The sequence below is a fragment of the Pseudomonas sp. DVZ6 genome (assembly GCF_024259445.1).
Classification (GTDB): Bacteria; Pseudomonadota; Gammaproteobacteria; order Pseudomonadales; family Pseudomonadaceae; genus Aquipseudomonas; species Aquipseudomonas peradeniyensis.
This window is the reverse complement of record NZ_JANCLM010000003.1, coordinates 171331-228405: the sequence shown is the minus strand read 5'-3', so window position 1 is coordinate 228405 and position 57075 is coordinate 171331. Positions and strand designations below refer to the sequence as shown.

At 62.9% G+C, this 57075-nt stretch carries 49 protein-coding genes (1 of these 49 only partly in view); 42 read left to right on the top strand and 7 right to left on the bottom strand.

Features of this window, described 5'->3' with window-relative positions:
- From NMG10_RS03390 to NMG10_RS03345, 10 genes are all read left to right on the top strand, one after another.
- The coding region (locus NMG10_RS03390; protein ID WP_274235404.1) for a calcium-binding protein at nt 1-1714 on the top strand (1714 nt) is incomplete at its 5' end.
- 217 nt (nt 1715-1931) lie between these two features.
- On the top strand, nt 1932-2672 hold the full coding sequence (locus NMG10_RS03385; protein WP_203651601.1) for a flagellar basal body rod protein FlgF: 741 nt from the start codon (nt 1932-1934) through the stop codon (nt 2670-2672).
- A gap of 48 nt (nt 2673-2720) precedes the next feature.
- Nucleotides 2721-3506 carry a flagellar basal-body rod protein FlgG gene (gene flgG, locus NMG10_RS03380; protein ID WP_050706704.1) on the top strand — a complete coding sequence of 262 codons (786 nt, stop codon included), beginning with the start codon at nt 2721-2723 and terminating at the stop codon, nt 3504-3506.
- 79 nt (nt 3507-3585) lie between these two features.
- On the top strand, nt 3586-4281 hold the full coding sequence (gene flgH, locus NMG10_RS03375) for a flagellar basal body L-ring protein FlgH (protein ID WP_050706703.1): 696 nt from the start codon (nt 3586-3588) through the stop codon (nt 4279-4281).
- Nucleotides 4282-4287: 6 nt separating this feature from the next.
- A complete protein-coding gene (locus tag NMG10_RS03370) occupies nt 4288-5403 on the top strand; it encodes a flagellar basal body P-ring protein FlgI (protein ID WP_186714860.1) in 1116 nt (371 codons plus the stop codon).
- A gap of 11 nt (nt 5404-5414) precedes the next feature.
- The gene (flgJ, locus tag NMG10_RS03365) at nt 5415-6608 is read left to right on the top strand and encodes a flagellar assembly peptidoglycan hydrolase FlgJ (RefSeq protein WP_254463835.1); all 1194 of its coding nucleotides are present in this window, start codon (nt 5415-5417) and stop codon (nt 6606-6608) included.
- Between the two features lie 12 nt (nt 6609-6620).
- The gene (flgK, locus tag NMG10_RS03360) at nt 6621-8669 is read left to right on the top strand and encodes a flagellar hook-associated protein FlgK (RefSeq protein WP_254463834.1); all 2049 of its coding nucleotides are present in this window, start codon (nt 6621-6623) and stop codon (nt 8667-8669) included.
- A 13-nt stretch (nt 8670-8682) separates the two neighbouring features.
- Nucleotides 8683-10251, top strand: a complete 1569-nt coding sequence (locus NMG10_RS03355) for a flagellar hook-associated protein 3 (RefSeq protein ID WP_232856517.1) — start codon at nt 8683-8685, stop codon at nt 10249-10251.
- Nucleotides 10252-10377: 126 nt separating this feature from the next.
- Nucleotides 10378-13953, top strand: a complete 3576-nt coding sequence (locus tag NMG10_RS03350) for a glycosyltransferase (RefSeq protein WP_254463833.1) — start codon at nt 10378-10380, stop codon at nt 13951-13953.
- 50 nt (nt 13954-14003) lie between these two features.
- Nucleotides 14004-16742, top strand: coding sequence for a glycosyl transferase (locus NMG10_RS03345; protein WP_232856519.1), 2739 nt, complete (start codon nt 14004-14006; stop codon nt 16740-16742).
- A gap of 281 nt (nt 16743-17023) precedes the next feature.
- Here the strand turns inward: NMG10_RS03345 and NMG10_RS03340 are convergent, their stop codons facing one another.
- The 7 genes from NMG10_RS03340 to NMG10_RS03310 are packed head-to-tail and all read right to left on the bottom strand — an operon-like array spanning nt 17024 to nt 25437.
- A complete protein-coding gene (locus NMG10_RS03340; protein ID WP_232856520.1) occupies nt 17024-20533 on the bottom strand; it encodes a glycosyltransferase family 2 protein in 3510 nt (1169 codons plus the stop codon).
- The gene (locus NMG10_RS03335; protein ID WP_232856521.1) at nt 20530-21282 is read right to left on the bottom strand and encodes a bifunctional 2-polyprenyl-6-hydroxyphenol methylase/3-demethylubiquinol 3-O-methyltransferase UbiG; all 753 of its coding nucleotides are present in this window, start codon (nt 21280-21282) and stop codon (nt 20530-20532) included. Before NMG10_RS03335 ends, NMG10_RS03340 begins: the two co-directional genes overlap by 4 nt.
- A 5-nt stretch (nt 21283-21287) precedes the next feature.
- The gene (locus NMG10_RS03330) at nt 21288-22067 is read right to left on the bottom strand and encodes a phytanoyl-CoA dioxygenase family protein (RefSeq protein WP_232856522.1); all 780 of its coding nucleotides are present in this window, start codon (nt 22065-22067) and stop codon (nt 21288-21290) included.
- The gene (locus NMG10_RS03325; RefSeq protein ID WP_232856523.1) at nt 22064-22621 is read right to left on the bottom strand and encodes a GNAT family N-acetyltransferase; all 558 of its coding nucleotides are present in this window, start codon (nt 22619-22621) and stop codon (nt 22064-22066) included. Before NMG10_RS03325 ends, NMG10_RS03330 begins: the two co-directional genes overlap by 4 nt.
- Nucleotides 22618-23598 (bottom strand): hypothetical protein, encoded by a 981-nt coding sequence (locus NMG10_RS03320; protein WP_232856524.1) that lies wholly within the window; start codon nt 23596-23598, stop codon nt 22618-22620. The genes NMG10_RS03325 and NMG10_RS03320 overlap by 4 nt, the downstream gene beginning before the upstream one ends.
- Nucleotides 23591-24322, bottom strand: a complete 732-nt coding sequence (locus NMG10_RS03315) for a WbqC family protein (protein WP_232856525.1) — start codon at nt 24320-24322, stop codon at nt 23591-23593. The genes NMG10_RS03320 and NMG10_RS03315 overlap by 8 nt, the downstream gene beginning before the upstream one ends.
- Complete coding sequence (locus NMG10_RS03310) at nt 24319-25437, bottom strand: DegT/DnrJ/EryC1/StrS aminotransferase family protein (protein ID WP_254463832.1); 1119 nt, start codon at nt 25435-25437, stop codon at nt 24319-24321. Before NMG10_RS03310 ends, NMG10_RS03315 begins: the two co-directional genes overlap by 4 nt.
- Nucleotides 25438-25749: 312 nt before the next feature.
- On the opposite strand from NMG10_RS03310, the gene NMG10_RS03305 reads away from it, so the two are divergent.
- The 32 genes from NMG10_RS03305 to NMG10_RS03150 form a co-directional block, all read left to right on the top strand.
- A complete protein-coding gene (locus NMG10_RS03305) occupies nt 25750-26685 on the top strand; it encodes a ketoacyl-ACP synthase III (RefSeq protein WP_232856570.1) in 936 nt (311 codons plus the stop codon).
- Between the two features lie 249 nt (nt 26686-26934).
- Nucleotides 26935-27795 carry a flagellin domain-containing protein gene (locus NMG10_RS03300; protein ID WP_254463831.1) on the top strand — a complete coding sequence of 287 codons (861 nt, stop codon included), beginning with the start codon at nt 26935-26937 and terminating at the stop codon, nt 27793-27795.
- A gap of 73 nt (nt 27796-27868) precedes the next feature.
- On the top strand, nt 27869-28246 hold the full coding sequence (locus tag NMG10_RS03295; protein ID WP_198742987.1) for a flagellar protein FlaG: 378 nt from the start codon (nt 27869-27871) through the stop codon (nt 28244-28246).
- Nucleotides 28247-28324: 78 nt separating this feature from the next.
- Nucleotides 28325-29728 carry a flagellar filament capping protein FliD gene (fliD, locus tag NMG10_RS03290; RefSeq protein WP_232856527.1) on the top strand — a complete coding sequence of 468 codons (1404 nt, stop codon included), beginning with the start codon at nt 28325-28327 and terminating at the stop codon, nt 29726-29728.
- A 131-nt stretch (nt 29729-29859) separates the two neighbouring features.
- On the top strand, nt 29860-30255 hold the full coding sequence (gene fliS / locus NMG10_RS03285) for a flagellar export chaperone FliS (protein ID WP_232856528.1): 396 nt from the start codon (nt 29860-29862) through the stop codon (nt 30253-30255).
- Nucleotides 30256-30269: 14 nt separating this feature from the next.
- On the top strand, nt 30270-30566 hold the full coding sequence (locus NMG10_RS03280; protein ID WP_186714840.1) for a flagellar protein FliT: 297 nt from the start codon (nt 30270-30272) through the stop codon (nt 30564-30566).
- Nucleotides 30567-30732: 166 nt separating this feature from the next.
- A complete protein-coding gene (gene fleQ / locus NMG10_RS03275; RefSeq protein ID WP_186714839.1) occupies nt 30733-32208 on the top strand; it encodes a transcriptional regulator FleQ in 1476 nt (491 codons plus the stop codon).
- A gap of 160 nt (nt 32209-32368) precedes the next feature.
- Nucleotides 32369-33586 carry a PAS domain-containing sensor histidine kinase gene (locus tag NMG10_RS03270; RefSeq protein WP_254463837.1) on the top strand — a complete coding sequence of 406 codons (1218 nt, stop codon included), beginning with the start codon at nt 32369-32371 and terminating at the stop codon, nt 33584-33586.
- Nucleotides 33583-34959: a sigma-54 dependent transcriptional regulator gene (locus tag NMG10_RS03265; RefSeq protein WP_186714838.1), complete on the top strand. Its 1377-nt coding sequence runs from the start codon at nt 33583-33585 to the stop codon at nt 34957-34959. The genes NMG10_RS03270 and NMG10_RS03265 overlap by 4 nt, the downstream gene beginning before the upstream one ends.
- 107 nt (nt 34960-35066) lie before the next feature.
- On the top strand, nt 35067-35399 hold the full coding sequence (fliE, locus tag NMG10_RS03260; protein ID WP_234560335.1) for a flagellar hook-basal body complex protein FliE: 333 nt from the start codon (nt 35067-35069) through the stop codon (nt 35397-35399).
- A gap of 15 nt (nt 35400-35414) precedes the next feature.
- Entirely contained in the window at nt 35415-37193 is a 1779-nt protein-coding gene (fliF, locus tag NMG10_RS03255) for a flagellar basal-body MS-ring/collar protein FliF (protein ID WP_050706673.1), read from the top strand.
- Entirely contained in the window at nt 37186-38205 is a 1020-nt protein-coding gene (fliG, locus tag NMG10_RS03250; RefSeq protein WP_023631000.1) for a flagellar motor switch protein FliG, read from the top strand. Before fliF ends, fliG begins: the two co-directional genes overlap by 8 nt.
- Before the next feature lie 179 nt (nt 38206-38384).
- The gene (fliH, locus tag NMG10_RS03245) at nt 38385-39158 is read left to right on the top strand and encodes a flagellar assembly protein FliH (protein ID WP_254463830.1); all 774 of its coding nucleotides are present in this window, start codon (nt 38385-38387) and stop codon (nt 39156-39158) included.
- Nucleotides 39148-40503 carry a flagellar protein export ATPase FliI gene (gene fliI / locus NMG10_RS03240; protein ID WP_203651647.1) on the top strand — a complete coding sequence of 452 codons (1356 nt, stop codon included), beginning with the start codon at nt 39148-39150 and terminating at the stop codon, nt 40501-40503. Before fliH ends, fliI begins: the two co-directional genes overlap by 11 nt.
- Nucleotides 40504-40509: 6 nt before the next feature.
- Complete coding sequence (fliJ, locus tag NMG10_RS03235; RefSeq protein WP_232856531.1) at nt 40510-40965, top strand: flagellar export protein FliJ; 456 nt, start codon at nt 40510-40512, stop codon at nt 40963-40965.
- Nucleotides 40966-41220: 255 nt separating this feature from the next.
- Nucleotides 41221-41526: an STAS domain-containing protein gene (locus tag NMG10_RS03230; RefSeq protein ID WP_232856532.1), complete on the top strand. Its 306-nt coding sequence runs from the start codon at nt 41221-41223 to the stop codon at nt 41524-41526.
- Nucleotides 41527-41534: 8 nt separating this feature from the next.
- Entirely contained in the window at nt 41535-43226 is a 1692-nt protein-coding gene (locus NMG10_RS03225; RefSeq protein WP_203651653.1) for a fused response regulator/phosphatase, read from the top strand.
- A 50-nt stretch (nt 43227-43276) separates the two neighbouring features.
- A complete protein-coding gene (locus NMG10_RS03220; RefSeq protein WP_254463829.1) occupies nt 43277-43624 on the top strand; it encodes an Hpt domain-containing protein in 348 nt (115 codons plus the stop codon).
- A 67-nt stretch (nt 43625-43691) separates the two neighbouring features.
- A complete protein-coding gene (locus NMG10_RS03215) occupies nt 43692-45038 on the top strand; it encodes a flagellar hook-length control protein FliK (protein WP_254463828.1) in 1347 nt (448 codons plus the stop codon).
- A gap of 147 nt (nt 45039-45185) precedes the next feature.
- On the top strand, nt 45186-45683 hold the full coding sequence (gene fliL / locus NMG10_RS03210) for a flagellar basal body-associated protein FliL (protein ID WP_050706666.1): 498 nt from the start codon (nt 45186-45188) through the stop codon (nt 45681-45683).
- Nucleotides 45684-45693: 10 nt separating this feature from the next.
- Entirely contained in the window at nt 45694-46662 is a 969-nt protein-coding gene (fliM, locus tag NMG10_RS03205; RefSeq protein ID WP_050706665.1) for a flagellar motor switch protein FliM, read from the top strand.
- Between the two features lie 46 nt (nt 46663-46708).
- Entirely contained in the window at nt 46709-47173 is a 465-nt protein-coding gene (gene fliN / locus NMG10_RS03200; protein ID WP_050706705.1) for a flagellar motor switch protein FliN, read from the top strand.
- Nucleotides 47174-47620, top strand: a complete 447-nt coding sequence (gene fliO / locus NMG10_RS03195) for a flagellar biosynthetic protein FliO (protein WP_203651658.1) — start codon at nt 47174-47176, stop codon at nt 47618-47620. It abuts the gene before it with no gap.
- On the top strand, nt 47620-48375 hold the full coding sequence (fliP, locus tag NMG10_RS03190; RefSeq protein ID WP_186714830.1) for a flagellar type III secretion system pore protein FliP: 756 nt from the start codon (nt 47620-47622) through the stop codon (nt 48373-48375). The genes fliO and fliP overlap by 1 nt, the downstream gene beginning before the upstream one ends.
- 21 nt (nt 48376-48396) lie before the next feature.
- Nucleotides 48397-48666, top strand: a complete 270-nt coding sequence (gene fliQ, locus NMG10_RS03185) for a flagellar biosynthesis protein FliQ (RefSeq protein WP_050706662.1) — start codon at nt 48397-48399, stop codon at nt 48664-48666.
- 7 nt (nt 48667-48673) lie between these two features.
- Nucleotides 48674-49450, top strand: coding sequence for a flagellar biosynthetic protein FliR (gene fliR, locus NMG10_RS03180; protein ID WP_198742974.1), 777 nt, complete (start codon nt 48674-48676; stop codon nt 49448-49450).
- Nucleotides 49451-49452: 2 nt separating this feature from the next.
- Nucleotides 49453-50595: a flagellar biosynthesis protein FlhB gene (flhB, locus tag NMG10_RS03175; protein ID WP_254463827.1), complete on the top strand. Its 1143-nt coding sequence runs from the start codon at nt 49453-49455 to the stop codon at nt 50593-50595.
- A gap of 976 nt (nt 50596-51571) precedes the next feature.
- Nucleotides 51572-53701 carry a flagellar biosynthesis protein FlhA gene (gene flhA, locus NMG10_RS03170; protein ID WP_232856538.1) on the top strand — a complete coding sequence of 710 codons (2130 nt, stop codon included), beginning with the start codon at nt 51572-51574 and terminating at the stop codon, nt 53699-53701.
- Nucleotides 53702-53712: 11 nt separating this feature from the next.
- Nucleotides 53713-55026: a flagellar biosynthesis protein FlhF gene (flhF, locus tag NMG10_RS03165; protein WP_050706657.1), complete on the top strand. Its 1314-nt coding sequence runs from the start codon at nt 53713-53715 to the stop codon at nt 55024-55026.
- A gap of 114 nt (nt 55027-55140) precedes the next feature.
- Nucleotides 55141-55974 carry a flagellar synthesis regulator FleN gene (fleN, locus tag NMG10_RS03160; protein WP_016393812.1) on the top strand — a complete coding sequence of 278 codons (834 nt, stop codon included), beginning with the start codon at nt 55141-55143 and terminating at the stop codon, nt 55972-55974.
- The gene (gene fliA, locus NMG10_RS03155; protein WP_050706656.1) at nt 55971-56711 is read left to right on the top strand and encodes an RNA polymerase sigma factor FliA; all 741 of its coding nucleotides are present in this window, start codon (nt 55971-55973) and stop codon (nt 56709-56711) included. Before fleN ends, fliA begins: the two co-directional genes overlap by 4 nt.
- A 104-nt stretch (nt 56712-56815) precedes the next feature.
- Nucleotides 56816-57075, top strand: partial view of a chemotaxis response regulator CheY gene (locus NMG10_RS03150; protein ID WP_023630863.1) — the 5' portion only. Its footprint extends 115 nt past the window's final position; only the first 260 of its 375 coding nucleotides appear in the window; the start codon lies at nt 56816-56818; its stop codon lies off the right edge, out of view.

Here is a 57075-nt window from a genome sequence, read left to right as displayed (position 1 = left end):
TGGCATCGCCGCTGGCGACACCTTCGACAGCATCGAGGTGTACCAGGGCTCGAACTACGCCGACACCTTCATCAGCGACGCGCGCGCGCAGACCTTCGATGGCGGCCTGAACGACACGATGGACTATTCGCTGTCCGACCAGGCGGTGACGATCACCATCGACAACACCGGCGGCAAGGGCCAGGGCGGCGACGCCGAAGGCGACAAGTTTACCGGCATGTACAGTGTCATCGGCAGCAGCCAGAACGACACCTTCATCATGCAGGCGACGGGGTCGAGCAAGAGCTTCGCCGGTGGTGCCGGCAACGACGTGTACTACCTGCATGGCGCTGCCGGCGTGTTCGAGCAGGCCGGTGGCGGAATCGACGAGGTGCGCACCTCCCTGGCCAACTACACCCTGACCAACGAAGTGGAAAACCTCACCTACATCGGCTCTGGCAATTTCACCGGTTATGGCAATGCCGGCAACAACGTGATTGTCGGTGGCGCTGGCAATGACACCTTGTTTGGCGGTGCCGGTGCCGACCGTTTCGTCGGCGGCGCGGGTATCGACACTGTTTCGTATGGCGACAGCACTGCTGGCATTCTCCTGAATCTCAAGACCGGCGTGCATGGCGGTATCGCCGAGGGCGATACCTTCGAGGGCATCGAGAAGTTCGTCGGCTCGTCGTCGGGCGATGTCTTTGTGGCCAACGATCAGCCCAACGACTTCAATGGCTCGCTAGGTGTCGATCTGTTGACGTTCGCCGGCGAGGGCGCTGGGGTTACGCTCGATCTGAACGCTACCGGTAATGACCTGTTCACCAGTATCGAGAGTTTCGAGGGTACGGCGTTCAGCGATACGTTCGTGGGGACCACTGCGAACGAGAACTTCATTGGCGGTGCTGGCGCGGATGTGATCAATGGTGGGGCCGGTCGGGATTCGGCCTGGTACATCTCGAGCAATGCCGGCGTGTCGATCGATCTTGCCGCAGGTACTGTGGCTGGCGGGCATGCCGAGGGTGATGTGCTGAGTGGAATCGAAGGGCTGGCGGGCTCCGCGTTCGCCGATGTGCTCAATGGCGATGCCGGTGCGAACACGCTCTATGGCGCCGAAGGCGACGATGTCATCAATGGCGGTGCGGGCAATGACATCCTCTACGGGGATGGCATCTACTCCACCGATTTCGGTGCCCTGGCGCGCCCGGCGAACACCCAGGTCGCCCAGGCGGATGTCGTCAATGGCGGTGACGGCGACGACACCATCACCGGTGCGCTGAACGACACGGGTTCCGTCTACCATGGTGATGCCGGCAACGACACCATCCAGACCACCAACGGCAAGGCGTATGGCGATGATGGCAACGATCGCCTGGTTGGTAACGGTTTTGCCTACGAACTCTATGGTGGCGCCGGCGCCGACCGCCTGGACATGATGTCGGCCGGTTACGCCTTCGGTGGCGAGGGCAGTGATGTCTACACGATCTACTCCAAGGCGGGCGTGGTGATCCAGGATACCGGTAGCGCAGGTGTCGACGTGGTGGTGCTGAAGAACATCCAGACCTTCCAGGATGTCGTGGTGCAGAACGATGGCGTCAATGCCTTCATCTTCTCCAAGGCTGACTGGAATGCCGGCAACCTCGATTCGGGGGTGATGCTCAGCAACTGGTACGCCGGCTCGAATACCATCGAGTCGTTCCAGACCAACAACGGCGACACCTTCACCATCACCTGACAGGCAAGCGGCGTCTGACAGCGTCCGCAGGCGGCCAAGCCTTGCCGCTGTCAGGCACCCGCCGCCGAGATTTTGTCTCTCTGTCAGCGTGCTTTTCGGCAAAGGCCCCGTAAACCGGGGTCTTTGTCGTTTCTATGGCAATTGGCGCGAAACTTGCTCGAAGCTTGGTATAGCCACGGCGACCGGCAATCGATCGCCCGTGCAGCGGAGGATGACTGTGGACAAGATGCTTTACGTGGCCATGACCGGCGCCAGCCAGAACGCGCTGGCGCAGAAGGCCCATGCCAACAACCTGGCGAACGTTTCCACCAACGGCTTCCAGCGTGATCTGGAGCAGGCCCGTTCGATGCCGGTGTTCGGCGACAGCTTTCCGGCGCGCGCGTTTGCCATGAGCGAACGGCCGGCCACCGATTTCAGTGCCGGTCCGCTGGTGGAAACCGGTCGCGAGCTGGACGTGGCGGTCAGCGGCAACGGCTTCATTGCCGTGCAGGCCCCCGATGGCAGCGAGGCCTACGTGCGCACTGGCGGCCTGAACATTGACGCCCTCGGTGTGTTGCGCGCCGGCAACGGCATGGCGGTAATCGGCAATGGCGGTCCGATCGCCATACCACCGGAGCAGAAGGTCGAGATCGGCGATGACGGCACCATCAGCATCCGCGCCATGGGCGAGGACCCGCGGGTGATGGCCGAGGTCGACCGAATCAAGCTGGTCAACCCTGACATCAAGGGCATGATCAAGGGCCAGGACGGGCTGATCCGTACCGCCAGCGGCCAGCCGGCCGACATGGACGTGAACGTGCGCGTGGTGTCGGGATTCCTCGAAGGCAGTAACGTCAATGCCGTGGAGGAAATGACATCGGTGCTGGCGCTGTCCCGACAGTTCGAGTTGCACGTCAAGATGATGAAAGCGGCCGAGGAAGGCGATCAAGCCATGGCTCGGGTTTTGCAGATCGGCTAATCACATTTGAACGGGTGCCGTAAAACAGGCGCACGAGGAGAACACTAAATGCTTCCGGCTCTTTGGGTCGCTAAAACCGGCCTTTCCGCCCAGGATACCAACCTGGCGGTCATCTCGAACAACCTGGCCAACGTCTCGACCACTGGCTTCAAGCGTGATCGCGCCGAGTTTCAGGACCTGCTGTACCAGATCAAGCGCCAGCCCGGTGCGCAGTCCACCCAGGACAGCGAGCTGCCTTCGGGCCTGCAGGTCGGTACCGGTGTACGTATCGTCGGCACCCAGAAGAACTTCCAGACCGGCAGCCTGCAGACGACCGAGAATCCGCTGGACATGGCGGTCAACGGTCGTGGCTTCTTCCAGGTGCTGCAGCCTGACGGCACCGTCTCCTATACCCGTGACGGTACCTTCCACCTGAACTCCGACGGCCAGGTCGTCACCGCCAACGGCTTCGCCCTGGAACCTGCGGTCGTCGTACCGCCGGATGCCCAGACCTTCACTGTCGGCCAGGACGGCACGGTGTCGATCACTACCCCTGGCAACCCGGCCGCGCAGGTCATCGGCAACATCCAGACCGCCGACTTCATCAACCCGGCGGGCTTGCAGGCCATCGGCGGCAACCTGTTCCTCGAGACCGCCGCCAGCGGTGCGCCGCAGATCGGCACGCCTGGCCTGAACGGTTTCGGCCCCACCCTGCAGAAAACCCTGGAGGCGTCCAACGTCAGCACCGTGGAAGAAATGGTCAACATGATCACCACCCAGCGCGCCTACGAGATGAACTCCAAGGTCATCTCCGCCGCCGACAAGATGCTGTCGTTCGTCACCCAGCAGCTGTAAGCCCTGGCGGTCCGATCAAGGCGGGCCGCTGATCATCCGCTCGCTGTTGCAGCGCCTGTTTCACCATGAGGTAAGTGTCATGAGCCGTCTGTTGTCCGTATTCGCCCTTGGGGGGGTGGTGTTGCTGGCTGGTTGCGTTGCGCCGACGCCCAAGCCAAACGACCCGTATTATGCGCCGGTCTTGCCGCGCACCCCGTTGCCGGCGGCGGCCAACAACGGCTCGATCTACCAGGCCGGTTTCGAGCAGGGTCTGTACACCGATCGCAAGGCGTTCCGGGTCGGTGACATCATCACCATCACCCTGAACGAGCGTACCTCGGCGAGCAAGAACGCCGGTTCCCAGATCCAGAAGAACAGCAAGGCCGATATCGGCCTGACCTCGCTGTTCGGCACCGTGCCCAACACCAACAACCCGCTGGGCAGCGGCGACCTCACGCTTGAAGCCGGTTACAGCGGCGACCGCTCCACCAAGGGCGACAGCAAGGCCACCCAGGGCAACACCCTGACCGGTTCCATCACGGTGACCGTGGCCGAGGTGCTGCCCAACGGCATCATCGCCGTGCGCGGCGAGAAGTGGATGACCCTGAACACCGGCGAGGAACTGGTGCGCATTGCCGGCCTGATTCGTGCCGACGACATCGCCACCGACAACACCGTGCCGTCCACCCGCGTGGCCGACGCGCGCATCACCTATTCGGGCACCGGCTCGTTCGCCGATGCCAGCCAGCCCGGTTGGCTGGACCGTTTCTTCATCAGCCCGCTCTGGCCTTTCTGAGTACGGATGACCATGTTCAACGCTAGGCGGTTGATTGCCGCGACCCTGCTTCTGTCCTGTGCGTTCGGTGCTCACGCCGAGCGCCTGAAGGATATCGCCAGCATTTCCGGCGTGCGCGCCAACCAGCTGATCGGCTATGGCCTGGTGGTGGGCCTCAACGGCACGGGTGACCAGACCACCCAGACACCGTTCACCCTGCAGACCTTCAACAACATGTTGTCGCAGTTTGGTATCAAGGTGCCGCCGGGGTCGGGCAACGTGCAGTTGAAGAACGTTGCTGCTGTGTCGGTGCATGCCGACTTGCCGGCATTCGCCAAGCCCGGCCAGGTGGTCGACATCACCGTGTCTTCCATCGGCAACTCCAAGAGCCTGCGTGGCGGTAGTCTGTTGATGACGCCGCTCAAGGGTATCGACGGCAACGTCTATGCCATCGCCCAGGGCAATCTGGTGGTGGGCGGCTTCGATGCCGAAGGTCGCGACGGCTCGAAGATCACCGTCAACGTTCCGTCGGCTGGTCGCATTCCCGGCGGTGCCTCGGTCGAGCGCGCGGTGCCGAGCGGATTCAACCAGGGCAACAGCCTGACGCTCAATCTCAATCGTCCGGACTTCACCACCGCCAAGCGCATCGTCGACAAGGTCAACGAGCTGCTCGGCCCGGGCGTGGCCCAGGCCGTCGATGGCGGTTCGGTGCGGGTCACCGCGCCGATGGACCCGAGCCAGCGCGTGGACTACCTGTCCATCCTCGAGAACCTCGAGATCGATCCGGGCCAGGCGGTGGCCAAGGTCATCATCAACTCGCGCACCGGGACCATCGTCATCGGTCAGAACGTCAAGGTGTCGCCGGCGGCGGTCACCCACGGCAGCCTGACCGTGACCATCACCGAAGATCCGATCGTCAGCCAGCCGGGGCCGTTCTCCAATGGTCAGACCGCGGTGGTGCCGCGTTCGCGGGTCAACGCCGAGCAGGAAGCCAAGCCGATGTTCAAGTTCGGCCCGGGCACCACGCTGGATGAGATCGTCCGTGCGGTGAACCAGGTCGGCGCGGCGCCGAGCGACCTGATGGCCATCCTCGAAGCGCTGAAGCAGGCCGGTGCGTTGCAAGCCGACCTGATCGTGATCTGAGGACGCCAGGGATGAATTCGAAGAGTCTTGTTTCCAGTCAGGCCGACAGCGGCGCCTACACCGACCTCAATCGCCTGGGCTCGCTCAAGCGCGGGGATCGCGACAGCGAGGGCAACATCCGCAAGGTGGCCCAGGAGTTCGAGTCGTTGTTCATCAGCGAGATGCTCAAGGCGTCGCGCAAGGCCAGCGATGTGATGGCTGACGAAGACAGCCCGATGAACAGCGACACGGTCAAGCAGTACCGCGACATGTACGACCAACAGATGGCCGTGAGCATGTCGCGCGAAGGGGGTGGTATCGGCCTGCAGGATGTGCTGGTGCGCCAGCTGTCGAAGAACAAGGCCGCGCGCCCGAACACCAGTCCGTTTCCCCGGGTCGAAGGGCAGGCGCCGGCATTGTGGGCCTCGAAAGTGGCCGAGCCCGCGCACATGGTCGAGAGTGCCGCTACGCGTAACGATGTGGCTGCGCTCAATGCGCGGCGCCTGGCGCTGCCTGGCAAGCTCACCGATCGCTTGCTGTCCGGCATCGTGCCGTCCGCTGGCAATGCCGTCGCCAATGCCACGGCACTGCCTGGGCGTGGCGATATCCCGCCCGGTGGCGTGGCCGTCGGCGACTGGGAGCCGGCCCGCAGCTTCGCGGCGCCAGGTGGCAACCTGCAGATTCTCGGTCGGGCCGTGGCCCAGCCGCCGCTGGCACCGAAAAAGGCCTTCGCCGACAGCGACGCCTTCGTCGCCACCATGCTGCCGATGGCCGAGCAGGCCGCCAAGCGCATCGGTATCGATCCGCGCTACCTGGTGGCCCAGGCCGCGCTGGAAACCGGCTGGGGCAAGTCGGTCATGCGCAACCCCGATGGCAGCAGCAGTCACAACCTGTTCGGCATCAAGGCCACCGGCAGCTGGCAGGGCGGCGAGGCGCGGGCGATCACCAGCGAGTTCCGCAACGGCCAGTTCGTCAAGGAGACCGCGGCGTTCCGTTCCTACGACAGCTACCAGGACAGCTTCCACGACCTGGTGAGCCTGTTGCAGAACAATTCGCGCTATCAAGATGCAGTGCGGGCGGCCGATAAACCAGAACAGTTTGTGCGGGAGTTGCAGAAGGCCGGTTACGCCACCGACCCCAACTACGCCAGCAAGATCTCGCAGATCGCAAAACAGATGAAGTCGCAGCAGAGCTACGCAATGCTCGGTACCACCACGAAACTTTAAGGGCAGGAAACCATGGCGAGTTTGATCAATATCGGTATGTCTGGCCTGGGCGCCGCCCAGTCCGGGATGTACACCCTGGGTAACAACATCGCCAATGCCGATGTGGAAAGTTACTCTCGCCAGCAGATCGTCCAGAAGACCAAGGGTGGCCAGCAGGTCGGCCAGGTGTTCATCGGCACCGGCACCACGCTGTCCGATGTGCGCCGGGTGTACAACGCCTTCCTCGAGAACCAGCTGCGTTCCACCACGTCGCTGTCCAGCGACGCGAACGCCTACCTCAACCAGATCGGCCCGCTGAACAATGCCCTGTCCAGCGCCGACACCGGTATCACCGCGGCGCTCAAGAGCTTCTTCAGCGCGATGCAGGACGCCTCGGCCAAGCCCACCGAGGATGCCTCGCGGCAATTGCTGCTGACCAGCGCCCAATCGCTTGCCAAGCGTTTCAACAGCCTGTCGGCGCAGTTCAACCAGCAGAACAGCAACATCAACACCAACATGGCGGCGACGGCCGACCAGATCAACAAGCTGACCGCGACGATCTCCGAGTACAACCAGCAGATTGTCAAGATGACCGCCATCACCGGCAAGCCCAACGACCTGCTCGACCAGCGCGACGGCGCGGTGCGCGAGTTGAACAAGCTGATTGGCGTGGACGTGGTCGAGCGTGACGGCAACTACGACATCTACCTGAAGAACGGCCAGTCGCTGGTGCTGGGCAACACCACCCAGACCCTGGGCGTGGAGCCTGCGGCGACCGACCCGTCGCGGATGAACCTGGTGCTCAATCGCGGCTCGACCAAGATGGACATCACCGACAGCACCACCGGCGGCGAGCTGGGCGGTCTGCTGCGCTACCGCAAGGACACCCTGGACCCTGCGCTCAACGAGCTGGGCCGTGTGGCCCTGGTGGTGGCCGATGCGATCAACAGCCAGCTGGCCCAGGGCATCGACAAGAACGGCGAGTTCGGCGCGACCCTGTTCGGCGACATCAACAGCGCCGCCGCCATGGCCGGGCGCAGCGTGGCCAAGCTCGGTAACAGCCCCGGTTCCGGCAACCTCGATGTGAACATCAAGGACACCGGCAAGCTGACCACCAATGACTACCAGGTAACGTTCACCAGCGCCAACGAGTTCACCGTACGCCGCCTGCCCGACAACACCGAGATGGGCAAGTTCGACATCACCGCCAATCCACCACCGGTGATCGATGGCTTCAGCCTCAACCTGCGCGGTGGCGCACCGATCGCCGGCGACAGCTTCAAGATCACCCCCACCCGCAATGCCGCGGCCAGCATCGAGACGGTGCTCACCGATCCCAAGCGCCTGGCGATGGCCAGCCCGCTGACCGCTACCAGCGGATCGGGCAACAAGGGCACCGGGCAGATCAGCCAGCCCACGCTGACCTCCGAGCTGGACATCTACGATGCCGCCCAGCGCGCCGACCTGCAGACGGGGCTCAAGTACTCGACGCCGGTCAAGCTGGTGTTCGGTGACGAGAAGACCTCGCCCCAGACCTACACCATGTTCGATGCCAAGGGCAGCCCCATCGGCAGCGGCACGATCATCCCCGGCCAGGAGAACAAGCTGCAGCTGTCCGTGCCGATGGTCGATGGCAGCGGCAACCCGATCAACGACGCCAGCGGCACGCAGAAGAAGTTCACCTTCGAGATGACCGTCGCTGGCGCCCCGAAGGGCGGTGACAACTACACCGTCTCGCTGACCGGTGCCGGCTCGGCCGACAACCGCAACGCCCAGTCGGTGATCAACCTGCAGACCAAGCCCACCGTCGATACCGGTGCCGATGGCAAGGGCATCAGCTTCACCGATGCCTACGCCAAGCTGGTGTCCAACGTCGGTGGCAAGACCAACCAGGCCGAGATGGACAGCAACGCCACCCAGGCGCTGCAATCCTCCGCCCTGACCAGCCGCAACTCGAGCTCCGGCGTGTCCGTGGACGAAGAGGTCGGCAACCTGGTCAAGTTCCAGCAGTACTACACCGCGTCGTCGCAAATCATCAAGGCGGCCCAGGAAACCTTCGCCACTTTGATCAACAGCCTTTAAGGAGCCGTAGACCGTGCGCATCTCCACCCCGCAGTTCTACAACAGCAGCAGCGCCAACTACGAGCGCACCTTCGGCAACGTCAACAAGACGACGCAGGAAGCCAGCGACTTCATTCGCGTGCGCACCGCCGCCGACGATCCGGTCGGCGCCGCGCGCCTGTTGCAGCTCGAGCAGCAGCAGAACATGCTCGACCAGTACAAGGGCAATATCACCAACGTGCGCAACGCGCTGGGCAGCAGTGAAAGCACGCTCAACGCCATCGGTTCGATCCTGCAGCGCGTCAACGAACTGGCTGTCAGCTCCGGCAACGCCAGTTTCACCGACGCCGATCGCAAGGCCAACGCCTCCGAACTGGCCTCGCTGGAAGACCAGCTGTTCTCGTTGATGAACAGCAAGGACGAGAACGGTAAGTACCTGTTCTCCGGCTCCAAGGGCGATACCCAGCCTTACGTGCGCAACTCCGACGGCACCTACAGCTACCAGGGCGACCAGAGCAACCTGATGCTGCAGGTCGGCGACATGCTCAGCCTGGCCGCCAACGAGACCGGCTACAGCGCCTTCGAGCAGGCGCTCAACACCAGCCGCAGCGAGACCCGCCTGACCGCGCCGGCCACCGATGACGGCCGGGTCAGCCTGTCCAACGGCCAGGTGTCCGGTAACACCACCTACAACGACCGCTTCCGCAGTGGCGAACCCTACAGCGTCCAGTTCACCAGCAGCACCGAGTACAAGATCCTCGATGCCGGCGGCAACGATGTGACCCTGGAAGCCAGCCAGGGTGGCAAGTTCGATCCCAAGGGTACCAATACCACCATCAGCTTCCGCGGTGTCGACCTGCGCCTGAAGATCAGCTTCCAGGCGGGTGACGAAGCCAACCCGGATGCCGCCATCGCCGGTCACAGCTTCAACCTGAGCTCCAAGGCCGATTCGATCGCCGGTACCCGCAGCCCGGGCAATACCTCGTCGGCGCAGATCACCGATGCGACCATCAGCGACCCGACCGCCTACAAGGCTGCGTTCCCGGGGGGCGGCGCGGTGCTGAAGTTCACCAGCGCCACCGATTTCGAGCTGTATGCCTCGCCGATGACCGCCGACAGCCGTCCGATCTCCAGCGGCACGCTCAGTGGCACCACGGCCACTGCTGCCGGTGTGACGTTCGACCTGGCAGGCGCTCCGAATGCCGGCGACTCGTTCGCGGTCAAGGCGGACACCCATCAGAACCAGAACATCCTCAACACCATCAGCCAACTGCGGACCGCGTTGAGCACCCCACAGGACAATGATCCGGTGGCGCGGCAGAACTTCCTCGCCGCGCAGGACGCGGCGCTGGGCAATATCGCCAGCGGCATGAACCAGGTGTCGTCGTCGATCTCTGCCATCGGTGGTCGTGGCCAGGCGCTGGATGTACAGGCTGAAACCAACGAGGCGCTTGCTGGCGAGAACACCAAGACACAAAGTTCGATCCGCGAGAGCGATCCGGCCGAAGTGATGCTGCGCCTGGAAATGCAGAAGAACATGCTGCAGGCCTCGATGCAGTCCTTCGCCAAGATCGCCGGCCTGTCGCTGGTCAACTACATCTGATCCACGAAGCCGTCTCGTCCGCCTTTCGGCAGGGTGAGGCGGCTCCTCGAAGGTGCCATGGGCCTGACCAGACGCCCGGCAGGGCATCCAGCCCTGTCAGCGAACCTTTGCCTTGAGTGAGTACCCGTGAGCGCACAACCCCTCGTCAGTATTGCCATTCCCGCGTTCAATCCTGAGTTTTTCCGCAGCACGTTGGCCAGCGCGATCGCCCAGGATTACCCGAATCTGGAGATCGTCGTATGCGACGACAGCCCCGGGGGCGAGATCGAGGCGATCTGCGATGAGCTGCGGGTCACTTCGCCAGCTCCCTTGCGCTACGTACGCAACCCGGTGCGCCTTGGTTTCGCCCGCAACCTGCTGGCTTGCCTGACGCACGCCTCGGGCGAGCTGATCAAGTTCCTCTGTGACGATGACACGCTGTTTGCCGGCTGTATCAGCCAGCAGGCCAGTGTGCTCGGTGAATCGCAACAGATCAGCATGGTCATCTGCCAGCGCCTGATGTGCGCCGCCGATGACGTACTATTGCCTTCACGTGCGCTGAACTTCGTGATTTCCGTGCACAGTGCGGTGCTGCACGGCACCGACTTGCTGGAAAGCGTCGCCGATGATGCACCCAACCTGTTCGGTGGCTTGAGCCACGCCTTGCTGCGCCGTGACCAGGTCGCGGCGTACCTGCCCACCCTGGTGCAGGATGGGCAGGGTTTTTCCGCTCGCCTGGACCTGGCGCTCTACGCTTGCGTTCTGCGCAGGGGACAGCTGGCCAGCCTGGAGCAGGTACTGAGCCTGGAACGAGTGCGTCCGGGGCGTCTTAGCCATCAAGGCACCATGGTCGAGGCGTACAAGAGCGACACCCAGTGGCTGCTGCAGATGCTCGCCGAACGTAATGCCGAGCCGGCGCCCGCCCACGGCTGGGTACGCTACATGCCGTTGGCGGACTACCTGGAAAACCCCCAGCAGAAGTGGGACGAGCTCGATCTTCGGCGCTTCTTCGGGGCGCAGATGGCCAACTTCAACCAGCAGATCGGTACCCACAGCCTGAGTTTTGCCGAGCTGTACGCTGAATGGCTCGAGCATCGCCGGCTATCCTCCGGGCAGGAACGGCTCTTGCCCAAACGTGTGGAGCAATGGCCAAGCCAGCCGGGTATCGCGGTGGTGGTGTACTGTGAGGCAGGTGACGAAAAGGAATTGCGTGCGACGCTGGACAGTCTCTGGCAGCAATCCTACCCGACCCAACAAGTCCTGGTAGTGACGCCTGAGGGTTTTGAACGGCCGGTGCAAGACCGTGTTCGTTACCTGGTGCGCGGCGATGCCGAGTTTATCTCGCTCAACCATTGGCTGGCTGACGGTCCGTCACTCGACTGGCTGTTCCTGCTGCGTGCTGGCGACTGCCTGCATACCCATGCGCTGGTGATCATGGCCGAGCGCATGGCGCTGCGTGGTGACAGCCTGTGCCTGTACATCGATGAGGGTGCCAACGACAGCCTCGCCGCGTCGGCACCGATCTTCAAGCCGGACTTCAACCTCGACCTGATGCGCAGCCTGCCCTACGTCGGGCGCCTGTTGGCATTCAACAATGCGGCGGTGCGTGAGCTTGGGGGCTTTGACGTCGGCTTCGAAAGCCTGGCGCCTCACGACCTGCTGTGGCGAATGATCGAGGCTCACGGCCTGCAGGTGGTCGAGCATATCCCAGAGGTGTTGGTGCAGTGCCGACACGGCTATGCCGAATGGCTGGCCGACACTGCAGGCCACGTCCAGGCGCCGCGGGTGCTGGAGGCACACCTGCGGCGCCTGGGTGTGGACGCGCAGGTGCAGGGTATTGCTGGCAGCCTGATGACCCGGGTCACCTACCTGCACCCCCAGGTCGCGAGCGTGTCGATCATCATTCCTGCCGTTGGCGACCTGGCGGTGCTGGTGCGGTGCGTCGAGTCTGTGCTGGCCAGTACCGCGCATCCCGATTTCGAGGTGGTGCTGGTCGCCAGCGTCGGGACGTCGGATGATGTGCGTGCCTGGCTCGACGGCTTGCGGGATCTGGGTAGTGAGCAATTGCGGGTACTCGAGAGTGCCGCCCAGGGTCGAGCGCAGAGTTTCAACGAGGGCAGTGTATACGCTCGGGGCGACTACCTGTTGCTGCTGGATGCCGGCTGCGTACTGTTCGAACCGCAGTGGTTGTCCGAGCTCCTGCAGCTTGGCCAGCGTCCCGAAGTCGGGATGGTCGGGCCCAAGTTGTTCGACAACAGTGGGGCCGTGGTTTCGGCGGGCCTGGTCCTGGGGATGCAGGCCACGGCGGCCAGTCCATTCCTGGGCTGCCCGGTGAACGAAGACGGCTACATGAACCGGCTGAGCCTGGTACAGAACTGGAGCGCGCTGAGCCTGGACTGCCTGTTGGTGCGGCGTGAACTGTTCGCCGAGCTGGGGGGGCTGGACACTGCCGCGCTGCAGGCATCGCTGCACGACGCCGACCTGTGCCTGCGGGCGCGGGCGGCCGGTTATCTGTCGGTGTGGACGCCGTTCGCGCGTGTGGCCAGGCTGGGCGCCCAGGCGGCCGAGGAAAGCTCGCCGCGAAGCTGGCAGGACGACCGTGATGCCTTGTATGCGCGCTGGCTGGCCTGGGTGGCGAATGATCCGGCCTACAACCGCAACCTCAGCCTCAAGTTGCCGAATTTCAACTTCGACCCTGGATTGCGGGGTGGGTGGGATCCGTTCATCGCGCGGGCCATGCCGTCTGTCCTGGCGCTGCCGAGCAGCACCTCGGCGGTCGGACACTATCGAGTGGTCCAGCCGTTCAATGAGCTGGAGCGGTCGGGCTGGATCCAGGGGCGTATCGACTACAGCGCGCCGGGGCTGATCGACCTCGAGCGGGAAAAGCCCGATGTGGTGATCCTGCAGTGCCGCTACCTGCCCGCCAACGTCAGGGATATCGAACAGTACAAGCGCTTTTCCAGTGCGCGGCGCATCTACGAGCTGGACGACTACATCATCGATCCACCGAAGAAGAACGACCATGCGCGCAACATGCCGAGCAACATGCGTGAGCTGGTCAGCAAGGCGATTTCCCTGTGCGACCGGGTGGTGGTCTCCACCGAGCCACTGGCCGACGCGCTGTCGAGCATGCACCAGGACATCCGTGTCGTCCCCAACATGCTCGCCGCATCGCTGTGGAGCGGACTGACCAGCCAGCGCCAGACCAGCGTACGTCCGCGTGTGGGTTGGGCAGGGGGTACCAGTCACCGCGGTGATCTGGAATTGATGCTGGATGTGATCAAGACCTTGGCCAGCGAAGTCGACTGGGTGTTCTTCGGCATGTGTCCGGAGGCGCTGCTGCCCTACGTCAAGGAGTTTCACACAGGGATCTCGTTCGCGGACTATCCGCGCAAGCTGGCCAGTCTCAACCTGGACCTGGCGGTGGCGCCGTTGGAGCAGAACCTGTTCAACGACTGCAAGAGCAACCTGCGCCTGTTGGAATATGGCGCGTGCGGCTTCCCGGTCATCTGCACCGACACCAAGGCATATGCAGGCTACCTTCCCTGCACGAGGGTTCGCGAGAACACCACCGAGCAGTGGCTGGATGCAATCCGCATGCACCTTGCCGACCCGATGGCCAGCTACCGCCAGGGTGATGCACTACGCGAGGCGGTTCTGCGTGACTACGTACTGAACGAACACCATCTGCAGCATTGGGCCAACGCCTGGCTGGCTGACTGAATCCTGGCGCCTGGCCAAGCCAGGTGCCGAACCCCATGAACAGGTGCCCTATGAACGAAACTACACTTGGGTCGCGTGATGAAGTGACCGTCGTCCTGCTCGGACATGACCAGGCGGATCACCGTGCTCGCGCGGCGCACTACTACCGTCGCTCCGGCGTGCCGTGCCTGGGCCTGGCGTCGTCGGCGGTGGTCGATGCCGCAGCTTTGGTCGAGTTGCTGGCACAGGTGACGACGCCGTTCGTGTGCCTGGCGCTGGATGCCGACTTTGTCCTGGGTGCCGCGCTGGACAATGCTGCACGGTACCTGCATGCCCAGCCGGAGGTGATGGCCGTGCAAGGCCATGCCCTGGCCTATGCGCCGGGCAATAGCCAGCTGACTTATCACAAGGTGGGGGCGGTGTTCTGCACGCAGGCGGGCGAGGGTGTCCTTGATCGGCTGCGACGCCACGCTGACGCCGAGCAACAAGCCTGGCGCGCGGTAATCCGCACGCAGGCGCTGCAGGCCGCACTGGTGTCGCTGCCAGAGGGGCTTGATGTTGCAGGCTGGCGAGTGGCGCTGTCTTGCGCAATCCTGCTACGTGGGACGGTCGCCCATCTCGAGCAGACCGACGTGGTCTGCGAGTCGCGGCCTGAGAGCCTGCCCCCTGCCGTGCGCGAGGAGCGACTGATCCAGACCGTGCGTATCCTGCGCCAGTGGGGTGGTGGGGATCAGGGCGTGCTGTCCGATGATGATGGCTTCGAAACGCTCAATCGCTTCATACGCAAAACCTGGAGCCAGGGCGAACAGCCGCTGCTTTTCACCTCGCGCTGGACCAGCGTGATCGATGACCCGGTGCGTTCGTTCGAACCCAGTCAGCATGTGGAACTGCCTTACTACAGTCGCCCGCTGTTCGATCGGTTGACCGAGGTGGAGTTCCTTTGTCACGCCTGGCCGACCGGCAAGCGCCACCGGCATGCCCTCGAGGGGGCGTGGGTCCGTCAGCGCGACCTGCTGGTGATGCACCCCAATGACACCCGCGAGAGCCTGCAGGAGCGCTACTGGAAAGCGCTGGGGCTGGGCTTGTTCAACCTCCAGGTATGCCGCCGCCTCGAGCCGATGCTGACTGGAGAGGGCAATGCGCATCATGCCCGTGAGATGAATGACTGGATCGCACGCCTGCTTGAGGTGCCGGATAGCGAGACTCGCCACTCCTTGCTCGACACACCATCGGGGCAGGTACTCGCGGCGATCGACGCGGCCACCCCGGACGAAGCAGCGCGCAAGCGAGTGCTGGCCCACCTGGCCGAACACCCGGCGCCACAGATTGCATTTGTCGTGCTTGACCTGGAAAACGATGACCTGGCCTTGCAGGCGACCTTCGACAGCCTGCTGGCCAGTGGCCTGCGCGATTTCAAGCTGGTGGTGCTCAAGGCTGGCAAGCCACCGGCAATTACCACCGCGCGCGATACCTTGCACTTCATCCAGGTCGGCGAGGGCAATTGGGTTTCGCACTTGAACCAGTTGCTGCGCCAGTTGCCCAGTGAGTGGCTGTTGCTGCTCGAGGCGGGCGATGTGCTTCTTGCCGGCGGGTTGATGCGCCTGGCGGTTGAACTTGCCCAGGCCCCGGCTTGCCAGGCTATCGCCGCCGACGAAGTCCAGCGTGACACTGATGGGCGCCTGTTCGCGGTGCGCCGGCCTGGCAGCGACCTGGATCTGTTGCGTAGCCAGCCGGGGCTGATGGCGCGACACTGGCTGGTGCGTCGACAGGCGGTGCTCGACCTGGACGGTTACAACGGCACTGACCCGCAGACCCTGGAGTATGACTTGCTGCTGCGCCTGGTCGAGCATCACGGAGTTGCCAGCCTGGCACACATGGATGACTACCTGGTGGTCAGCCGGCAACCTTCCTCGGTATTTACCGAGGAGGCGCGCAAGATCCTCAATCGCCACCTCACCCAGCTGGGCTATCGTCCTCAGATCAGTGAGCCAGGGGCGGGGGGGCTGGCAATCGACTTCCGCCATAGCGCCACACCGATGGTCAGCATCGTGCTGGCGGGCGAGGTCGAGCCTACCTGGTTGACCGGTATTTTTCAGCGAACTCGCTATCCGCGCTACGAAGTGGTGCTGGCGCTTCCCGGGCAACCTTGCGCAGACCAGGCCGAAGCGCTTCAGGCATTCGGTGGCCGCCTGCGGGTCGTCGCTGGCGAAGCCGGTGCCACGCGTCAGCAACTGCTTGGTCTGGCGGCTGGCGAGGCGCGTGGCGATTACCTGGTGTTGCTGTCGCCGCATTGCCAGGTAATCACGCCTGCCTGGATCGAATCGCTGTTGAACGAGGCGCAGAGGCCAGAGGTTGGCGTTGTCGGCGCCAGCCTGTGGGCGGCTGACGGGACGCTGGCACACGCAGGTTTCGAACTGCTGGCCGGTCCTCGGGTGTATTCGCCCTGGCTGCATCTGTCGCAAGCGGACAGCGTCGCGGTGCAATGGCCACTGTCGGTACGTGCGTGCCCGGCGGTGTCCGATGGTTGCCTTATGGTGAGCAGGGATGCGTTCGAACATTGTGGTGGCCTGCCGCTCGCCGGGGATATCGGCATCGGCTTGAGCCTGGCGGTTCGCGAAGCAGGGTTGTTGGCTGTCTGGACGCCCAAGGCACAATTGCTCGCAGCTGGATTGCCTGCTCTGGATGATGAAGTCGCCACGCTCCTGGCTGCGAAGTGGCCTGCCGCTTTCGTAGGGTCGAGAGGGCTTGATCGCCTGAGCGATGAGCAGGGGCTGTCTGCCTCCCTCGGTTGGCTCGAACAGTTGATTTGACTGGCGCACTCGCCGGCAGCACGGGCATCTGGATCAATGCCAGTCAGTCAAACTGACTGGCATTTTTTCATCTTCGGCGAATGTCAGAGGCTGGATCGCAGGCGTCGAGGCTTTCTTCGACGATGGACCAGCCGTCGATCCTCAGTGACACAGGAATCTGATCCGCATCGTGGCCGAACGAGGCCCATGAAAAATCCGATGCCCTTTCAGGCATCGGATTTTTGCGGTTTGCGATGGGCTATCGAGGTAGGTAGCCCCTGTGTCGATATTACATGGCGCGGTCAGTTCGGCGACCAGGCCAGTTGCCAGTCCTGGAGGTGCGACTCATCCAGCAAGCCGATCTGTTCGGGCTTTCGGATGTGGTCGCGGGTATCGCCGAGGTGGCGTTCGAGCATCTGTGCCCAGGCGTCCAGTTCATTACGTACGTGCATGACATCGAGGTCGACCTGGAATGACTCGACATCGCTGCAGATCACCGCGTGGCCGCAGGCGGCAAATTGCAGTAGAGGCAAGGCGTCATTGAATTGTTCGGCCGGGTCATCCGCGCGCAGCGCCAAGGCCGTGTTCAGGTTCAGGCTGGCCAGCATCCTGGGCGTGTACTGGACATTGCCTGGATGAATTTCACGCGCACAGCCATGCAGGTGATGCGGCACGTCGCCCCAAAGGATCCAGTCCACCTGGTCGGCAAACCGGCGTACCAGGTTTTCTGCCAGTTGCGACGTTCGCGGGTGTCTGGCGGAGAAACCACAGCCCACTCGTACCTTGCCGTCCAGGTTTGCCGGGGATGGCAGGCTGGCCCAGCGTGCGTCCAGGCGGGTACCGATCACGCGGATGTCAGGGTGCATGTGCGCAAGGGCGTCGGCCATGGCTTGCGTCGGCACGACGACCCGATCCACCAGGCGCATGGCCTGTGTCAGAATTTCCAGCTCCATGCTGGTCGAGGCGGCTCCAGCCCCCAGGCCGGCGATTGGTCCGCTGACCTCGAGCACCTTGAAGGCCTGTGACAGTTCCACCCCTTGGCTGATCAGCTTGAGGCGGCGGCGGTCATTCTGGTGCTGGATGACGATGACGTCCGGGCGCAGACGCTCGACCTCGACCGGGCTGAGCGCGCGCGTGCTCAGGCAGCCATCGATCAGGCCGGCGTCGCGCAAGGCGCCGAAGACCGGTTTCAGGCGCTCCGAGGCTACTTGTTCGTCAAGCGCGGCATAGGCCAGCACCACGGGCAGTGGGCGCCAGCAGAGAGGCTTCCAGGTGAGGTCGTGCAAGGCCTCGAACGAATAGCCAGTGCCCCTGAGGGCAAAGTTCTTGTTGTAGGTCGGGTCATTGGCCAGGGTCGTCAGCCACTTCTTCTGGGCGTGGTGCTGCTCTTGCGCGAAGCGCTGGCGCAAGCGTGCATCCTTGCGAGCCTCGGACCAGGTCGCGCCACCTTCGTGAAGTAGCAGGGCGTGGGGTGTCCAGACATTGAGGTAGCCGAGTTCACCGACCTTCAGGCACAGGTCCAGGTCATTGCAGGTCAATTGGAAGTGCGCTTCGTCCATGCCCGTGACGGCTTCGTAGACTTCCTTGCGAATCATCAGGCAACTGGCGCTGACAGCGCTGACATTCTGGTCGACCAGAAGGCGTTGCAGGTATCCGCCATCATGGGCTGCCTGGTCGGCGTTGGGGCTGCCGGCTGGCCCGTTCAGGCCGCCAATCAGGCCGGCATGCTGGACATGCCCCGTTGGTGTGAGCAGCTTGGCGCCGACGATGCCGACTTCCGGGCGTTGAGCATGGTTGAGCAGTTCATCCAGCCAGTCGTCGTTGAGGATCGCCACGTCGTTGTTGAGCAACAGCAGGTATTCGCCGCGGGCATGGCAGGCGGCAAGGTTGTTCATGGCGCTGAAATTGAACGGCCCTGGGTGGTTGAGTACGCTCAGCTTGCTTGCGGCGATGTTCGCCATGAGCTGCAGCCATTCCAGGGTTTCCGGCAACTGGCTGTCATTGTCGATCAGGATGATTTCGAAATGTGGGTAACGGGTCTTCTCCAGAAGACTCTCGATGCAACGGCGCAGCAGTGGCAGCTGGTCGCGAGTCGGAATGAGGATCGAGACCAGCGGCTGGTGCGCATGCCGATATTTGACGTGGTAATGGCGAGGTGGATTTTCCACGATTTCGGCCTGGGCATAGCCACGGTTGGCCAGGTGGCGCAGCACCGCCTCGCGCTCGTCCTGGTTTTCCACGACCACTGGTAAATCGCTGACGACCAGCGGCTCTTCCAGATGGGCGATGCCATCAAGTCCGCCGATATCGATCAGTCGCAGCACGAGGTCCAGTGACAGCGCGTCGGGGAGCGTTGCATCGTAGCCGCCGGCCTGCACTGCCAGCGAGCGGCGGACCAGCCAGTGCGAGGCCATGACCAATGGCAGGCTCAGCAGGTAGTCCAGGTTGACACCCGGGCGAAGGGCTGCGCCAGGGCCCTCGGCCGAGCGGAACATACCATCGCAATAGATCATCCGGCAGTTTTGCGCGCCGGCCAGTTCGAGGTCGAGCAGCAAGGCGCCCGATGGCAGGATCTCGTCACCGGCATCGAGCAGAAGCAACCAATCACTGTCATCGCCTTGCAAGACCTCGTTGAGCTCGATAGCACCGGGTGAGCTGACATGCAGCCAGTGCGTGTCTTGGTCTGCGCGTGTTGGTGTGGCAGTGGTGCTCAGGACAATGGTGCGCAGGTCGATGGAACTGCTCGACCTCCACCAGGCAAGGCTTTCCAGGGTATCGTCGAGCGCCCGTGCCTCGCCGTGCTTGTCGCGCACCAGTACCGTGAGGCTGGTCTGCCCGCGCAACGCCTGGCGACGAGCATCGACCAGGCGCTGCTGAGCGGGGGTCGTTTGCCGCTGGCGTAGCCAATCCTTCACGGAGGGCACCCGGTGATCGCAGACGTACTGGACGGCCGCACGCTGGGTAATATCCAGGAAACGCTGCAGTTGCGGCCAGAAAGCCTTCTCGATGTCCAGCCAGCGTGCGCGCGCCTGCATGACTGTCGCACGGGCTCGCTCCAGCCCGCCCGGTTCATCGTAGAGCGCCGACCCGGCATTGCCGAACTGTTCGGTGAATGGCTGGCTCTTGACATGGCCACCGGGCAGGTAGATGACCGGGCAACCGCACAGCATGGCCTCTGTGCAAGTGGCGGAGATTTCGTAGCTGTAGAGCACCGAGGCCGTGCGGAAGATCTCCGCGAGTTCCGCCAGGGACTTCGGATTGGCCAGGCTGAGGATCTGTACGTCGCTCGGTAGCAGGGAGAGGTCGACCAGCGATCGATCGATGCGGTTCAGGTACAGGTAGTGGCCGCTGCGTTCGACCGGCTCCAGTGGTGGCGAGAACAGTTCGGAGTCGATGATCGGCAGCAGCAGCAAGTCATCGCTGTTGGCATCTGCGCCGAAATCCTGGGTGTAATAGAAGAACAGGTCGCTGTCCTGGGCGTCGATCGTGCGGCCGGTCAGGAAGCCTTCACGGTTGAGGATATAGCGCGCCACTATAGGTGTGCCGAGGGGGTTGCCGTCTAGCACCTCCGGATACACCGCGATCGGCGCCAGGCCTATGGCCTGGTGATGCTGGCGCACTTCGTCCGTGAGGATCGGAGTGCGCAAATTGGGGTTGGTGACGCACTGGCTGACGTAGGCTTCATACCCCGCCAAGTTCAGGGCGTGGCAGAGGTAGTGCAGCACACAGATGCCCGACGAGGTTTCCCGGTAGTCGGGGGCAAAGACGTAGTACGGGTGGCGCGGCTTACCGTGCAGGGCTGAGTTGATCATGGCTTTTCCGGTGCTTTGTCAGGCAGTTCGCAGATGACATAGACACTGGCGCACAGGTCGGGATAGACCATGCCCAGGGCTTGGCATGCGTCCATGAAACGGTCATCGATCAATTGGCTTTGCAGGGCTTGGTCCAGCTGGAAGTTGGCCAGTGGCTTGAAGAACACGCCTCCACGCTGGGCGATTCGCCAGCCTGCGCCACGTGCTTCCTGCTCCAGGGTGTCGAGGCTGTAGGTGATGCGATGGCCGTGCAGGCGCTCACCTTCGGTAACCGCGCTGTTATGTTCGATCAGGCCCATCTTCACGGCGATCTGGCGCGACGGCGCATTGGCATTGGGCACGGCGATGAACAGGCGTCCCCCCGGTGCCAGCCAGTTGCGCACGCGCTCCAGCACCTGGCGGCGATCGTCGAGGTGCTCGAGGGTGTGGATGAGGAAGATGTTCTGGTAGCGTGGTTCGAGCTGTGCTTGTTCGAAGGTGCTGCAGACGAACTTGATCGGCGCATCGACCCTGTTGCGGGTCACTTCGATCAGGTCGCTGGCGGCCTCGATAACCGTCAGGTCCTTGAAGCGCTCGGCGAACAATGCGGTGAAGGCGCCCTCGAAGCACCCCATCTCCAGTGCCGCACCGTCGAGCAGCCAGGGTGAGAAGGTTTCCAGCATGTAGCGCCGCAGCCGCGCATCGAAGTCATAGAAATAGCTGCGATGGGCGTTGTCCTGGAATTCCTGGTTGTAGTCGCGTGTGGTCATGGGGCTCATCCCTGGTTCTTGCGGTAGAAGCGCTGATCTTCAGGCTGGTACCACTCATGGAGGGTCGTGGGGGTCCGGGCGTGCCAGCCGAGCAGTTGTTGCACGGCCGCCGGCTGGGCGATGCAGAACGTATCGCCCAATGCCCGGCAATAATCGAATTGCGGTTTGAAGTAGCTGCGAGTGAATGTCAGCGTCAGGCAGCGGCGTGGATCCGGCGTTCGGTTGATGCCGGCCGCATGCCAGATCCGCGAGTCGAACAGGTAGATGGAGCCGGCCTTGCCGAGCGCCTTGTTGGCACCTGTCTCGAAGTCGACGTCAGTGGGTTTGTCAGGCGCGGTATGCGAGCCTGGCAGGAACAGTGTTGCGCCGTTGTCGACGGTGAAATCGTCAAGCAGCACCAGGGCCTGGGCCATCTGCATGTGTTCGGCGGACCATGAGCGAACATCCCTGTGTACGTTTCGCACATAAGCGTCGGTGCTGCTGAGATTGTTCAGGCCACCAAAGGAGTTGAGGATCGGCAGGCCCCCAAGCATGTGCGTGAGAGCGTCAGTCAGTCCCCAGTGCGCGAGCCTGGCCAGCAGCTCGATGAATCGGCTGTCCGAGGTCAGGATATGATGGGCTGTCTGCTCGGTGCGCTGGGTGATGCCGTTCTCCAGTTGGACCTGGCGGCAACGATCAATGGCGGCACTCAGGTCGTCACGCAACTGATCGAGCAGTGGCTGTCCAATCAGCTCGGGTACACAGGCATAGCCGTTGAGTCGCAGTTCCTCATGTAGTGCGTTCATCGGTCTTGCTCCTGCTGCTCGAGCCAGTTGCGGTAATCGTCGACGGTGACGCCGAGGACGACACGGTCCCAGCGACGACCCTTGCGGTAGTACCATTGACGCTGCACGCCCTCGATGGTCCAGGGTACTTTGCGGGTATAGGTTGCCAGGGACGCTTCGTTGTATTCGATGATCGTCGTCCACAACCGGTGCAGGCCCAGTTCGTCGAAGGCATAGCGCATGACCGTGCCGATGACTTCGGTGCCATAGCCCTTGCCGCGCAGTGTCGAGTCACCGATCATCATTCCATGTTCGGCGGTGCCGTTCTTCCAGTCGATACCGACCAGGTTTGCAGTGCCGATCAGTCCGTGGTCTAGGGTCTCGATGCCGAAGCGCTGATTCATCGGGTCATTCTTGAGCCCTAGCAGCCATTCCTTCTGTGCTTCGCGAGAAACCGGGAAGTGCCAGCCACCCAGCAAGCTCCACAGGGCCTCGTCATTGGACCAGCGGTGCAGTGCAGGCAGGTCTTCGAGTTCCAGTGCCCTCAGCACGATGCGTTGACCTTTGATGCTCATGATTTCCTCAGATGAGTGATGACGGCGTCAGCCAGTCGCTGCATGTCTTTTGCGTCGTAGCGTTGATCCAGGGGAAGCGGTAACAGGCATTCGGCCAGATGGCGCTCCATAGGAGGTGTCGCCGGATTGTCGATGAGTTCCCGCCAGTAGCAGGGAACGTAGATGGCCTGTTCGAGCAGGTGCTGGCGCAAGCTGCCCGCCGCGGATGCCGAGTCGAGCAGCAAGGGGTAGCACAGCGCCGGAACAATGGCATCTGGCCAATAGCGGAAGCTGTTGAAGGTGTCGAGATGCTGGCGCAGGACGTTCAAGTTGTTGCCGCGCCGCTCCTTGACCTGCGCGTAGTCGATGCTGTCGAGCACCCGCGCGGTACTGGTGGACATGGCCATGACGCCTTGCCGGGTGAGCGATGCCTCGTTGGCCTGGTAATCGACATAATGGTGCTCGGCAGCTTGCTCCAGGCGTCCGAGCAATGCCCCGAATCGATCCAGGGAAGTGCCTTGCGGTGGGGTAGGCAATTCGGCCGGGCCATTGACCAGCCAGCCGCCATCGGCAACACCGACGAACTTGCGTGGCGAATAGATCGTGGCAATGTCGGGCAGGGCGTCGCTGAACAGTGCTTGTGAGTTGTCCACGATCAACTGGTATCCGTATCGTGGAGCAAGCACTTGGCGAACATAGTCTCCCTTGAGCCCGAAGTAGTCGACGTACAACAAGGCCTCGTCACTCGTCAGTCCGGGCGGCGCGGCCAGGCTCAGGTCGGCGTCCAGCCCATAGCGGCATAGTTCGACCTCCAGGCCTTGCAGGGCTTGCTCGAGAACGTTGCAGATGTAGTACGGCAGGTGAATGCGGCGTGGAGCCCGGGCCTGCACCAGGGCGCGAAAAGCGGCGCGCGCACTGTTGAAGGCCGAGGCTTGGGGGTAGGGCGTCTGGCCCTTGCGCAATTCCAGTTCGAAGTAGCCACCGATGGCGTCAGGCATATTGGATCTCGCCAAGTCTTGCCCATGCGGCCACGTTTTCGGGCTCGTGGAACATCAGGGCATCAAGGATCGACAGGCCGGCAACAAATGGGCGACTGCTACCCTGGGCATAGGGTGGCAGGCTGGCGTGAAGCAGCTCAAGGGTGATGCCGGACTGCCCGAAGGCCTGGGCCTGGTACAGGTGGCCGCCACCGACAGGGTTGAGGTAGTGGGTGCCGCGGCACGCCTGGACGATTTCGATGACCCGCTCTTCGCCCAGCAGGCCTTTGCCGGGTCCGAGCTCGCTGGCTCGTGAAATGGGGGTGTCGATCGCCAGGAGTGAGCAGCATGCCTTGAGCAGGCGTTCGTTGAGGGTCGCGATGCTGTCTGCCGCTGGTGCGAGCAGGCCTTCGAGCCAGGTCATCGTCGGTTCGCGACGAGGGGCCTTGCGATAGGCGAACTCCAGCTTGTTGAGCAGATCCTCCAGGCTGAATTGCTCGGCGATGCGCCGGTTCATGATCTGCTGGGTGTGACTGTCCTTGGTCAGGGAGATGCGGAACCACTTCGCCTCGCCCTCCAGCAGATATCGATTGCGTTCGATCCAGCCGTTCTTGATGAATTGCACATTGTCATACAGGACGAAGTGGTCCGATGCGGCAATCAGCTGGAAGTATCCCAGATACGGCAGGAAGTAGGGTTGCATGAGCGCGATTCGCCGGTGTTCGCCCACAACTGCGTTGCTCATGCCTGACGGGCTCCCAGCAGGATGTCGATGATCTGTTCCAGAGTGTCGTCGTCGAGATCCGGATAGATAGGCAGGCAGAGAACCTGGCGCGAGACTTCCAGGGCGTTGGGCAGGTGGTCGAGGTTGGCACTCGCCAGGCCGCGGTACATCGGGAACTCACAGATCAGCGGATAAAAATATCGGCGGACCAGGATGTTCTGGTCGCGGTAAAGCTGGTAGACCTTGTCGCGCGAGGTGCCGAAGCGCTCTTCATCAATCAGGATCGGGCAGTAGGCATAGTTCCAGTCCAGTCCCTGCGGTTGACGCAACAGCGTGATGCCCTCGACGCTCTCCAGCGCCTGACGGTAGCGTTCGAATACCCGCCGGCGGCGCTGGAGCGCATCATCTATATGGCGCAGCTGCAGTACACCGAAGGCGGCCTGGATCTCGTTCATCTTGCCGTTGATTCCGGTGGCCATGATCACCGTTTCGTCGACGAAGCCGAAATTCTTCAGGAAATCGATGCGGCGCTTGAGCTTTTCATCCTTGCAGACAATGGCACCGCCTTCGAAGGTGTTGAACACCTTGGTGGCGTGGAAGCTGAGGATCGACAGATCGCCATTGTTGAGGATGCTCTCGCCGTTCTGGCGTACGCCGAAGGCATGGGCAGCGTCGTAGATGACTTTCAAACCGTAGGTGTCCGCTACTTCCTGGATGGCCTCGACATCGCAGGGGATGCCGTAGCAGTGCACGGGCAGTATCGCTGTGGTCTCCGGCGTGATGGCTTCGATGATGCGCTGGGGATCCAGGTTGTTGGTGAGCGGGTCGATATCGACGAAGACCGGCTTGAGGTTGTTCCAAAGCAGCGAATGGCCGGTTGCCACGAAGGAGTAGGGCGTGGTGATCACTTCCCCCGTCACGCGAAGGGCTTGCAGTGCCGTTACCAATGCGAGAGTACCGTTGGAGAACAGCGAAATGTGCTCTACCCCCAGGTATTCGGCCAGCTCCTGCTCCAGTTGCGCATGGAATGGCCCGGCATTGGTCAGTCGCTTGCTCTCCCAGATGCTTTCCAGGTAGGGCAGGAATTCCTCCAGTGGAGGCAGCAGTGGGCTGGTGACTGTGATGGGTTTGGCCATGGACGGGTCGGCTCTTTTTACGAATTAGGGGAAGCAGGGCTTGATAGGCCTGGCGCCGAACGGTGTATCCAGTCAGGGTTTCGCCATGAAACCGACGTCTCGCACCGGGAATTCTGCTTGGTTAGCAAAAAGTCGGCCAACCTCCGGTGTCGGCATGGCGGGACGCAGTCGAGTTGCGAGAGTGACTTGGCAGTCGAAACGTGCATCTCTAATCTATTGAGTCAGCGGGCAGCCTCGTCGAGACGGTAGGCAGGGTGTATGGCCTTGGTCGCGAAGCCCGTGAATTTTCGCCATTTCCATCGGGAAGCCACAATGATTGGCATCAAAAGTATCGCCAGTTACGTACCTGTAGAGGGTGTCGACAATTACGCCCAGGGTGCGAAATTCGGCAAGGATCAGGATTTCATCTTCGGCAAGATCGGTTCGACCTTCCTGCCGCGCAAGGGTGCCGATCAGGAAACCTCTGATCTGTGCGTCGAGGCCGCCCGTACGCTGTTTGCTGGCAATCCGGCGCTGGATCCGGCGTCCATCGATGTGGTGATCGTCGTTACCCAGAATGGCGATGCCGAGGGCCTGCCGCATACCGCGGCGATCGTCCAGAACAAGCTGGGCTTGTCCACCGCCATCGCTGCCTTCGATATCTCGCTGGGCTGCTCCGGCTATGTCTATGGCCTGTATGCCATGAAGGGCTTCATGGATGCCGCGGGGCTGAAGAATGGCTTGTTGATCACCGCAGATCCCTATTCGAAGATTGTCGACCCTGAAGATCGCAATACCACCATGCTGTTCGGCGATGCTGCAACGGCCACCTGGATGGGCGAGGACGCTGCCTGGCAGCTGGGCAAGTCGCTGTTTGGCAGTGATGGGGCGGGTGCCGAGCACTTGCGCACCACCCAAGGCACGTTCTTCATGAATGGTCGCCAAGTCTACAATTTTGCGCTGGTCAAGGTCCCGGCGCACCTGCAGCAGTTGCTCGAGGCCAGTCACTTGAAGGCCGAGGATATTGACCTTTACTGCCTGCATCAGGGGAGCGCGGCGATCGTCGATGCGGTCTCGCAGCGTTTCGACGAGGGGCGTCAGCGCGAGAAGTTCGTCAAGGACATGGTCGAGACCGGCAATACCGTTTCCTCGAGCATTCCGCTGCTATTGGAAAAGCATGTGATCGGCTCGCAGTGCAAGCGTGTCGCGCTCAGTGGTTTCGGCGTCGGCCTGTCATGGGGCTCGGCAATCATCGAGCGCAATGGCTAAGCTCCGCGTGTCTATATAGAAGAGGCGCTGCCCGTTATCGGTCAGCGCTTTTTTGTTTTTGGCTGTTGGTAATTTGGCGTCAAACCCCTGATTTCATTGGGGTGGCAGGATGCCAGTAAAAAAATTGGGAAATCGCCCTAAAGCAAACTGCCCTGACGACGATAAACATTACGAAGGTTCTCTAGGCCACCTACCCGGCGAATTGCCAAGGCCGGAAGCCGTAGTACCCAATCCAACGAGGAATTCGTCATGGCTTTGACTGTAAACACTAACACCACCTCTCTGGGCGTTCAGAAGAACCTGAACCGTGCTTCCGACGCACTGAGCACCTCGATGACCCGTCTGTCCTCCGGCCTGAAAATCAACAGCGCCAAAGACGACGCCGCCGGCCTGCAGATCGCTACCCGCATGACCTCGCAGATCCGTGGTCAGACCATGGCCATCAAAAACGCCAACGACGGTATCTCCATCGCCCAGACCGCTGAAGGCGCGATGCAAGAGCAGACCAACATCCTGCAGCGTATGCGTGAACTGGCACTGCAATCGCGAAACGACTCGAACAGCTCGCAAGACCGCGACGCTCTGGACAAAGAGTTCCAGTCGATGCTGAAAGAGATCGACCGTATCGCTGACAGCACCCAGCTGAACGGCAAGAACCTGCTGGACGGTTCCGGCGGCGTGATGACCTTCCAGGTCGGTTCGAACGTTGGCGCTGCCAACCAGATCACCATCAGCCTCAGCGCTGCAATGAAGACCACTGGTACTGGCGCAGCCCTGACTGCCCTGGCCGGCAAGAGCATCACCGGTGCCGACAGCAGCAGCGCCCAGGCTACCTTCAGCGCCGCCGTCAGCGCCATCGACGACGCCCTGCAGGCAATCAACACCTCGCGTGCCGACCTGGGTGCTTCGCAGAACCGTCTGACCAGCACCATCAACAACCTGCAAAACATCAACGAGAACGCCGAAGCCGCTCGTGGCCGTGTACAGGACACCGACTTCGCTTCTGAAACTGCACAGCTGACCAAGCAGCAGACTCTGCAGCAAGCTTCGACTTCGGTTCTGGCCCAGGCCAACCAGCTGCCATCGGCAGTCCTGAAGCTGCTGGGCTAATCTGCCTGATAGCTGATGGCGGGGGAGTGCTCTCCAGGCGCTTCCCCGCCTTTTTCATTGTGAGGTGCTGGACATGGACATGAGCGTCAAGCTGAACCTGTCTTACCCGGCTGCACGCACGGCCGAGCAGGTTGCTGAAAAACCGGTTGCGCGGTCGCCAGGCACTTCCGGTGATGGCGAGAAGCAGCAGGATCCGGGTAAGGTGCAGGGCGCCGACAAGGTGCAGGCTGCAAATGATGTCAAAGGCGCTGTCTCGGAAATCGAGAAGTTCCTGAAGGAAACGCGACGCAATCTGGAGTTCGTCACAGACGAAGAGTCCGGTAAGATCGTGGTCAAGGTCATCGCCAGTGAAACCGGTGAGTTGATTCGTCAGTTGCCCTCGGAAGAGGCCCTGCGGATCGCCCATAGCCTGAGCGATGTCAAAAGTATTCTGTTCGACGCCAAGGTCTGATTGGCGGCGAACGCAAATGTGTGATTCAAGTCGGTCTTGCAGGAGCGGGGCCGACTCATCGAAGAGAGGAGCGACAGCATGGCAAGCCCGATTACTACCAACACGGGTGCGGGCTACGGGCTCGATATCAAGAACATCGTCAGCGTGTTGGTGAATGCCGACACCTCGGCCAAGGCCAACCAGATTGCTCGGCAGACGAGCAACAACTCCGCGATGATCTCCGGTATCGGTTCCCTGCGCAGCGCCTTGACGGCGTTCCAGGACGCCATGAAGAAGCTCAACGACAAGAACGCCCCTTCGTTCAATGCCTTCGCTGGCACTTCCGCTGACGAAAAAGTGGTCAAGATCAAGTCGAGCAACTCGGCGGTCGCTGGGACCTACGATATCAAGGTCGACAAGCTGGCCACCGGCTCCAAGGTCGCCAGCAAGCAGTTCGTGGGTGGTGCCAGCACGGCGATCGGCGCCGGTGAGCTGACCATCAGCCAGAACGGCAAGGACTACAAGGTCAACGTCGCCAGCGGTGCCACACTGCAGAGCGTGCGCGACCAGATCAACAAGGAAATGAGCGCCAACGGTATCACCGCCAACATCATCAATGAGGCGGGTGGTTCTCGCCTGGTGTTCAGCTCCACCACGACCGGCAAGGGCAGCGACATCTCTATCGGTGGTATTCCGGAGCTGACCATCAACGGTACTCAGCCCATCAGCGGAAGTGGCGCGGGTTACATCAGTGGGCTGGCCCAGGATGCGGAATTTTCCATCGACGGGCTGGCGCTGAAAAGCCCGAAGAATACTGTCGACCAGGCTATCAGTGGCCTGACGCTCGAGCTCACCGGTGTCTCCACGGGCGGTAATGCCACCAAGGCTACTGTAGCGCTGGACAACGAAGGCCTGAAGAAATCGGTGCAGTCGTTCGTCGATGCCTATAACACCCTGCAGAAGGCTGTTACTGCGCTGGTCACGCCAGAGAAGGACGCCAACGGCAACGTCAAGAGCCTTGGTCCGCTGACCAACGACCCGACTACCCGGTCGTTGCTTGCCGATGTGCGCAAGGTGCTGACGGAAGTGGGGGCAGGAGACAAGCTGACCACGCTCAGTCAGTTGGGTATCAACACCCAGAAAGATGGCACCCTGGAGTTCAATAGCACCAAGTTCACCTCTGCATTGAACGACAAGAAGCTCGGTTCGGAAATCCAGGAGCTGTTCACCGGCACCAATGGTCTGTTCGAGCGGATGAACAAGGCAATTGATCCGTACAATTCCACGGGTGGTTCGCTTGATACTCGCAAGAGCAACCTCGACAAGGCTGCCAGGAACCTGCAGAACCAGCAGGCGGCGCTTGATCGTCGTACCGAGTTGCTGACTGCGTCGCTGACCAAGAAATTCTCTGCGCTCGATACCGCCCTGGCCAAGATGAAGAAACAAGGCGAGCAGATCACCTCGATCTTCGAGGCGATCAACGCCCAGGCCAAGAAGTCCTGATCGATCGCGCATGACAAAAGCCCGGCGGCGTCTCACAGGCGTGCCGGGCTTTGTCTTTTCCGGCTAAAGTTTTTTGACGCGGCGGCGATACAAGAGGTATATGCACCTTTTCGCTGCAACGAGGTAGATCCATGAACCCGATGTTGGCCCTTCGGCAATACCAGAAAGTCAATGGCGTGGCACAGACTTCCGAGGCCAGTCCGCACCGCCTGGTGCAGATGCTCATGCAGGGTGGTCTCGACCGCCTGGCCCAGGCCAAGGGCGCCATTGCCCGCAAGGATATCGCCCAGAAGGGCATTCTGATCGGCAAGGCCATCGATATCATCGGCGGTCTGCGCGAGGGTCTCGACCTGGAGAACCACGCCGACAGCCTGACCGACCTGGACAACCTGTACACCTACATGAGTCGTCGCCTGGTCGAGGCCAACGTCAAGAGCGATCCCGAGATCATCGACGAAGTCGCGCGTCTGCTGATCACGGTCAAGGAAGGCTGGGACGCGATCGGCGAACAGCAGCCGGCGCCCTGAACCAGGAGGTTGTCATGAGTGAGGTGATCGAGCGTATCGACCAGACCCGCGAGCTGCTGCTCGCCGCCCTGGCCAGTCGTGACTGGGAGGCGGTTGGCGAGCTGGATCTGGAGTGCCGCCTGTGCGTCGACGATGTGCTGGCCGAGGCGTTGTCGAACGAGGATGAGGTGCGTGCCAGTCTGGAGCAGCTGCAGGCTGTCTATCGGCAGCTAATCGAAGTTGCAAGTGGCGAGCGTCAATCAGTGGTCGACGAGATGGCGAAGATACGTCAGGCAGAAAACGCGACAAAGGTATACCATTTGTTCACCTGACCACAGGTTACACAAAAATCAGCGCGCCATAAATTTGACTGTGTGCCGTTTTTTGACTTTACTAGTGGCTGTTTTCGAAATTCAGACGTCCGAACACTGACCATTCAGTCGGAATGATGTCGTGCACGCCTTCGGGCGCCGATATGACTAGGGAAGTTGCTATTGCATGTGGCGTGAAACCAAGATTCTCCTGATCGATGACGACAGCGAACGCCGCCGCGATCTGGCGGTGGTCCTGAATTTTCTCGGCGAAGAAAACCTGTCCTGCTCCAGCGACGACTGGCAGCAGGTGGTCGAGGGTTTGTCTTCCAGCCGTGAAGTGCTGTGTGTCCTGATCGGTACCGTAAATGCCCCGGCCAGCGTGCTGGGGCTCCTTAAGACAGTGGCCGGGTGGGATGAGTTCCTTCCGGTTCTGCTTCTGGGTGAAATTTCTTCTGCGGACTTCCCCGAGGACCTGCGCCGCCGTGTGCTGTCCAACCTCGAGATGCCGCCGAGCTACAGCCAGTTGCTCGACTCCCTGCACCGTGCCCAGGTCTATCGCGAGATGTACGACCAGGCCCGCGAGCGTGGTCGCCAGCGCGAGCCCAACCTGTTCCGCAGCCTGGTGGGCACCAGCCGTGCCATCCAGCATGTGCGGCAGATGATGCAGCAAGTGGCCGACACCGATGCCAGCGTGCTGATCCTTGGCGAGTCGGGCACCGGCAAGGAAGTGGTGGCGCGCAATCTGCACTACCACTCCAAGCGTCGCGAGGCACCGTTCGTGCCGGTCAACTGCGGGGCGATCCCGGCGGAGCTGCTCGAAAGCGAACTGTTCGGCCACGAAAAGGGCGCCTTCACCGGGGCGATCACCAGCCGTGCCGGGCGTTTTGAGCTGGCCAACGGCGGCACGCTGTTCCTCGACGAAATTGGCGACATGCCGCTGCCGATGCAGGTCAAGCTGCTGCGCGTGCTGCAGGAGCGTACCTTCGAGCGGGTCGGCAGCAACAAGACCCAGAGCATCGATGTGCGCATCATCGCCGCGACGCACAAGAACCTCGAGACCATGATCGAGGACGGGACCTTCCGCGAGGATTTGTATTACCGGCTGAATGTGTTCCCGATCGAGATGGCGCCATTGCGTGAGCGGGTCGAAGACATCCCGTTGCTGATGAACGAGCTGATCTCGCGCATGGAGCACGAGAAGCGCGGCTCGATCCGCTTCAACTCGGCGTCGATCATGTCGTTGTGTCGCCACGGCTGGCCGGGCAACGTCCGCGAGTTGGCCAACCTGGTGGAGCGCATGGCGATCATGCATCCGTACGGGGTGATCGGCGTGGCGGAGCTGCCGAAGAAGTTCCGTTATGTGGATGACGAGGATGAGCAGTTGGTCGACAGCCTGCGCTCCGATCTCGAGGAGCGCGTGGCGATCAACGGGCATGCGCCGAACTTCGCCAGCCACGCCATGCTGCCGCCCGAGGGGCTGGACCTCAAGGACTACCTCGGTAGCCTCGAGCAGGGGCTGATCCAGCAGGCGCTGGATGATGCCAACGGCATCGTTGCCCGGGCTGCCGAACGACTGCGCATCCGGCGTACCACGCTGGTGGAGAAGATGCGCAAGTACGGCATGAGCCGCCAGGGTGGCGAGGAACAGGCGGACGACTGATCCCATCTTGCCTGGACGCAATGGTCGGGGGCTGTGACAGTCCCGGCCATTGCCTTCGATCAACGATCCTGCAGTCGATTATCCCCATCTCCGGCACGGCTATTGCTACAGCGCAGGCAACATACCGTTTTTATGACGGTCAGCCATGCGAGAGAGCACGATGCCCCAGGCCGCCCACCGTTCCCATGCCGCCGATCAGCGCGGGCACACCACGCTCGAGCAGGAAAGCCGGCAGGGTCTTGAGCAGGCGTTCGCCCTGTTCGATCAGGTTTCCAGCCAGCTGAGCCAGTCCTACACCATGCTCGAGACGCGGGTCAGCGAGCTCAAGGGCGAGCTGGCGGTGGTCAGTGCGCAGCGCATGGCCGAGCTCGATGAGAAGGAGCGCCTGGCCAATCGCCTGCAGAACCTGCTCGACCTGCTGCCGGGCGGGGTGATCGTGATCGACGCCGAAGGGTGCGTGCGCGAAGCCAATCCGGCGGCCTGCGAGTTGCTCGGCGAGCCGTTGATCGGCATGCGCTGGCGCGAGGTGATCGCCCGCAGTTTCGCGCCGCGTGACGATGACGGCCATGAGGTCTCCCTGCGTGACGGGCGTCGCCTGTCCATCGCGACGCGCTCGCTGGATGCCGAGCCGGGTCAGCTGGTGTTGCTCAACGACCTGACCGAAACCCGCCGTATGCAGGATCAGCTGGCGCGGCACGAGCGCCTGTCCTCGCTGGGGCGCATGATCGCGTCCCTGGCGCATCAGATCCGCACGCCGCTCTCGGCGGCGATGCTCTATGCCAGCCACCTGGCCGAACCGCAGCAGGTATTGACCGACGAAACCCGGCTGCGCTTTGCCGGCAACCTCAAGGAGCGTCTCCACGAGCTCGAACACCAGGTGCGTGACATGCTGGTGTTCGCCCGCGGGGAATTGCCGCTCAATGACCGGATCAGCCCGAAGGCGTTGTTCCAGGCGCTGCAGCAGGCGGCTCATGCCCATGTCGAGGGGCATGCGGTGCGCTGGCAGTGCGACAGTCGTCTCGGGGAGTTGCTGTGCAACCGTGACACCCTGGTCGGCGCCTTGCTCAACCTGATCGAGAATGCCCTGCAGGCCGGCAGCGGGCCGGCGAAACTCAAGGTGCACCTGTCGCGTCGCGACGACAATCTGCGCGTGTGCGTCAGCGATGCCGGCAGCGGTATCGACGAGCAGCTGCTGGCGCGCCTGGGGGAGCCATTCGTGACCACCAAGGCGACTGGCACCGGCTTGGGGTTGGCGGTGGTCCAGGCGGTGGTGCGCGCGCACCGCGGCACCCTGCAGCTACGCTCCAGGCTTGGCCGTGGTACCTGTGTCACCGTGCTGCTGCCGTTGATCGACGGCCGTGGGGAGGTAAATCAATGAGCGTCAAGGTACTGCTGGTCGAGGATGATCGGGTCCTGCGTCAGGCGTTGGCCGATACCCTGGAGATTGGCGGTTTCTGTCACCGAGCCGTCGGCAGTGCCGAGGAGGCCTTGCTGGCGGTGGCTGAAGAGTCGTTCAGCCTGGTGGTCAGCGACGTGAACATGCCGGGCATGGACGGTCATCAACTGCTCGCCCAACTGCGTCGACAGCACCCGCAGCTACCGGTGTTGCTGATGACCGCCCATGCGGCGGTGGAGCGGGCGGTGGAGGCCATGCGCCAGGGGGCTGTCGATTACCTGGTCAAGCCTTTCGAGCCCGCAGCGCTGAACGGCCTGGTGGCGCGTCATGCCGTCGGCAGCGCTGCCGGCAGCGATGACGAGGGGCCGGTGGCGTGCGAACCGGCCAGCCGGCAATTGCTGGAATTGGCGGCACGGGTTGCGCAAAGCGACTCCACCGTGCTGATCTCCGGTGAGTCGGGAACCGGCAAGGAAGTGCTGGCGCGCTACATCCATCAGCAGTCGCGGCGGGCGGACCAGCCCTTCGTGGCGATCAACTGCGCGGCAATCCCGGACAACATGCTCGAGGCGACCCTGTTCGGCCATGAAAAGGGCGCCTTCACCGGGGCGATCGCCGCCCAGGCGGGCAAGTTCGAGCAGGCCGACGGCGGCACGTTGCTGCTGGACGAGATTTCCGAGATGCCGCTCGGCTTGCAGGCCAAGCTGCTGCGGGTGCTGCAGGAGCGCGAAGTCGAGCGCGTCGGTGGGCGCAAGCCCATCGCCCTGGACATCCGCATCCTTGCCACGACCAACCGCGACCTGGTGGGGGAGGTGGCGGCCGGTCGTTTCCGTGAAGACCTGTACTACCGCCTTTCGGTGTTCCCCATGGCCTGGCGCTCCCTGCGCGAGCGTCCTGCCGATATCCTGCCGCTGGCCGAGCGCCTGCTGGCGCGCCATGCCCGCAAGATGCGCCATGCCCAGGTGTGCCTGTCCAGCGAGGCGCGGGCGTGCCTGCAGGCGTATGCCTGGCCGGGTAACGTGCGGGAGCTGGATAACGCCGTGCAGCGGGCGCTGATCCTGCAGCAGGGCGGTGTGATCGAGGCGGCGGATTTCTGTCTGGCTGGCGCCATTCCATTGTCGGCGCCGAAAGTGGCCACTATTGAGCCATTATCCGTTGAGCCGGTTGCCGAGGTTGGCGGGCTGGGCGACGACATGCGGCGTCATGAGTTCCAGATGATCATCGATACCTTGCGTGCCGAGCGCGGCCGTCGCAAGGAGGCTGCTGAGCGCCTGGGGATCAGTCCGCGCACCTTGCGCTACAAGCTGGCGCAGATGCGTGACGCGGGCCTGGATGTCGAGGCCAGCCTGTTCGGTTGATGCGTCGTTTTGAATGATTTTCGGGTTGGCTGGCACTCCTCTTGCTAGTTCCAACCCATTCGCTGCACGAGTGTCAAAAAAAGTGCGGCAGCCGGAGAGAGAAGTCCATGACCCAAGGTGTTGAATTCAATCGTCTGATGTTGGACATGCGTGCCATGCAGGCCGAAGCCATGTCCCAGTCCAAGGCTGTCGCCGCGCCTGAACTGGCGCCAGGCCAGAGCAGCTTTGCCGACATGCTTGGCCAGGCCATTGGCAAGGTGCATGAAACGCAGCAGGCCTCCTCCCAGCTGTCCAACGCTTTCGAGATCGGCAAGAGCGGAGTCGACCTGACCGACGTGATGATCGCCTCGCAGAAGGCCTCGGTGTCGTTCCAGGCCCTGACCCAGGTGCGCAACAAGCTGGTACAGGCGTACCAGGACATCATGCAGATGCCGGTATAAGGGCGAGAGTGAGTCATGGCCGAAGCAGTCGTCGATAACGCACCCGCCAAGAGTGGTCCGCCAGCGGCCAAGCCGCCGCTGTTCGGCATGGCGTTCCTGGAAAACATCTCGCAGATGCCCATGCTGCGTCAGGTCGGCCTGCTGGTCGGCCTGGCCGCCAGCGTGGCCATCGGTTTCGCCGTGGTGCTGTGGTCGCAGCAACCGGACTACCGGCCGCTGTACGGCAGCCTGGCGGGCACCGACACCAAGCAGGTGATCGATGCCCTGACCGCCGCCGATATCCCCTATCGCGTAGAGCCGAACTCCGGTGCCCTGTTGGTCAAGGCCGACGACCTCTCCCGTGCGCGCCTGAAACTGGCTTCCGCCGGTGTTGCGCCAAGCGATGGCAACGTCGGCTTCGAGCTGCTCGACAAGGAGCAGGGCCTGGGCACCAGCCAGTTCATGGAAGCCACTCGCTACCGTCGCAGCCTGGAAGGCGAGCTGGCGCGTACCGTGTCGAGCCTGAACAATGTCAAGGCCGCCCGCGTGCACCTGGCGATCCCGAAAAGCTCGGTGTTCGTGCGTGACGAGCGCAAGCCCAGCGCCTCGGTGCTGGTCGAGCTGTACCCGGGCCGCGCCCTGGAGGCGGGCCAGGTCATGGCCATCGTCAACCTCGTGGCCACCAGCGTTCCGGAACTGGACAAGTCCCAGGTGACCGTGGTCGACCAGAAGGGCAACCTGCTTTCCGACCAGTTGCAGGACACCGCCCTGACCATGGCGGGCAAGCAGTTCGACTACAGCCGCCGCATGGAAGGCATGCTCACCCAGCGCGTGCACAATATCCTCCAGCCGGTGCTGGGCAACGACCGCTACAAGGCCGAGGTGTCGACCGACGTCGACTTCAGCGCCGTCGAGTCCACCTCCGAGCAGTTCAATCCCGACCAGCCGGCGCTGCGCAGCGAGCAGTCGGTCAACGAACAGCGTGCCAGCAGCCAGGGCCCGCAAGGTGTGCCGGGTGCCCTGAGCAACCAGCCGCCGGCCGGCGCCTCCGCGCCCGAGAACGCCAAGGCCGCCGCCACGCCGGCCGGTGCCATCCAGCCTGGCCAGCCGCTGGTGGATGCCAACGGCCAGCAGATCATGGACCCGGCCACCGGCCAGCCGATGCTTGCGCCGTACCCGAGCGACAAGCGTCAGCAGAGCACCAAGAACTTCGAGCTGGATCGCTCCATCAGCCACACCCGTCAGCAGCAAGGTCGCCTGACCCGCCTGTCGGTGGCCGTGGTGGTGGACGACCAGGTCAAGCTCGACGCCGCCACCGGCGAAACCACCCGCACTCCGTGGGGTGCCGAGGACCTGGCGCGCTTCACTCGCCTGGTGCAGGACGCAGTGGGCTTCGATGCCAGCCGTGGCGACAGCGTCACCGTGATCAACGTGCCGTTCGCCGCCGACCGTGGCGACGAGCTGGTCGACATTCCGTTCTACTCGCAGCCGTGGTTCTGGGACATCGTCAAGCAAGTGCTGGGCGTGCTGTTCATCCTGGTGCTGGTGTTCGGCGTGCTGCGTCCGGTGCTCAACAACATCACAGGTGGCGGCAAGCAGGCTGCCACGGACAGCGACATGGAGCTGGGCGGCATGATCGGTCTGGATGGCGAACTGGCCAACGACCGCGTCAGCCTGGGTGGCCCGACAAGCATTCTGTTGCCGAGCCCGAGCGAGGGTTACGAGGCACAGCTCAACGCAATCAAGGGCCTGGTGGCCGAAGACCCGGGCCGCGTGGCCCAGGTCGTGAAAGAGTGGATCAACGCCGATGAGTGACAATCGAGCCATTACCGCCAAGCTGAGCCGCGTCGACAAGGCGGCCATCCTCCTGCTCTCGCTCGGCGAGACCGATGCCGCGCAGGTCCTGCGCCACATGGGGCCCAAGGAAGTGCAGCGGGTCGGTGTGGCCATGGCGCAGATGGGCAACGTCCATCGCGAGCAGGTCGAGCAGGTGATGAGCGAGTTCGTCGAGATCGTCGGCGACCAGACCAGCCTGGGTGTCGGTTCCGATGGCTATATCCGCAAGATGCTCAACCAGGCTCTTGGCGAGGACAAGGCCAACGGCCTGATCGACCGTATCCTGCTTGGTGGCAACACCAGCGGCCTGGACAGCCTCAAGTGGATGGAGCCGCGTGCCGTGGCCGACGTCATCCGCTACGAGCACCCGCAGATCCAGGCCATCGTGGTCGCCTACCTCGACCCCGACCAGGCCGGCGAGGTACTGAGCAACTTCGACCACAAGGTGCGCCTGGACATCGTCTTGCGCGTGTCGTCGCTCAACACGGTGCAGCCGGCGGCGCTCAAGGAACTCAACCAGATCCTCGAGAAGCAGTTCTCCGGCAACTCCAATGCCGCGCGCACCACCCTGGGTGGCATCAAGCGCGCCGCCGATATCATGAACTTCCTCGACAGTTCCGTGGAAGGCGCGCTCATGGACTCGATCCGCGAGATCGACAGCGACCTGTCGGAGCAGATCGAAGACTTGATGTTCGTCTTCAACAACCTGGCCGACGTCGACGACCGTGGCATCCAGGCGCTGCTGCGCGAGGTGTCTTCGGACGTGCTGGTGGTGTCGCTCAAGGGCGCCGACGAGCGGGTCAAGGACAAGATCTTCAAGAACATGTCCAAGCGTGCGTCGGAGCTGTTGCGCGACGACCTGGAGGCCAAGGGGCCGGTTCGGGTCAGCGACGTGGAGACGGCGCAGAAGGAAATCCTCACCATCGCCCGTCGCATGGCCGAGGCCGGCGAGATCGTGCTGGGCGGCAAGGGCGCCGAGGAAATGATCTGATCAGCGGGGCGACGCGGTCCCTTGTAGGAGCGGCCTTGTGCCGCGAAAGGGCAGCAAGGCTGCCCCGACAATTTTGCGGTGACATCGATATCGAGGGGCTGCTTTGCAGCCCTTTCGCGGCACAAGGCCGCTCCTACAGGGGCGCGTTGGTTGCAGATGGCTTTTGAGTACCTGAAAACATGTCCACCACCGAACACCCCAGCGACCTGATCCGTGCCCGCGACCTCGAGGGCGTGGATGTATGGGCGCTGCCCAGCTTCGACCCCGAGCCCGAGCCGCAACCCGAGCCGGAGCCTGAGGTTATCGAGGAAGAAGTCGAAGAGGTGCCGCTGGAGGAAGTCCAGCCGCTGACCCTCGAAGAGCTCGAGGCCATCCGCCAGGAGGCCTACAACGAAGGCTTCGCCACTGGCGAGCGCGAAGGCTTCCACAGCACCCAGCTGAAGGTTCGCCAGGAGGCCGAAGTGGCCCTGGCGGCCAAATTGGCCAGCCTCGAACAGGTCATGAACCATCTGCTCGAGCCCATCGCCGAGCAGGACACCCAGATCGAGAAAGCCCTGGTGCAACTGGTCGCCAGCATGACCCGCCAGGTCATCGGTCGCGAGTTGCGCAGCGATTCGAACCAGATCACCCACGTCCTGCGTGAGGCGTTGAAACTGCTGCCGATGGGTGCCGACAACATCCGTATCCACCTCAACCCGCAGGATTTCGAGCTGGCCAAGGCCTTGCGCGAGCGTCATGAGGAGAGCTGGAAACTGCTTGAGGATGAGTCGTTGCTGCCGGGCGGCTGCCGGATCGAGACCGCTCACAGCCGTATCGACGCGACCATGGAGACTCGCATCGAAAAGGCCGTGATGCAGTTGTTCGACCAGTCCCACGACCAGGCCCTGCATCCTGCTGCGCCGGATATATCCGTCGAGCTGGACGTGCCGGCGGGTGAAGCCGATGCGCCTTGACCGTACCAGCTTCGGCAAGCGCTTGGAGGGCTACGCCGACGCGGTGAAGCTGCCCGACCAGCCGATCGTCGAAGGGCGCCTGCTGCGCATGGTCGGTCTCACCCTGGAGGCTGAAGGCCTGCGCGCTGCGGTGGGCAGCCGCTGCCTGGTGATCAACGACGACAGCTATCACCCGGTGCAGGTGGAGGCCGAAGTCATGGGCTTTGCCGGCAGCAAGGTGTTCCTGATGCCGGTCGGCAGTATTGTCGGCCTGGCGCCCGGTGCCCGCGTGGTGCCGCTGGACGACAGCGGCCGCCTGCCCATGGGCATGAGCATGCTTGGCCGGGTGCTCGATGGCGCCGGTCGCGCGCTGGACGGCAAGGGTGGGATGAAGGCCGAGGACTGGGTGCCGATGGACGGCCCGATCATCAACCCGCTCAACCGTGATCCGATCAGCCAACCGCTGGATGTCGGTATCCGCAGTATCAATGGTTTGCTCACTGTCGGCCGCGGCCAACGCCTGGGCCTGTTCGCCGGTACCGGTGTCGGTAAGTCGGTGCTGCTGGGCATGATGACCCGCTTTACCGAGGCCGAGATCATCGTGGTCGGCCTGATCGGCGAGCGGGGTCGGGAAGTGAAGGAATTCATCGAGCACATCCTCGGCGAGGAGGGGCTCAAGCGCTCGGTGGTGGTCGCCTCACCAGCGGATGACGCGCCCTTGATGCGTCTGCGTGCGGCGATGTATTGCACGCGCATCGCCGAGTACTTCCGCGACAAGGGCAAGAATGTCCTGTTGCTGATGGACTCGCTGACCCGTTTCGCCCAGGCCCAGCGCGAAATCGCCCTGGCCATCGGCGAGCCGCCCGCCACCCGCGGTTATCCGCCGTCGGTGTTCGCCAAGCTGCCCAAGCTGGTGGAGCGGGCTGGTAATGGTGAACCGGGCGGAGGTTCGATCACCGCGTTCTACACGGTGCTGTCCGAAGGCGACGACCAGCAGGACCCGATCGCCGATTCGGCGCGGGGCGTGCTCGACGGCCACTTTGTGCTGTCCCGGCGCCTGGCCGAGGAAGGGCACTACCCAGCCATCGACATCGAGGCCTCGATCAGCCGGGTCATGCCCCAGGTGGTCGACCCCGATCACCTGCGTCAGGCGCAGAAGTTCAAGCAGCTGTGGTCGCGCCTGTCGCAGAGTCGCGACCTGATCAGCGTCGGCGCCTATGTGGCTGGTGGCGATCCGGAGACGGACCTGGCCATCGCCTTGCAACCCAGGCTGGTGGACTTCCTGCGCCAGGGTCTGGATGAAAACGTCGGCATGGCGCAGAGCCGTGAAGAACTGGCCGCGGTGTTCGCGCCGCCGGCGGGCTGATAGGCCATGGCCCAGCCCAGCCGAGCGGCACGCCTGGTGCCGGTGGTGGACATGGCCGAGGAGGCCGAGCGCAAGGCTGCCCAGCGCCTGGGGCATTTCCAGAGGCTGCTCAGCGATGCCCAGGCCAAGCAGGCCGAGCTCGAGAGTTTTCGCGAGGCCTATCAGCAGCAGTGGATCAATCGCGGCAGCCAGGGGGTCGACGGCAACTGGCTGGTGAACTACCAGCGCTTCCTTGGGCAGTTGGAAGCGGCAATGACCCAGCAGCGCCAGAGCATGGCCTGGCACCAGAACAACCTGAACAACGCCCGTAACACCTGGCAGCAGGCCTATGCCCGGGTCGAAGGGCTGCGCAAGCTGGTCCAGCGCTACCTGGACGAAGCGCGCCGGGCCGAGGACAAGCGCGAGCAGAAGCTGCTCGACGAGCTGTCCCAGCGCCTGCCGCGCCAGCACATAACTTATTGATTTAGCTGGGGCCTGTGGGAGCGGCTTTAGCCGCGAAGCAAGCGACGCGGTGGATGGCACCGGCTTTGCCGGTGTTCGCGGCGGTGCGGCGGTCCGATAAACCCGCTCCCACAGGGTGTGTGCTGGCCAGGCAATCGCGGTTCTCTGCGCGACAGCCCTGCACGGGGGCAACCCAGGTCCACCACCTTGCACCTGCCGTCAGCGCCTGCTAAACCTTCAGAAGTCGCATTCGCCATCATCGAAGGAATCGCTCGCATGGCAGTCGAAACTGATTTTTCACAGGATGGGAAAAAGCTGACGATCAAGGTCAAGGGTCGTTTCGATTTCGGCAAGCACCAGGAATTCAGGGATGCCTACGAGCGCCAGCGCCCGCGTCCGGACTCCGTGGTGGTCGACCTGAAGGAGGCCACGTATCTCGACAGCTCGGCGTTGGGCATGTTGCTGCTGCTGCGCGACCATGTCGGTGGCGAGGATTCGGATATCCGTGTGGTCCATGCCAGCCCTGATGTGCGCAAGATCCTGGCGATCTCCAACTTCGAAAAGCTGTTCGACATCAGTTGAGCGTGGCCATGTCCGCCGATCAGCCGTTGACCGTGCTGGTGGCCGAGGACGGCGCCGCGGACAGGCTATTGCTGGCGCAGATCGTCCGGCGCCAGGGGCATGAGGTGGTCACTGCCGAGAACGGCGAGCAGGCGGTGGCGCTGTTTGCCGAGCGGCGGCCGCAACTGGTGCTGCTCGATGCGCTGATGCCGGTGATGGATGGCTTCGAGGCGGCGCGGCGGATCAAGGCGCTGGCCGGCGAGGCGCTGGTGCCGATCATCTTCCTGACCTCCCTTAATGAAGAGGAGGGGCTGGTACGTTGCCTGGAGGCCGGGGGCGACGATTTCATGGCCAAGCCCTACAGCGCCGTCATCCTGGCGGCGAAGATCCGAGCCATGGACCGCTTGCGTCGCCTGCAGGCGACGGTGCTGGAGCAGCGCGACCAGATCGCCCGCCATCACCATCACCTGCTCAACGAGCAGCGGGTGGCCAAGGCGGTGTTCGACAAGGTCGCCCACTCCGGCTGCCTGGGTGCCTCGAACATCCGCTACCTGCAATCGCCCTACGCGCTGTTCAATGGCGATCTGTTGCTGGCGGCGTTTACCCCTTCGGGCGACATGCATGTGCTGCTGGGGGATTTTACCGGCCATGGCCTGCCGGCCGCGGTCGGCGCCATGCCGCTGGCGGAGGTGTTCTATGGCATGACCGCCAAGGGCTACGGCCTGGTCGAAACGCTGCGGGAGATGAACGCCAAGCTCAAGCGCATCCTGCCTGTGGACATGTTCTGTTGTGCGCTGTTGCTCAACCTGAGTTTCCAGCGAGAAACCGTGGAGCTCTGGAACGGTGGCATGCCGGATGGCTATCGGTTGTCGGCGCAAGGCGAGGTGCTCGAGGTGTTGCCTTCGCGTCACCTGCCGCTGGGCATCCTGCCGCCCGAGCAGTTCGACGATACCACCGAGGTGAGGCCGCTTGCGGCGGGGGAGCGACTGTTCCTGCTGTCTGATGGCGTGGTCGACACCGGGGATGCCCGGGAATGCCTGTTCGGCGTCGAGCGTCTGTTGGCGGTGCTGGCGGCCAACCGCGATCCGGTGGTGTTGTTCGACGAGGTCATGCAGGCACTGGCGGGCTTCGGCGGCCAGTCTCGTGACGATATCAGCCTGTGCGATATCCGCATGTTGGCGCCTGAACATGTAGTACCGCAGGCGGTGGTGTACTCCGACAGTGGTCGTTCCAGTCCGTTGGACTGGTCGATGCAGTTCGAGTTGCGGGGCGAGAGCCTGGGGCGCTTCAACCCGGTCCCTTATCTGGTACAGCTGTTGCAGGAAATCCACGGCCTCAGGCCCAGCAGCGGCAAGTTGCACAGTGTGCTGAGCGAGCTGTACTCCAATGCGCTGGAGCATGGTGTGCTGGGGCTGGACTCGGCGCTCAAGCGCGACGCCGAAGGCTTCGCCGAGTACTATCGCCAGCGCGCCGAGCGCCTGGGGCGAGAGGTGCACGGCAGCGTCGGTATTGCCCTGCGGGTGGAACCTCAAGGTGCGGGTGGGCGTCTGATCATCGAGGTCCGCGACAGCGGCGCGGGCTTCGACGTGGAGCGCCTGTCGGCCGCCACGCCAGTGGAACAGGGCTTCAGTGGGCGAGGGGTGGGCCTGGTGCGGCGGTTGGCCGGCAATGCCCAGTGGTTGGAGGGTGGACGCTTGGCGCGCGTGGCGTTTCAATGGTGAGCCGGTTTGCGCGGCTCGGGCCTAATCAGGCTTGATCAAGGAGTGAACAAGTGGCGGACATGCATATTGATCAGAAGGTGCTGAGTGACTTGCGGGAGGTCATGGAAGATGGCTACCTGCAGTTGCTGGAAACCTTCCTGGAAGACTCCGAACGGCGGCTGAAGCAGCTGCTCGAGGCCAAGGATGCCGACGAGCTGGGTCTTGCCGCACACAGTTTCAAGGGCAGCAGCAGCAATATGGGGGCCGTGGGCCTGGCCAAGCTGTGTCAGCAGCTCGAGGAGCGAGTGCGTCAACAACCCTTGTATGGCATCGAGGACCTGATCAACCGCATCGACCAGGAGTACCTGGAGGTCCAGCGCTTCTACCGTGGCGAGCGTCAGCGAATCGCCGCCGAGTAAAGCTGGCGCGAGTTTTGCTTTTCTTCGCACAGATGCACTTTACCAGTTCTGCCGCGGAGACCTTTCAATGCCTGTCGCATCCAATCCATTGTTGCAAGCCGGCCTCGTCAATACGGCGTCGCGCCCGGCTGCCGGAGTGGCGGACAAACCGCTGCAAGCCCCGGCCAGCCAGGGCGGTGGCTTCGACCAGGTCATGGCTCGGCAGGGTCGCGACAATACCCCTTCCCGTGATGTCAAGGTTGCCAAGGACACCGCCCCGGCCAAGCCCAAGGAGCAGGCAGCCCCCGCCAATGGCGGCAAGCCGGCGGATGCCAGCAAGCCAGCGGTTGCCGATGACGGCAAGAACTTGCCTGCGACGGCTGAAGCCAAGCCGGTCGGCGAAACGGACGAGTCGGCTGATAGCAGTAATACTCCCTCCCTCGATGCCAATCTGGTGGCAGGGCAGATCACCGATGCCCAGGCCGGCGCGCAGTTGATCCAGGCCCAGGCCGAAGCGGTCGCGCCGGTTTTGCAGGCGGCGGTGCAGACGCCGCAACCCGCCGTGCCGGCTCCGCCGGTCGGTGAGGAGGTCCTCAAGGACGCAAACTTCGATCCGGAGGCCGACCCATTGGCCGATATGCCGACCTTGCGTCTGGCGTTGGAGCACGAGGCCCAGGCCAAGGGCACGACTTCGGCGCATGCCGCCAGCGCGCGCCCGGAAAATGGCCAGGTACCGGCCGACCCGGCCGCGACTGCCGTCAATACCTTGGCGAATGTGACAGAGAAGGCCGAGTCCGAGGCCGGGCACTCCGAGCGTGGTGACAAGGCGTTCGCCGGGCTGATCGACGATGGCCTCAAGGACATCAAGGAAGCCAGCAGCGACACGCGTGTGGATGACTTCGCCAATCGCCTGGCAAACCTGACGCAAGCGGCGACGCCCAAGACCGCCAACGCCGTGCCGGTAGCGCCGAACCCGCTGCAGCAGCCGCTGGCGATGAACCAGGGGGCCTGGACCGAAGGCCTGGTGAATCGGGTCATGTACCTGTCCAGCCAGAACCTGAAGTCGGCGGATATCCAGCTTGAACCTGCCGAGCTGGGTCGCCTGGACATTCGTGTCAATGTCGCGGCGGATCAATCCACCCAGATTCACTTCGTCAGCGGTCACGCCGGGGTGCGCGATGCCCTCGACAGCCAGGCCTACCGTTTGCGCGAGCTGTTCGCCCAGCAAGGCCTGGCGCAGCCGGACGTCAGCGTGGCCGATCAGTCCCGCGAGCAGCAGCAACAGCAGCAGGCGCAGCAGGGTGGGTCGAACCTGTCCGGCGTCGCGGCGCGTCGCGCCGAGGCGGCCGGGGAGGGCAGCGAACTGGCCGATGCCGCGCATCCCGTCGAGCAGCAGGCGGTGATCGGCAGCAGCATGGTCGACTACTACGCCTGATCTTCCCCCCGGCCTTGGCCATGCCCCGTCGGGCGGGTACTTTCCCGCGACGGGGCTGGTACTTTCCGACGCGGGCAGATTTGGCATAACACTTGCTCAAGCCACGTCATCCTTCCTTGAAACCCCGATGGACGACGGATTATTGGCATGGCGAAGAGTGACGCAGTGAAAGACCCCGCCACTAAAGGCAAACTCAAGTTGATCCTGCTGCTGGTGCTGGCCCTGCTCCTGGCGGTCGGCCTGTCGGTAGGCGCTACCTGGTTCTTCATGCACAAGAGCGAGTCGGCGCCAGCGCCTGACGCCGCGCAGAGCAATGTCAAGCTGCCGGCGATCTACGAGCCGCTGGCACCGGCCTTCGTGGTCAACTTCAACCAGAATGGCCGCCAGCGCTACATGCAGGTGAGCATCACCATGCAGGGGCGCAGCCAGGCCGATCTTGAAGCGCTCAAGGTGCACATGCCGGTGATCCGCAACAACCTGGTGATGATGTTCTCCGGCCAGGGCTTCGACACCCTTGCCGCCAGCCCCGTCGGGCAGGAGATGCTGCGCCAGAAGGCCACCGCGGTGGTGCAGGAAGTGGCGCAGAAGGAAGTCGGCAGGCCGGTCGTCGACCAGCTGCTGTTCACCAATTTCGTATTGCAGTAGGAGCACATAGATGGCCGTGCAGGACCTGCTGTCCCAGGATGAGATCGACGCCCTGCTGCATGGGGTGGACGATGGGCTGGTACAAACCGAGAGCGCTGGCGAGCCCGGCAGCATCAAGAGCTACGACCTGACCAGTCAGGACCGTATCGTGCGGGGTCGCATGCCGACCCTGGAAATGATCAACGAGCGTTTCGCCCGTTATACCCGTATCAGCATGTTCAACCTGCTGCGTCGCTCCGCCGACGTGGCGGTGGGCGGCGTGCAGGTGATGAAGTTCGGCGAGTACGTGCACTCGCTTTACGTACCCACCAGCCTCAACCTGGTCAAGATCAAGCCGTTGCGCGGTACCGCGCTGTTCATCCTCGACGCCAAGCTGGTGTTCAAGCTGGTGGACAACTTTTTCGGTGGCGATGGCCGTCACGCCAAGATCGAGGGTCGCGAGTTCACCCCGACCGAGCTGCGCGTGGTGCGCATGGTCCTGGACCAGTGCTTCGTCGACCTCAAGGAAGCCTGGCAAGCGATCATGCCGGTCAACTTCGAGTACATCAACTCCGAGGTCAACCCGGCCATGGCCAACATCGTCGGCCCCAGCGAGGCGGTGGTGGTCTCGACCTTCCACATCGAACTCGATGGCGGTGGCGGCGACCTGCACGTGACCATGCCGTATTCGATGATCGAGCCGGTGCGTGAAATGCTCGACGCCGGCTTCCAGTCCGACCTGGACGACCAGGATGAGCGCTGGGTCAAGGCCCTGCGTGAAGACGTGCTGGACGTCAACGTGCCGGTGTCGGCCACGGTCGCCCGTCGCCAGCTGAAGCTGCGCGACATCCTGCACATGCAGCCGGGTGACGTGATTCCGGTGGAACTGCCGGAGCACCTGGTGCTGCGCGCCAATGGCGTGCCGTCGTTCAAGGCGCGGCTGGGTTCGCACAAGGGCACCCTGTCGCTGCAGATCATCGATCCGATCGAACGCCGCTGACGGCGTGCCGGTCGCTCCAACGTATTGAATGCCTGTCGAGGAAATCATGGCTAACGAAAACGAGATCAACTCTCCCGAGGAACAGGCCCTGGCCGATGAGTGGGCTGCCGCCCTGGAAGAGACCGGTGATGCCGGTCAGTCCGACATCGACGCGCTGCTGGCAGCCGACGCCGCTTCGGCCGGCGCCGGCCGCCTGCCAATGGAAGAGTTCGCCAGCTCGCCCAAGCCCAACGAGCATGTCAGCCTCGAAGGCCCCAACCTGGACGTGATCCTGGATATCCCGGTGAGCATCTCCATGGAAGTGGGCAGCACCGAAATCAGCATCCGCAACCTGCTGCAGCTCAACCAGGGCTCGGTGATCGAGCTCGACCGCCTGGCCGGCGAGCCGCTGGACGTACTGGTCAACGGCACGCTGATCGCCCATGGCGAGGTGGTGGTGGTCAACGAGAAGTTCGGCATCCGCCTGACTGACGTGATCAGCCCCAGCGAACGTATCAAGAAGCTGCGCTGAGTGAAGGGCATGCTGCGGAGCGTCACAGCCTTCGGTGCGTTGCTGGTCAGCGAGGTGGTGATCGCCGCCGCCGAGCCTGCTGCTGCCTCGACGGCGACGCCCGGTGGAATGGGCGCGCAACTGGCGCAAACGGTGATCGGCCTGCTGCTGGTGGTGGGGCTGATCTTCTTCCTGGCCTGGCTGCTGCGACGCATGCAAGGCAGCGCACAGCAGGGAGCCCAGGTGATCGAGGTCATCGGCACCCGGGCCATCGGTCCGCGTGATCGGCTGCTGCTGGTGCAGGTTGGCAAGGAGCAGATCCTGATCGGCCATACCCCCGGCAGCATCGAGGCCCTGCACGTGCTGGCCGAACCCGTGGATGTGCCCGCCTCGGCGCGCCAGGCCACGCCGGAATTCGCCCAGCGGCTGCTCGAGCTGATGGGCAAGGACCAGAAGGACAAGAAGTGATGAGCGGCGCAGTGCGCTTTCTGTTGACCCTGGCGCTGCTGCTGGCCGCGCCGCTGGCCCTGGCCGCCGATCCGTTGTCGATTCCGGCCATCACCCTGTCCAGTGGGGCGGACGGGCAGCAGGAGTATTCGGTCAGCCTGCAGATCCTGCTGATCATGACGGCGCTGAGCTTTATCCCGGCGTTCGTCATCCTGATGACCAGCTTCACCCGCATTATCATCGTTTTCTCGATCCTGCGTCAGGCCCTGGGTCTGCAGCAGACTCCTTCGAACCAGTTGCTTACCGGCATGGCGCTGTTCCTGACCATGTTCATCATGGCGCCAGTGTTCGATCGGGTGAACAAGGACGCCTTGCAGCCCTACCTGGCCGAGCAGATGACCGCCCAGCAAGCGATCGACAAGGCCCAGGTACCGTTGAAGGACTTCATGCTGGCACAGACCCGGCAGAGCGATCTCGACCTGTTCATGCGTCTGTCCAAGCGCACCGATATCGCCGGGCCCGACCAGGTGCCGCTGACGATCCTGGTGCCGGCGTTCGTCACCTCCGAGCTCAAGACTGCATTCCAGATCGGCTTCATGATCTTCATCCCGTTCCTGATCATCGACATGGTGGTCGCCAGCGTGCTGATGGCCATGGGTATGATGATGCTGTCGCCGTTGATCATCTCGCTGCCGTTCAAGATCATGCTGTTCGTCCTGGTCGATGGCTGGGCGCTGATCATGGGCACCCTGGCCGGAAGTTTCGGCGGTGTCTGACGCCGTCAAGGAGAGCCTCGCATGACACCTGAAGTCGCCATCGACCTGTTTCGCGAAGCGTTGTGGATGACCACCATGATGGTCGCCATCCTGGTGGTGCCGAGCCTGCTGGTGGGCCTTGTGGTGGCCATGTTCCAGGCGGCGACGCAGATCAACGAACAGACCCTGAGCTTTCTTCCGCGCCTGCTGGTGATGCTGGTCACGCTGATCGTCGTCGGTCCGTGGCTGACGCAGAAGTTCATGGAGTACTTCATCGGCCTCTACACCAGCATTCCGCAGCTGGTCGGTTGACGCCACGATGCTGGAATTGACCGACACGCAGATCGGCACCTGGGTCGCCACTTTCATCCTGCCGTTGTTCCGGGTGACCGCCTTGCTGATGACGATGCCGATCATCGGCACCAAGATGCTGTCGGCCCGGATACGACTGTACGTTGCCGTTGCCATCACCGTGGTGATCGTGCCGGCCCTGCCACCGCTACCTGAAATCGACCCGTTGAGCCTGCGTGGCGTGCTGTTGTGCGCCGAGCAGGTGATTGTCGGGGCATTGTTCGGTTTTTCCCTGCAGTTGCTGTTCCAGGCCTTCGTGGTCGCAGGGCAGATCGTCGCGGTGCAGATGGGCATGGCCTTCGCCTCCATGGTCGATCCGGCCAACGGCGTCAACGTCGCGGTTATCGGTCAGTTCATGACCATGCTGGTGAGCATGCTGTTCCTGCTGATGAATGGCCACCTGGTCGCGTTCGAGATACTCACCGAGAGCTTCACCACGTTGCCGGTGGGGCACGCGCTGGTGGTCGATCATTTCTGGGAAATGGCCGGGCGCATGAGCTGGGTGCTGGGGGCCGGGTTGTTGCTGATCCTGCCGGCTATCGCCTCGCTGCTGGTGGTCAACATCGCCTTTGGCGTGATGACCCGCGCCGCCCCGCAGTTGAACATCTTCTCCATTGGTTTCCCGCTTACGCTGGTGCTGGGCATGGTGATCTTCTGGATCGGCCTGGCCGATATCCTTTCACACTACCAGGCACTGGCCAGCGAAGCGCTGCAGTGGCTGCGTGAGCTGGCACGGGCGCGCTGAACATGGCGGAAAGCGAAAGCGGTCAGGACAAGACAGAGGAACCCACCGACAAGCGCAAGCGCGACGCGCGGGAAAAAGGTGAGGTCGCCCGCTCCAAGGAATTGAACACGGTGGCGGTGACCCTGGCTGGCGCCGGGGGACTGCTGGCCTTTGGTGGGCACCTGGCTGAAGAATTGATGGCGCTGATGCGCATGAACTTCAGCCTTACCCGCGAGGTGGTGGTGGACGAGGGGAGCATGGCGGCGTTCCTGCTGGCCTCGGGCAAGATGGCCATCTGGGCGGTGCAGCCGGTGCTGATCCTGCTGTTCGTGATCGCGTTCGTCGGCCCGATCGCGTTGGGCGGCTTCCTGTTTTCCGGAAGCCTGCTGCAGCCCAAGTTCAGTCGCATGAACCCTTTGTCGGGGATCAAGCGCATGTTTTCGATGAATGCGCTGACCGAGCTGCTCAAGGCACTGGCCAAATTCTTCGTGATCCTGATCGTGGCACTGGTGGTGTTGGCCGGGGATCGTCAGGCACTGCAGGCGATTGCCAACGAACCGCTCGAGCAGGCGATCATCCATTCGGTTCAGGTGGTGGGTTGGAGCGCGTTGTGGATGGCGGCTGGGTTGTTGCTCATCGCTGCGGCCGATGTGCCGTTCCAGCTGTGGCAGACCCACAAGAAAATGAAGATGACCAAGCAGGAAGTGAAGGACGAGTACAAGGACAGCGAGGGCAAGCCTGAGGTCAAGCAGCGTATTCGCCAGCTGCAGCGCGAGGCGTCGCAGCGCCGGATGATGGCGGCGGTGCCGGATGCTGATGTGATAATTACCAACCCGACCCACTATGCCGTGGCCTTGCAGTACGACCCCGAGAAGGGCGGCTCGGCGCCGCTGCTGGTGGCCAAGGGTACCGATTTTGTCGCCTTGAAGATGCGGGAGATCGGGGTCGAGCATAACGTGCAGATACTTGAGTCGCCGGCCCTGGCGCGGGCGATCTATTACTCTACCGAGATGGAGCAGGAGATTCCGGCGGGGTTGTACCTGGCGGTGGCGCAGGTGTTGGCCTATGTGTTCCAGATTCGGCAGTATCGGGCGGGCAAGGGGGAGGCGCCGGAGCCTTTGAAAGAGGATTTGCCGATTCCTGATGATTTGCGGCGGGATAGTTGAGTTTGGTTTGGTTTGGTTTGGTTTGGTTTGGTTGTGGTTGTGGTTGTGGTTGTGGTTGTGTTGAAAGTTGTATGTGCATTCATTTGTGATGTCGACGCTTATTCACCTTCCGCCCTTACGGCGGGTAACTTTTTGAAGGATCAAAAAGTCACCAAAAAATCCTCGCTCCATTCATCCGGCCCCTGCGCTTCGCTCCGGGGTCCCCTCACTCCGGCCTTGCTCCCGGGAGGGCCGCGCTGCAGGGCCCATCCTGGGCCCCAGCGCTTGACGGGCATCCATGCCCGTCACCTCCCTCCGCAAGACCTCCGTTCGGCCTCCTGAAGTCGCGAAGTTACGAGCGGCGCCTGGACTGGCGCAGCTATCGCTAGTTGAAGCTTAATTAAGCTCTCGATTACATCGCGGGGCAAGCCCGCTCCCACGCAATAGTCGCCGTTATATAGATCCCTGTAGGAGCGGGCTTGCCCCGCGAAAGGGCCGGAACAGCCAATACATAATTAACCGTCAAATAACCAACTTCGAATTTCTTGCTCTTGCTCTTGCTCTTGCTCTTGCTCTTGATTCTAAACGCGCGATAGTTCAGGCGCCACCAATTGCGACTTCAGGAGGCCGAGCGGAGTTCTTGCGTAGTGGGGCGACGGCCATGGATGGCCGTCGAGCGCTGCGGCCCAGGATGGGCCGTACAGCGCGGTACCCACGGGAGCAAGAACGGAGCGAGGGAACCCCGGAGCGAAGCGTAGGGGCCGGATGAATGGAGCCAGCGGTTTTTGCCTACTTTTGCCCAAGAGCAAAAGTAGGTCGCCGTAAAGGCGAAAAGGTGCCTATGCGTCACCATCGCCAATGAATGCGCATAAAAAAATCAAAACAGTAATCCCCGAACCCCCGAAAACCCCCACCCCCAGAAAAGTTTGAAAGCTTCTTGCAAAGGCAGCGCCAGCCGCCACACAGGCGTCAAAGTTTTGCTTGAAGAGGAATAGCGGTGGATCGCACTCAGTTAATCAGCAACGCCCGCAACAACCTGGCCGGTCTCGGCCGGGGCAACCTCGGCGTGCCGCTGCTCCTGCTGGTGATGCTGGCAATGATGATGTTGCCGATCCCGCCGTTCCTGCTCGACGTGTTCTTCACCTTCAACATCGCCCTGTCGATCGTGGTCCTGCTGGTCTGCGTCTACGCCCTGCGTCCCCTGGACTTCGCCGCGTTTCCCACCATCCTGCTGGTGGCAACGCTGCTGCGCCTGGCGCTGAACGTCGCCTCCACCCGCGTGGTCATGCTCCATGGCCAGGAGGGCCATGGCGCCGCGGGCAAGGTGATCCAGGCCTTCGGTGAAGTGGTGATCGGCGGCAACTACGTCGTCGGTGCGGTGGTGTTCGCCATCCTCATGATCATCAACTTCGTCGTGGTGACCAAGGGCGCCGGGCGTATCTCCGAGGTGAGCGCGCGCTTCACCCTCGACGCCATGCCCGGCAAGCAGATGGCCATCGACGCCGACCTCAACGCCGGCCTGATCGACCAGGCCCAGGCCAAGTCGCGCCGCGCCGAGGTCGCCCAGGAGGCCGAGTTCTACGGCTCCATGGACGGTGCCAGCAAGTTCGTCCGCGGTGACGCCATCGCCGGCCTGCTGATCCTGTTCATCAACCTCATCGGCGGCATGCTGATCGGCATGTTGCAGCACGGCATGACCTTCGGCGACGCCGGCAAGGTCTACGCCCTGCTGACCATTGGTGACGGATTGGTGGCGCAATTGCCATCGCTGCTGCTGTCCACCGCCGCTGCGATCATGGTTACCCGCGCCTCGGGGTCCGAGGACATGGGCAAGCTGATCAATCGGCAGATGTTCGATTCGCCCAAAGCCCTGGCGGTCTCCGGTGCGTTGATGATTGTCATGGGCCTGGTGCCCGGCATGCCGCACATCGCCTTCCTCGGCCTGGGCGGGTTGGCTTGCGGTGGCGCCTACCTGGTATGGAAGAAACAGCAGAAGGCCAAGCTCGTGGCTGAGCAGGAGGTCCAGCGTCAGCAGGACCTGCTGCCTTCACCGCAGCGCGCCATGGACACCAAGGAGCTGGGCTGGGACGACGTCACGCCCATCGACATGATCGGCCTTGAGGTCGGCTATCGCCTGATTCCGCTGGTGGACCGCAACCAGGGTGGCCAGTTGCTGGCGCGGATCAAGGGCGTGCGCAAGAAGCTCTCCCAGGACCTGGGCTTCCTCATGCCGACCGTGCACATTCGCGACAACCTCGACCTGCAACCCAGCGCCTACCGCTTGACGCTGATGGGGGTGATCCTGGCCGAGGCCGAGATCTACCCGGATCGGGAGCTGGCGATCAACCCGGGCCAGGTGTTCGGCTCGGTCAACGGCATCGCCTCGCGCGATCCGGCCTTCGGCCTGGAAGCCGTGTGGATCGATGTCGGCCAGCGCGCCCAGGCGCAATCGTTGGGCTATACGGTGGTGGACGCCAGCACCGTGGTCGCCACCCACCTCAACCAGATCCTGCAGAAGCACTGCCACGAGCTGATCGGGCACGAGGAGGTGGTGCAATTGCTGCAGGTGCTGGCCAAGGTCTCGCCGAAGCTGGCCGAGGAGGTGGTGCCGGGTGTCATTTCCTTGTCGGGCCTGCTCAAGGTCCTGCAGGCGCTGCTCGCCGAGCAGGTACCAGTGCGTGACATCCGCAGCATTGCCGAAGCCATCGCCAACAACGCGGCGAAGAGTCAAGATACCGCCGCGCTGGTGGCGCTGGTGCGCGTCGGTTTGTCCCGCGCCATCGTGCAAAGCATTGTCGGCGTTGAGTCCGAGCTGCCTGTGATTACCTTGGAGCCAAGGTTGGAACAGATCTTGCTCAATAGTTTGCAAAGGGCCGGGCAGGGTCAGGAAGATGGTGTTCTTCTTGAGCCGAGCATGGCCGAGAAGCTTCAGCGTTCGCTGATCGAGGCGGCCCAGCGTCAGGAAATGCAGGGCCAGCCGGCCATCCTCCTGGTCGCCGGCCCGATCCGCGCCATGCTGTCGCGCTTCGGTCGCCTGGCTGTACCGAATTTGCATGTTTTGGCGTATCAGGAAATACCTGACAACAAGCAAGTCACCATTGTTGCCACCGTGGGCCCCAACGGCTGAGGTAGTGGGTTATGCAAGTTAAGCGTTTTTTCGCCGCCGATATGCGTCAGGCCATGAAGCTGGTCCGGGATGAGCTCGGCTCCGACGCCGCCATCATCGGCAACCGCCGCATCGCTGGCGGTGTCGAACTGACGGCCGCGCTGGACTACAAGCTGTCCGCCCTGGCCCCACGCGTGCCCAATGCGGAGCTCGAGGACGAGTTGCGCAAGACGCAGTCGCGCATCGTCACCGCCCAGGCCGAATTGACCGGGCGCGGTGATGCCGTCGAAGGCGGCAACCGGCAATTGTTTGCCGGCCAGTCGCTGACTGCGTCCGAGCCGTTGATCGAACCGCATGTCGATGAGCCGGTGGTCGCGGCTGTGCCGGCAGCGGCCCCCGTCGATCCGCGTCTGTTCGATGCCATGCGCTCCGAACTGACCGGCCTGCGCGAGCTGCTGGAAGTCCAGCTCGGTTCGCTCGCCTGGAGCCAGCTGCAGGGCAGCAAGCCACAGCAGGCCAACCTCTGGCGCCGTCTGCAGCGCCTCGGCCTGTCCGGTGGCCTGGCCCGCGAGTTGCTCGACCTCACTGCCGAAATCGAAGACCCACGTCATGCCTGGCGCATGGTCCTGGCACACCTGGCGCGGATGATCGAAGTGCCCGAGATCGAACCGATCGAGGAGGGCGGGGTCATCGCCATGGTCGGCCCGGCCGGCATGGGCAAGACCACCACCCTGGCCAAGCTGGCCGCCCGCTACGTGCTCAAGTACGGCGCGAACAACCTGGCGCTGGTCAGCATGGACAGCTTCCGCATCGGCGCCCAGGAGCAGCTCAAGACCCTGGGGCGCATCCTCAACGTGCCGGTCACCTATGTCGACCCGGGCGAGTCGCTGGCCCAGGCGCTGGAACCACTGCTGCGCAAGCGCGTGGTGCTGATCGACACCGCCGGCCTGCAGGCCAGCGACCCGGCGCTGCGCATGCAGCTCGAGACCCTGGCCGGGCGCGGCATCGCCGCCAAGAATTACCTGGTGCTGGCAACCACCAGCCAGAAGCAGGTGCTCACCGCCGCCTACCACAGCTACAAGCGCTGCGGCCTGGCCGGTTGCATCCTGACCAAGCTCGATGAAACGGCATGCCTCGGCGAAGTGCTGAGCCTTGCCATCAGTCATGAACTGCCGGTGGCCTATCTGACCGATGGGCCGCGCATTCCTGACGACCTGCAACTGCCGCGCAAGCACCAACTGGTGAGTCGCGCGGTCAGCGTGCAGTTGCAGGACGAGCCCAGCGACGAGGCCATGGCCGACATGTTCGCTGATCTCTACCACAACCCTGGCAAGCGTGCGGGTTGAGGGTGAATACTGTGCAAAGTACCTACATCATGGGGTTGCCCGGCCGGACCGTGGCCTTGAACGTTCAGCCCCTCATGTGGCCTGGGTCCAAGCGAGACAAGGTAAAGAACAGACATGGGTAGCATGCATCCCGTACAGGTGATCGCCGTGACCGGTGGCAAAGGTGGCGTCGGCAAGACTAACGTTTCAGTGAACCTGTCCCTGGCGCTGGCCGAACTCGGTCGCCGGGTCATGTTGCTGGACGCCGACCTGGGCCTGGCCAATGTCGACGTTCTGCTGGGGCTCACGCCCAAGCGCACCCTGGCCGACGTCATCGAAGGCCGCTGCGAGCTGCGCGATGTGCTGCTGCAGGGCCCCGGCGGCGTGCGTATCGTCCCGGCGGCTTCCGGCACCCAGAGCATGGTGCACCTGGCGCCCGCCCAGCACGCCGGCCTGATCCAGGCCTTCAGCGAGATCGGCGACAACCTCGACGTACTGGTGATCGACACCGCTGCGGGTATTGGTGACTCGGTGGTCAGCTTTGTCCGCGCGGCCCAGGAAGTGTTGCTGGTGGTGTGTGACGAGCCCACCTCGATCACCGACGCCTACGCCCTGATCAAGCTGCTCAACCGCGACTACGGGATGAATCGGTTCCGCGTGCTGGCCAACATGGCCCAGAGCCCGCAGGAAGGGCGCAACCTGTTCGCCAAGTTGACCAAGGTCACCGACCGCTTCCTCGACGTCGCCCTACAATACGTCGGCGCCGTGCCGTACGACGAGTGTGTGCGCAAGGCCGTGCAGAAGCAGCGGGCGGTCTACGAGGCTTTCCCGCGCTCCAAGTGCGCGCTGGCGTTCAAGGCCATCGCGCAGAAGGTCGACAGCTGGCCGTTGCCTGCCAACCCGCGCGGGCACCTGGAATTCTTCGTCGAGCGCCTGGTGCAGCCCACCAGTGCAGGGCCAGTGTTATGAACGCGAGTGGTTTCAAGATGTACAGCAAGGCCGCCAAGGACGCTCAGTACGAGCTGATCGAACGCTACGCGCCACTGGTCAAGCGTATCGCCTACCACCTGCTGGCGCGCCTGCCAGCCAACGTCCAGGTCGAGGACCTGATCCAGGCCGGGATGATCGGCCTGCTGGAAGTGGCCAACAAATACGATGCCAGCAAGGGCGCCAGTTTCGAGACCTATGCCGGTATCCGCATCCGCGGCGCCATGCTCGACGAGGTGCGCAAGGGTGACTGGGCGCCACGCTCGGTGCACCGCAACACGCGCATGGTCAGCGACGCGATTCGCTGCGTTGAAGCAAAGACGGGGCGCGACGCTAAAGATCACGAGGTTGCTGCCGAACTCCAATTGAGTCTCGATGATTACTACGGGATTTTGAACGACACCCTGGGCAGTCGCCTGTTCAGTTTCGACGACCTGCTGCAGGACGGCGAACACGAGGGGCTGCACGAGGATGGCGCCAGCAACCAGCTGGAGCCGGCGCGGGACCTGGAGGACGAGCGCTTCCAGGCCGCATTGGCCGAGGCGATCGCCAACCTGCCGGAACGCGAGCGCCTGGTGCTGGCGCTGTACTACGACGAAGAGCTGAACCTCAAGGAAATTGGTGAGGTGCTGGGGGTCAGCGAATCGCGTGTCAGCCAGTTGCACAGCCAGTGCGCGGCACGTCTGCGCAGTCGCCTGGGTGAATGGCGGGCGCGTTGAGTCAAGGTTCGATGCAGTCGTTTTTTTGTGGTGCCGAATTGATTGAGTGCGCGCTCGGCGCCGAGCGCGTTTAAGACTGCTTGGAGGTCTAATTGAACAAAGACATGAAAATCCTCATCGTTGACGACTTCTCGACGATGCGGCGGATCATCAAAAACCTGTTGCGTGATCTGGGTTTCACCAACGTCAAGGAAGCCGATGACGGCAACACGGCACTGCCGATGCTCACCAGTGAGCACTTTGACTTCCTGGTAACCGACTGGAACATGCCGGGCATGACCGGTATCGACCTGCTGCGCGCGGTCCGTGCCGACGAGCGCCTCAAGCACCTGCCGGTGTTGATGGTCACCGCCGAAGCCAAGCG

Coding starts and splice junctions, on each gene's coding strand:
- flgG (WP_050706704.1), top strand. CDS start 2,721: ATGCTTCCGGCTCTTTGGGTCGCTAAAACCGGCCTTTCCGCCCAGGAT.
- flgH (WP_050706703.1), top strand. CDS start 3,586: ATGAGCCGTCTGTTGTCCGTATTCGCCCTTGGGGGGGTGGTGTTGCTG.
- NMG10_RS03370 (WP_186714860.1), top strand. CDS start 4,288: ATGACCATGTTCAACGCTAGGCGGTTGATTGCCGCGACCCTGCTTCTG.
- flgJ (WP_254463835.1), top strand. CDS start 5,415: ATGAATTCGAAGAGTCTTGTTTCCAGTCAGGCCGACAGCGGCGCCTAC.
- flgK (WP_254463834.1), top strand. CDS start 6,621: ATGGCGAGTTTGATCAATATCGGTATGTCTGGCCTGGGCGCCGCCCAG.
- NMG10_RS03345 (WP_232856519.1), top strand. CDS start 14,004: ATGAACGAAACTACACTTGGGTCGCGTGATGAAGTGACCGTCGTCCTG.
- NMG10_RS03340 (WP_232856520.1), bottom strand. CDS start 20,533: ATGATCAACTCAGCCCTGCACGGTAAGCCGCGCCACCCGTACTACGTC.
- NMG10_RS03335 (WP_232856521.1), bottom strand. CDS start 21,282: ATGACCACACGCGACTACAACCAGGAATTCCAGGACAACGCCCATCGC.
- NMG10_RS03330 (WP_232856522.1), bottom strand. CDS start 22,067: ATGAACGCACTACATGAGGAACTGCGACTCAACGGCTATGCCTGTGTA.
- NMG10_RS03325 (WP_232856523.1), bottom strand. CDS start 22,621: ATGAGCATCAAAGGTCAACGCATCGTGCTGAGGGCACTGGAACTCGAA.
- NMG10_RS03320 (WP_232856524.1), bottom strand. CDS start 23,598: ATGCCTGACGCCATCGGTGGCTACTTCGAACTGGAATTGCGCAAGGGC.
- NMG10_RS03315 (WP_232856525.1), bottom strand. CDS start 24,322: ATGAGCAACGCAGTTGTGGGCGAACACCGGCGAATCGCGCTCATGCAA.
- NMG10_RS03310 (WP_254463832.1), bottom strand. CDS start 25,437: ATGGCCAAACCCATCACAGTCACCAGCCCACTGCTGCCTCCACTGGAG.
- NMG10_RS03305 (WP_232856570.1), top strand. CDS start 25,750: ATGATTGGCATCAAAAGTATCGCCAGTTACGTACCTGTAGAGGGTGTC.
- NMG10_RS03300 (WP_254463831.1), top strand. CDS start 26,935: ATGGCTTTGACTGTAAACACTAACACCACCTCTCTGGGCGTTCAGAAG.
- NMG10_RS03295 (WP_198742987.1), top strand. CDS start 27,869: ATGGACATGAGCGTCAAGCTGAACCTGTCTTACCCGGCTGCACGCACG.
- fliD (WP_232856527.1), top strand. CDS start 28,325: ATGGCAAGCCCGATTACTACCAACACGGGTGCGGGCTACGGGCTCGAT.
- fliS (WP_232856528.1), top strand. CDS start 29,860: ATGAACCCGATGTTGGCCCTTCGGCAATACCAGAAAGTCAATGGCGTG.
- NMG10_RS03280 (WP_186714840.1), top strand. CDS start 30,270: ATGAGTGAGGTGATCGAGCGTATCGACCAGACCCGCGAGCTGCTGCTC.
- fleQ (WP_186714839.1), top strand. CDS start 30,733: ATGTGGCGTGAAACCAAGATTCTCCTGATCGATGACGACAGCGAACGC.
- NMG10_RS03270 (WP_254463837.1), top strand. CDS start 32,369: ATGCCCCAGGCCGCCCACCGTTCCCATGCCGCCGATCAGCGCGGGCAC.
- NMG10_RS03265 (WP_186714838.1), top strand. CDS start 33,583: ATGAGCGTCAAGGTACTGCTGGTCGAGGATGATCGGGTCCTGCGTCAG.
- fliE (WP_234560335.1), top strand. CDS start 35,067: ATGACCCAAGGTGTTGAATTCAATCGTCTGATGTTGGACATGCGTGCC.
- fliF (WP_050706673.1), top strand. CDS start 35,415: ATGGCCGAAGCAGTCGTCGATAACGCACCCGCCAAGAGTGGTCCGCCA.
- fliG (WP_023631000.1), top strand. CDS start 37,186: ATGAGTGACAATCGAGCCATTACCGCCAAGCTGAGCCGCGTCGACAAG.
- fliH (WP_254463830.1), top strand. CDS start 38,385: ATGTCCACCACCGAACACCCCAGCGACCTGATCCGTGCCCGCGACCTC.
- fliI (WP_203651647.1), top strand. CDS start 39,148: ATGCGCCTTGACCGTACCAGCTTCGGCAAGCGCTTGGAGGGCTACGCC.
- fliJ (WP_232856531.1), top strand. CDS start 40,510: ATGGCCCAGCCCAGCCGAGCGGCACGCCTGGTGCCGGTGGTGGACATG.
- NMG10_RS03230 (WP_232856532.1), top strand. CDS start 41,221: ATGGCAGTCGAAACTGATTTTTCACAGGATGGGAAAAAGCTGACGATC.
- NMG10_RS03225 (WP_203651653.1), top strand. CDS start 41,535: ATGTCCGCCGATCAGCCGTTGACCGTGCTGGTGGCCGAGGACGGCGCC.
- NMG10_RS03215 (WP_254463828.1), top strand. CDS start 43,692: ATGCCTGTCGCATCCAATCCATTGTTGCAAGCCGGCCTCGTCAATACG.
- fliL (WP_050706666.1), top strand. CDS start 45,186: ATGGCGAAGAGTGACGCAGTGAAAGACCCCGCCACTAAAGGCAAACTC.
- fliM (WP_050706665.1), top strand. CDS start 45,694: ATGGCCGTGCAGGACCTGCTGTCCCAGGATGAGATCGACGCCCTGCTG.
- fliN (WP_050706705.1), top strand. CDS start 46,709: ATGGCTAACGAAAACGAGATCAACTCTCCCGAGGAACAGGCCCTGGCC.
- fliP (WP_186714830.1), top strand. CDS start 47,620: ATGAGCGGCGCAGTGCGCTTTCTGTTGACCCTGGCGCTGCTGCTGGCC.
- fliQ (WP_050706662.1), top strand. CDS start 48,397: ATGACACCTGAAGTCGCCATCGACCTGTTTCGCGAAGCGTTGTGGATG.
- fliR (WP_198742974.1), top strand. CDS start 48,674: ATGCTGGAATTGACCGACACGCAGATCGGCACCTGGGTCGCCACTTTC.
- flhB (WP_254463827.1), top strand. CDS start 49,453: ATGGCGGAAAGCGAAAGCGGTCAGGACAAGACAGAGGAACCCACCGAC.
- flhF (WP_050706657.1), top strand. CDS start 53,713: ATGCAAGTTAAGCGTTTTTTCGCCGCCGATATGCGTCAGGCCATGAAG.
- fleN (WP_016393812.1), top strand. CDS start 55,141: ATGGGTAGCATGCATCCCGTACAGGTGATCGCCGTGACCGGTGGCAAA.
- fliA (WP_050706656.1), top strand. CDS start 55,971: ATGAACGCGAGTGGTTTCAAGATGTACAGCAAGGCCGCCAAGGACGCT.